51 protein-coding genes and 1 riboswitch (1 of these 52 only partly in view) are annotated in these 57,218 nt (G+C 72.4%); of the genes, 18 read left to right on the top strand and 33 right to left on the bottom strand.

What is annotated here, in order from left to right; translation table 11 throughout:
• Positions 1 to 22 precede the first annotated feature (22 nt).
• Positions 23 to 709 (bottom strand): signal peptidase II, encoded by a 687-nt coding sequence (gene lspA / locus QFZ75_RS28420; RefSeq protein WP_307541361.1) that lies wholly within the window; start codon positions 707 to 709, stop codon positions 23 to 25.
• Positions 710 to 823: 114 nt separating this feature from the next.
• Positions 824 to 1,561, bottom strand: coding sequence for a TraR/DksA family transcriptional regulator (locus QFZ75_RS28415; RefSeq protein ID WP_307541359.1), 738 nt, complete (start codon positions 1,559 to 1,561; stop codon positions 824 to 826).
• 609 nt (positions 1,562 to 2,170) lie between these two features.
• On the opposite strand from QFZ75_RS28415, the gene ileS reads away from it, so the two are divergent.
• Positions 2,171 to 5,329, top strand: coding sequence for an isoleucine--tRNA ligase (gene ileS / locus QFZ75_RS28410; RefSeq protein WP_307541357.1), 3,159 nt, complete (start codon positions 2,171 to 2,173; stop codon positions 5,327 to 5,329).
• Positions 5,330 to 5,522: 193 nt separating this feature from the next.
• Here ileS and QFZ75_RS28405 read toward each other — a convergent pair whose 3' ends face one another.
• The 16 genes from QFZ75_RS28405 to rsmH form a co-directional block, all read right to left on the bottom strand.
• Entirely contained in the window at positions 5,523 to 6,755 is a 1,233-nt protein-coding gene (locus tag QFZ75_RS28405) for a DivIVA domain-containing protein (protein WP_307541355.1), read from the bottom strand.
• A gap of 55 nt (positions 6,756 to 6,810) precedes the next feature.
• Positions 6,811 to 7,095 carry a YggT family protein gene (locus QFZ75_RS28400; RefSeq protein ID WP_307541354.1) on the bottom strand — a complete coding sequence of 95 codons (285 nt, stop codon included), beginning with the start codon at positions 7,093 to 7,095 and terminating at the stop codon, positions 6,811 to 6,813.
• Positions 7,096 to 7,144: 49 nt separating this feature from the next.
• Positions 7,145 to 7,786 (bottom strand): cell division protein SepF, encoded by a 642-nt coding sequence (locus QFZ75_RS28395; protein ID WP_307541352.1) that lies wholly within the window; start codon positions 7,784 to 7,786, stop codon positions 7,145 to 7,147.
• Between the two features lie 127 nt (positions 7,787 to 7,913).
• Complete coding sequence (locus QFZ75_RS28390; protein ID WP_307541350.1) at positions 7,914 to 8,648, bottom strand: YggS family pyridoxal phosphate-dependent enzyme; 735 nt, start codon at positions 8,646 to 8,648, stop codon at positions 7,914 to 7,916.
• Between the two features lie 6 nt (positions 8,649 to 8,654).
• The gene (gene pgeF, locus QFZ75_RS28385) at positions 8,655 to 9,392 is read right to left on the bottom strand and encodes a peptidoglycan editing factor PgeF (RefSeq protein ID WP_307541348.1); all 738 of its coding nucleotides are present in this window, start codon (positions 9,390 to 9,392) and stop codon (positions 8,655 to 8,657) included.
• Positions 9,389 to 10,585 (bottom strand): cell division protein FtsZ, encoded by a 1,197-nt coding sequence (ftsZ, locus tag QFZ75_RS28380; RefSeq protein WP_307541346.1) that lies wholly within the window; start codon positions 10,583 to 10,585, stop codon positions 9,389 to 9,391. Before ftsZ ends, pgeF begins: the two co-directional genes overlap by 4 nt.
• Positions 10,586 to 10,860: 275 nt before the next feature.
• Positions 10,861 to 11,655, bottom strand: a complete 795-nt coding sequence (locus QFZ75_RS28375; protein ID WP_307541345.1) for a cell division protein FtsQ/DivIB — start codon at positions 11,653 to 11,655, stop codon at positions 10,861 to 10,863.
• A 23-nt stretch (positions 11,656 to 11,678) separates the two neighbouring features.
• Positions 11,679 to 12,767, bottom strand: coding sequence for an undecaprenyldiphospho-muramoylpentapeptide beta-N-acetylglucosaminyltransferase (gene murG, locus QFZ75_RS28370; RefSeq protein ID WP_307541343.1), 1,089 nt, complete (start codon positions 12,765 to 12,767; stop codon positions 11,679 to 11,681).
• A 6-nt stretch (positions 12,768 to 12,773) separates the two neighbouring features.
• Positions 12,774 to 14,132 (bottom strand): putative lipid II flippase FtsW, encoded by a 1,359-nt coding sequence (gene ftsW, locus QFZ75_RS28365; protein ID WP_307541341.1) that lies wholly within the window; start codon positions 14,130 to 14,132, stop codon positions 12,774 to 12,776.
• Between the two features lie 197 nt (positions 14,133 to 14,329).
• Entirely contained in the window at positions 14,330 to 15,787 is a 1,458-nt protein-coding gene (murD, locus tag QFZ75_RS28360) for a UDP-N-acetylmuramoyl-L-alanine--D-glutamate ligase (protein WP_307541339.1), read from the bottom strand.
• Positions 15,769 to 16,842: a phospho-N-acetylmuramoyl-pentapeptide-transferase gene (gene mraY / locus QFZ75_RS28355; protein WP_307541337.1), complete on the bottom strand. Its 1,074-nt coding sequence runs from the start codon at positions 16,840 to 16,842 to the stop codon at positions 15,769 to 15,771. Before mraY ends, murD begins: the two co-directional genes overlap by 19 nt.
• Positions 16,839 to 18,251: a UDP-N-acetylmuramoyl-tripeptide--D-alanyl-D-alanine ligase gene (gene murF, locus QFZ75_RS28350; RefSeq protein WP_307541336.1), complete on the bottom strand. Its 1,413-nt coding sequence runs from the start codon at positions 18,249 to 18,251 to the stop codon at positions 16,839 to 16,841. Before murF ends, mraY begins: the two co-directional genes overlap by 4 nt.
• A 4-nt stretch (positions 18,252 to 18,255) precedes the next feature.
• Positions 18,256 to 19,932, bottom strand: a complete 1,677-nt coding sequence (locus QFZ75_RS28345; protein WP_373465955.1) for a UDP-N-acetylmuramoyl-L-alanyl-D-glutamate--2,6-diaminopimelate ligase — start codon at positions 19,930 to 19,932, stop codon at positions 18,256 to 18,258.
• 65 nt (positions 19,933 to 19,997) lie between these two features.
• Entirely contained in the window at positions 19,998 to 21,983 is a 1,986-nt protein-coding gene (locus tag QFZ75_RS28340; RefSeq protein ID WP_373465954.1) for a peptidoglycan D,D-transpeptidase FtsI family protein, read from the bottom strand.
• A 5-nt stretch (positions 21,984 to 21,988) separates the two neighbouring features.
• Positions 21,989 to 22,579, bottom strand: coding sequence for a septum formation initiator family protein (locus QFZ75_RS28335; protein ID WP_307541331.1), 591 nt, complete (start codon positions 22,577 to 22,579; stop codon positions 21,989 to 21,991).
• A 97-nt stretch (positions 22,580 to 22,676) separates the two neighbouring features.
• Positions 22,677 to 23,633: a 16S rRNA (cytosine(1402)-N(4))-methyltransferase RsmH gene (gene rsmH / locus QFZ75_RS28330; protein WP_307541329.1), complete on the bottom strand. Its 957-nt coding sequence runs from the start codon at positions 23,631 to 23,633 to the stop codon at positions 22,677 to 22,679.
• 336 nt (positions 23,634 to 23,969) lie between these two features.
• Here rsmH and QFZ75_RS28325 point away from each other — a divergent pair, with 336 nt between their 5' ends.
• From QFZ75_RS28325 to QFZ75_RS28310, 4 genes are all read left to right on the top strand, one after another.
• Entirely contained in the window at positions 23,970 to 24,518 is a 549-nt protein-coding gene (locus QFZ75_RS28325; protein ID WP_307541325.1) for a carbonic anhydrase, read from the top strand.
• Between the two features lie 204 nt (positions 24,519 to 24,722).
• Positions 24,723 to 25,760, top strand: a complete 1,038-nt coding sequence (locus QFZ75_RS28320; RefSeq protein WP_307541324.1) for a MoxR family ATPase — start codon at positions 24,723 to 24,725, stop codon at positions 25,758 to 25,760.
• A complete protein-coding gene (locus QFZ75_RS28315; protein ID WP_307541323.1) occupies positions 25,760 to 27,112 on the top strand; it encodes a DUF58 domain-containing protein in 1,353 nt (450 codons plus the stop codon). The genes QFZ75_RS28320 and QFZ75_RS28315 overlap by 1 nt, the downstream gene beginning before the upstream one ends.
• The gene (locus QFZ75_RS28310) at positions 27,109 to 29,574 is read left to right on the top strand and encodes a DUF3488 and transglutaminase-like domain-containing protein (protein WP_307541322.1); all 2,466 of its coding nucleotides are present in this window, start codon (positions 27,109 to 27,111) and stop codon (positions 29,572 to 29,574) included. The genes QFZ75_RS28315 and QFZ75_RS28310 overlap by 4 nt, the downstream gene beginning before the upstream one ends.
• Positions 29,575 to 29,775: 201 nt before the next feature.
• On the opposite strand, the gene QFZ75_RS28305 is transcribed toward QFZ75_RS28310, so the two are convergent.
• The 3 genes from QFZ75_RS28305 to QFZ75_RS28295 form a co-directional block, all read right to left on the bottom strand.
• Positions 29,776 to 30,180 (bottom strand): DUF3040 domain-containing protein, encoded by a 405-nt coding sequence (locus tag QFZ75_RS28305; RefSeq protein WP_307541321.1) that lies wholly within the window; start codon positions 30,178 to 30,180, stop codon positions 29,776 to 29,778.
• Positions 30,181 to 30,455: 275 nt separating this feature from the next.
• On the bottom strand, positions 30,456 to 31,283 hold the full coding sequence (locus QFZ75_RS28300) for a methyltransferase (protein ID WP_307541319.1): 828 nt from the start codon (positions 31,281 to 31,283) through the stop codon (positions 30,456 to 30,458).
• Between the two features lie 204 nt (positions 31,284 to 31,487).
• Positions 31,488 to 32,057, bottom strand: a complete 570-nt coding sequence (locus QFZ75_RS28295) for an SAV_6107 family HEPN domain-containing protein (RefSeq protein WP_307541317.1) — start codon at positions 32,055 to 32,057, stop codon at positions 31,488 to 31,490.
• A gap of 191 nt (positions 32,058 to 32,248) precedes the next feature.
• Between QFZ75_RS28295 and QFZ75_RS28290 the strand changes: the two genes are divergently transcribed.
• From QFZ75_RS28290 to QFZ75_RS28270, 5 genes are all read left to right on the top strand, one after another.
• On the top strand, positions 32,249 to 33,052 hold the full coding sequence (locus tag QFZ75_RS28290) for an ATP-binding cassette domain-containing protein (RefSeq protein ID WP_307544843.1): 804 nt from the start codon (positions 32,249 to 32,251) through the stop codon (positions 33,050 to 33,052).
• Positions 33,024 to 35,114: a YhgE/Pip domain-containing protein gene (locus tag QFZ75_RS28285; RefSeq protein ID WP_307541315.1), complete on the top strand. Its 2,091-nt coding sequence runs from the start codon at positions 33,024 to 33,026 to the stop codon at positions 35,112 to 35,114. Before QFZ75_RS28290 ends, QFZ75_RS28285 begins: the two co-directional genes overlap by 29 nt.
• Before the next feature lie 11 nt (positions 35,115 to 35,125).
• Positions 35,126 to 35,767: a TetR/AcrR family transcriptional regulator gene (locus tag QFZ75_RS28280; RefSeq protein WP_307541312.1), complete on the top strand. Its 642-nt coding sequence runs from the start codon at positions 35,126 to 35,128 to the stop codon at positions 35,765 to 35,767.
• Between the two features lie 369 nt (positions 35,768 to 36,136).
• A complete protein-coding gene (locus QFZ75_RS28275; protein ID WP_307541310.1) occupies positions 36,137 to 36,751 on the top strand; it encodes a DUF4126 domain-containing protein in 615 nt (204 codons plus the stop codon).
• 96 nt (positions 36,752 to 36,847) lie between these two features.
• On the top strand, positions 36,848 to 38,365 hold the full coding sequence (locus QFZ75_RS28270; RefSeq protein ID WP_307541308.1) for an NAD(P)/FAD-dependent oxidoreductase: 1,518 nt from the start codon (positions 36,848 to 36,850) through the stop codon (positions 38,363 to 38,365).
• 73 nt (positions 38,366 to 38,438) lie between these two features.
• On the opposite strand, the gene QFZ75_RS28265 is transcribed toward QFZ75_RS28270, so the two are convergent.
• From QFZ75_RS28265 to QFZ75_RS28240, 6 genes are all read right to left on the bottom strand, one after another.
• Positions 38,439 to 39,413 carry a hypothetical protein gene (locus QFZ75_RS28265; protein ID WP_307541306.1) on the bottom strand — a complete coding sequence of 325 codons (975 nt, stop codon included), beginning with the start codon at positions 39,411 to 39,413 and terminating at the stop codon, positions 38,439 to 38,441.
• Positions 39,414 to 39,470: 57 nt separating this feature from the next.
• Positions 39,471 to 40,394, bottom strand: coding sequence for a methylenetetrahydrofolate reductase [NAD(P)H] (metF, locus tag QFZ75_RS28260; RefSeq protein ID WP_307541304.1), 924 nt, complete (start codon positions 40,392 to 40,394; stop codon positions 39,471 to 39,473).
• 138 nt (positions 40,395 to 40,532) lie between these two features.
• Positions 40,533 to 41,183, bottom strand: coding sequence for a thiamine phosphate synthase (thiE, locus tag QFZ75_RS28255; protein ID WP_307541302.1), 651 nt, complete (start codon positions 41,181 to 41,183; stop codon positions 40,533 to 40,535).
• A gap of 105 nt (positions 41,184 to 41,288) precedes the next feature.
• Complete coding sequence (locus QFZ75_RS28250; RefSeq protein WP_307541300.1) at positions 41,289 to 41,660, bottom strand: Rv2175c family DNA-binding protein; 372 nt, start codon at positions 41,658 to 41,660, stop codon at positions 41,289 to 41,291.
• Between the two features lie 173 nt (positions 41,661 to 41,833).
• Positions 41,834 to 42,997: an NAD(P)/FAD-dependent oxidoreductase gene (locus tag QFZ75_RS28245; RefSeq protein WP_307544841.1), complete on the bottom strand. Its 1,164-nt coding sequence runs from the start codon at positions 42,995 to 42,997 to the stop codon at positions 41,834 to 41,836.
• A gap of 185 nt (positions 42,998 to 43,182) precedes the next feature.
• On the bottom strand, positions 43,183 to 43,527 hold the full coding sequence (locus QFZ75_RS28240) for a hypothetical protein (RefSeq protein ID WP_307541299.1): 345 nt from the start codon (positions 43,525 to 43,527) through the stop codon (positions 43,183 to 43,185).
• Between the two features lie 52 nt (positions 43,528 to 43,579).
• A riboswitch (TPP riboswitch) is annotated at positions 43,580 to 43,692 on the top strand.
• Between QFZ75_RS28240 and thiO the strand changes: the two genes are divergently transcribed.
• The 5 genes from thiO to QFZ75_RS28215 all read left to right on the top strand — a co-directional run bounded on the left by thiO (position 43,690) and on the right by QFZ75_RS28215 (position 48,979).
• Positions 43,690 to 44,865, top strand: a complete 1,176-nt coding sequence (thiO, locus tag QFZ75_RS28235) for a glycine oxidase ThiO (protein ID WP_307541297.1) — start codon at positions 43,690 to 43,692, stop codon at positions 44,863 to 44,865. Its footprint overlaps the riboswitch before it by 3 nt.
• Positions 44,862 to 45,068: a sulfur carrier protein ThiS gene (thiS, locus tag QFZ75_RS28230; protein ID WP_307541294.1), complete on the top strand. Its 207-nt coding sequence runs from the start codon at positions 44,862 to 44,864 to the stop codon at positions 45,066 to 45,068. Before thiO ends, thiS begins: the two co-directional genes overlap by 4 nt.
• Positions 45,069 to 45,070: 2 nt before the next feature.
• Entirely contained in the window at positions 45,071 to 45,865 is a 795-nt protein-coding gene (locus QFZ75_RS28225; RefSeq protein WP_307541292.1) for a thiazole synthase, read from the top strand.
• A gap of 155 nt (positions 45,866 to 46,020) precedes the next feature.
• Entirely contained in the window at positions 46,021 to 47,946 is a 1,926-nt protein-coding gene (gene pknB / locus QFZ75_RS28220) for a Stk1 family PASTA domain-containing Ser/Thr kinase (RefSeq protein WP_307541290.1), read from the top strand.
• Between the two features lie 163 nt (positions 47,947 to 48,109).
• Positions 48,110 to 48,979: a deoxyribonuclease IV gene (locus QFZ75_RS28215; protein WP_307541288.1), complete on the top strand. Its 870-nt coding sequence runs from the start codon at positions 48,110 to 48,112 to the stop codon at positions 48,977 to 48,979.
• 72 nt (positions 48,980 to 49,051) lie between these two features.
• Here the strand turns inward: QFZ75_RS28215 and QFZ75_RS28210 are convergent, their stop codons facing one another.
• Positions 49,052 to 49,684 carry a sulfite oxidase-like oxidoreductase gene (locus QFZ75_RS28210; protein ID WP_307541286.1) on the bottom strand — a complete coding sequence of 211 codons (633 nt, stop codon included), beginning with the start codon at positions 49,682 to 49,684 and terminating at the stop codon, positions 49,052 to 49,054.
• 183 nt (positions 49,685 to 49,867) lie between these two features.
• On the opposite strand from QFZ75_RS28210, the gene bfr reads away from it, so the two are divergent.
• Positions 49,868 to 50,347, top strand: a complete 480-nt coding sequence (bfr, locus tag QFZ75_RS28205; protein ID WP_307541284.1) for a bacterioferritin — start codon at positions 49,868 to 49,870, stop codon at positions 50,345 to 50,347.
• Between the two features lie 21 nt (positions 50,348 to 50,368).
• Here the strand turns inward: bfr and QFZ75_RS28200 are convergent, their stop codons facing one another.
• Positions 50,369 to 50,614, bottom strand: a complete 246-nt coding sequence (locus QFZ75_RS28200; RefSeq protein ID WP_307544839.1) for a bacterioferritin-associated ferredoxin — start codon at positions 50,612 to 50,614, stop codon at positions 50,369 to 50,371.
• Between the two features lie 170 nt (positions 50,615 to 50,784).
• Complete coding sequence (locus QFZ75_RS28195) at positions 50,785 to 52,137, bottom strand: class II 3-deoxy-7-phosphoheptulonate synthase (RefSeq protein WP_307541282.1); 1,353 nt, start codon at positions 52,135 to 52,137, stop codon at positions 50,785 to 50,787.
• Positions 52,138 to 52,283: 146 nt separating this feature from the next.
• Between QFZ75_RS28195 and QFZ75_RS41215 the strand changes: the two genes are divergently transcribed.
• Together QFZ75_RS41215 and QFZ75_RS28190 are read left to right on the top strand one after the other, a co-directional pair.
• On the top strand, positions 52,284 to 52,346 hold the full coding sequence (locus QFZ75_RS41215) for a trp operon leader peptide (protein WP_152788727.1): 63 nt from the start codon (positions 52,284 to 52,286) through the stop codon (positions 52,344 to 52,346).
• 111 nt (positions 52,347 to 52,457) lie between these two features.
• Entirely contained in the window at positions 52,458 to 54,353 is a 1,896-nt protein-coding gene (locus tag QFZ75_RS28190; RefSeq protein WP_307541281.1) for an anthranilate synthase family protein, read from the top strand.
• A gap of 213 nt (positions 54,354 to 54,566) precedes the next feature.
• Here QFZ75_RS28190 and QFZ75_RS28185 read toward each other — a convergent pair whose 3' ends face one another.
• The 3 genes from QFZ75_RS28185 to macS form a co-directional block, all read right to left on the bottom strand.
• The gene (locus QFZ75_RS28185; RefSeq protein ID WP_307541280.1) at positions 54,567 to 55,595 is read right to left on the bottom strand and encodes a 6-phosphofructokinase; all 1,029 of its coding nucleotides are present in this window, start codon (positions 55,593 to 55,595) and stop codon (positions 54,567 to 54,569) included.
• Positions 55,596 to 55,738: 143 nt separating this feature from the next.
• The gene (locus tag QFZ75_RS28180; RefSeq protein WP_307541278.1) at positions 55,739 to 56,416 is read right to left on the bottom strand and encodes a response regulator transcription factor; all 678 of its coding nucleotides are present in this window, start codon (positions 56,414 to 56,416) and stop codon (positions 55,739 to 55,741) included.
• Positions 56,413 to 57,218: the 3' portion of a MacS family sensor histidine kinase gene (gene macS, locus QFZ75_RS28175; protein ID WP_307541275.1), read on the bottom strand. The gene runs 475 nt beyond the window's last position; 806 of the gene's 1,281 nt are visible here — the last part of the coding sequence; the start codon falls outside the window, past its right edge; the stop codon is at positions 56,413 to 56,415. Before macS ends, QFZ75_RS28180 begins: the two co-directional genes overlap by 4 nt.

Below are 57,218 nucleotides of genomic sequence, written 5' to 3'. Positions count from 1 at the left end.
GCCCGGCCCCCGCGGTGCCCGCTCAGTCCTTGTGGACGGTGCCGTCCGGGTCCAGTCCCCGGAAGGACAGCAGCACGATCAGGATGCCGCCGCAGACGATCGCGGAGTCGGCGAGGTTGAAGACCGCGAAGTGCTTGGGCGCGATGAAGTCGACGACCGCGCCCTCGAGGAAACCCGGCGCGCGGAAGATCCGGTCGGTGAGGTTGCCGAGCGCGCCGCCGAGCAGCAGACCGAGCGCGACGGCCCAGGGCAGGCTGTAGAGCTTGCGGGCGAGCCGGGCGATCACCACGATCACGGCGGCGGCGATCACCGTGAAGATGATCGTGAAGGCCTCGCCGAAGCCGAAGGCGGCGCCCGCGTTGCGGATCGCCTCGAAGCGCAGCCAGTCCCCGACGATCTCCACCGGCTCGTGGTGCTCCAGCTTCGCGACCACGACCAGCTTGCTGATCAGGTCCAGCGCGTACGCCAGCGCGGCGACGGTGAAGAGCACGGCGATCCGGCGCCCGCCCCTGGGCGCCGCGGCCTCGTCCGGCGCCTCCCCGGGGCCCGGGTCGGAGCCGCTGTCGGGACCGGGACCGGGACCAGGACCGGGGCCGGGGCCGGCGTCCGTCGGCCCGTCCGGCGCCACGCTCCTGTCGGGCTGCTCCGGACCGGCTCCCGCCGCGCCCGGGGTGTCCGGCGTACCGATGATGCGCTCCGCCTCTGCCACGTGAGTTGTGTCCCTCGACCTAGGTGCCTGACTGAGCACGAGGGTACGGCACGGTCCGCCGCGGCCGGGTGCCCAGGAGGCACACCGGGCGGATCGGCGTCCGGCCGCGGGAGGTCAGTAACGGCGCTCCTGCTTCTGCTTGCACTCGACGCACAGCGTGGCGCGCGGGAAGGCCTGCATCCGGGCCTTGCCGATGGCCTTGCCGCAGTTCTCGCAGAGCCCGTACGTGCCCGTGTCCAGACGGTCCAGGGCGCGCCCGGTCTGCTCCAGCATCTCCCGGGCGTTGGCGGCGAGCGCCATCTCGCTCTCGCGCGTGATGTTCTTGGTGCCGGTGTCCGCCTGGTCGTCGCCCGCGCCGTCCCCGGAGTCGCGCATCAGACCCACCAGGGACTCCTCGGAGCGCGTGAGCTCGGTGCGCAGCCGCAGCGCCTCGGAGTCCAGTCCCGTGCGCGCCTGCTCGACCTCCTCGGGGGTCCAGGGGTCCTCGCCGGGGCGTACCGCGAGCTCGCCGGGTTCCACCGCGGCCACCCGCGCCTTGGGAACCGCGGTGGGCTGGTCCGCCGCCGCGGCCGTGCCAGGGGTCTTCTTCGCAACCACCGTCGTGGCTCCCGTCGTGTCGGCGGCCTCGGCCGCTCCCTCGGCCGCGGAAGCGACCGCCTTGTTGGCCGTAGGTGCGCCCTTGCCGCCCGCGGTCCTCTTCGCGCCGGTCCTGCCGGCGCCGGTGGTCGCCTTCCTGCGCGGTGCCCGCTCCGCCGGGGAGGCGGTCCTCTTCGCGGGAGCGTCCCCGGCACCGGCCGCTCCCGTGGATCTGCCGGACGCCGACTGCTGTACGGCGGTCTTCTTCGCCACCATGGCCGCGGCCCCTTCACGGATTGTGACCTTGCACGCGAATCGTGCTGGGACGATAAATCGACTTGAGTCCCGCGGCAACGGGGCACGCCGTCCGATTCCTCCGTCCCGCGCGTACCGCGATCCGGTCTGCAAGCGTTGTGCCCAGCTCCCCGCCGGGTAATCCGCCGGGCCGCCCGTCCCAGGATGCGAACACCGGCCCGTCGGCATTCGGCCCAGTGCGCACCCGCGGGCAGCGCCGCCGCGCCCCGCGCGCGGGGCGCGGAAAACCGGTCCGCCGCCGTCGGTCCGGCGCCGTACACTGGGCGCAGCGAGAAGCGTGGATGGGGACGAGTAGCGGCGTACGCGGCCAGGAGCGACCCGGGGACGGTGTGAGCCCGGGGGCGAGCGCGACGTGAAGATCACCCCGGAGCCGCCGGAAGAGGGCCGCAGCGAGCCAGCAGCGGCCGGTAGACCCGGCATCGCGACCCCAATGAGGGGGCTCACCGGCGTGCGGAACGCGACGGGGGGCCAAGGAGGGTGGTACCGCGGGAGCACGCCGCACACGGCGTAGGTGACAACACAGCTCTCGTCCCTCCGGACGGAAGGCAGAAGTCCGCCGGAGGAAGTTCGTTGGATACGCAGCCGAGTACACAGCCGCAGTACCGCCAGGTGCCCGCCCAGGTCGACCTGCCCGCCCTCGAGCACGCCGTGCTCGACTTCTGGCGCGAGCAGAAGATCTTCGCCAAGTCCCTGGAGCAGTCCGAGGGCCGCCCCGAGTGGGTGTTCTACGAGGGTCCGCCCACCGCCAACGGCATGCCGGGCGCCCACCACATCGAGGCGCGCGTCTTCAAGGACGTCTTCCCGCGCTTCCGCACCATGCGCGGCTACCACGTGGGCCGCAAGGCCGGCTGGGACTGCCACGGCCTCCCGGTGGAGCTGGCGGTCGAGAAGGAACTCGGCTTCACCGGCAAGAAGGACATCGAGGCGTACGGCATCGCCGAGTTCAACGCGAAGTGCCGGGAGTCCGTGACCCGCCACACCGACGCCTTCGAGGAGCTCACGACCCGCATGGGGTACTGGGCCGACCTCAACGACCCGTACCGGACCATGGACCCGGAGTACATCGAGTCCGTCTGGTGGTCGCTGAAGGAGATCTTCGACAAGGGCCTGCTGGTCCAGGACCACCGCGTGGCCCCCTGGTGCCCGCGCTGCGGCACGGGCCTGTCCGACCACGAGCTGGCCCAGGGCTACGAGACGGTCGTCGACCCCTCGGTGTTCGTCCGCTTCCCGCTCACCTCCGGCCCGCTCGCGGGCGAGGCCGCACTCCTGGTGTGGACGACGACCCCGTGGACCCTGGTGTCCAACACGGCGGTCGCCGCGCACCCCGGGGTGACCTACGTGGAGGCGACGGACGGCGAGGAGAAGCTCGTCGTCGCCGAGCCGCTCGTCGAAAAGGCCCTCGGCGAGGGCTGGGAGACCACCGGCCGGACCTTCACCGGCGCCGAGATGGAGCGCTGGACGTACCGGCGCCCCTTCGAGCTCGTCGAGTTCCCGAAGGACGAGCCCGCCCACTACGTGGTGAACGCGGAGTACGTGACGACCGAGGACGGTACGGGTCTGGTCCACCAGTCCCCCGCCTTCGGTGCGGACGACCTCCTGGTCTGCCGTGCCTACGGGCTGCCGGTCGTCAACCCGGTGCGCCCGGACGGCACCTTCGAGGAGGACGTGCCGCTCGTGGGCGGTGTCTTCTTCAAGAAGGCCGACGAGAAGCTCACCGAGGACCTCCTGGACCGCGGCCTGCTCTTCCGGCACGTCCCGTACGAGCACAGCTACCCGCACTGCTGGCGCTGCCACACCGCGCTCCTGTACTACGCGCAGCCGTCCTGGTACATCCGCACCACCGCCGTCAAGGACCGCCTCCTCGAGGAGAACGAGAAGACCAACTGGTTCCCCGACTCGGTCAAGACCGGCCGCTACGGCGACTGGCTGAACAACAACATCGACTGGGCCCTGTCCCGCAACCGCTACTGGGGCACGCCGCTGCCGATCTGGCGCTGCGAGGAGAACCACCTCACGCTCGTCGGCTCCCGCGCGGAGCTCACCGAACTGACCGGCAGCGACCAGTCGCAGCTCGACCCGCACCGCCCGTTCATCGACGACGTCACGTTCGCCTGCCCGCAGTGCGACGGAACGGCCACGCGCGTGCCGGAGGTCATCGACGCCTGGTACGACTCGGGCTCGATGCCGTTCGCGCAGTGGGGCTACCCGTACAAGAACAAGGAGCTCTTCGAGAGCCGCTACCCGGCGCAGTTCATCTCGGAGGCCATCGACCAGACGCGTGGGTGGTTCTACACGCTGATGGCCATCGGCACGCTCGTCTTCGACAAGTCCAGTTACGAGAACGTGGTCTGCCTCGGTCACATCCTGGCCGAGGACGGCCGCAAGATGTCCAAGCACCTGGGCAACATCCTGCAGCCGATCCCGCTGATGGACCAGCACGGCGCGGACGCGGTGCGCTGGTTCATGGCGGCCGGCGGCTCCCCCTGGGCGGCCCGCCGCGTCGGCCACGGCACCATCCAGGAGGTCGTCCGCAAGACGCTCCTCACCTACTGGAACACGGTCGCCTTCCAGGCCCTGTACGCGCGCACGGCCGGCTGGGCGCCCGGCGAGGCCGACCCGGCGCCGGCGGACCGCCCGGTCCTCGACCGCTGGCTGCTGTCCGAACTGCACGCGCTCACCGACCAGGTGACACAGGCCCTGGAGTCGTACGACACCCAGCGCGCGGGCAAACTGCTCTCGGCGTTCGTCGACGACCTGTCGAACTGGTACGTGCGCCGCTCGCGCCGCCGCTTCTGGCAGGGCGACAAGGCGGCGCTGCGCACCCTGCACGAGGTCGTCGAGACGGTCACACGCCTGATGGCCCCGCTGACCCCGTTCATCACCGAGCGGGTCTGGCAGGACCTGGTGCTACCGGTGTCCCCCGGCGCCCCCGAGTCCGTGCACCTGTCGACGTGGCCGGAGGCGGACCTGTCCGCCATCGACCCGGAGCTGTCGCGGCAGATGGTGCTGGTACGCCGTCTCGTGGAGCTGGGCCGCGCCACGCGCGCGGAGTCGGGCATGAAGACCCGCCAGCCGCTGTCCCGCGCGCTGGTCGCGGCGACCGGGTTCGGCGCCCTCTCCCCGGAGCTGCACGCGCAGATCACGGAGGAGCTGAACGTGAGCTCGCTCGCGTCCCTCTCCGAGGTGGGCGGCTCGCTCGTCGACACGACGGCCAAGGCGAACTTCCGCGCGCTCGGCAAGCGGTTCGGCAAGGGCGTCCAGGCGGTCGCGAAGGCCGTCGCCGAGGCCGACGCCGCCGCGCTGTCCCTGGCCCTGCGCGAGGGCACGGCGTCCGTGGAGGTGGACGGCGAGACCGTCACGCTCGCCCCGGACGAGGTGATCATCACGGAGACCCCGCGCGAGGGCTGGTCCGTCGCCTCGGACTCCGGTGCGACGGTCGCCCTCGACCTGGAGCTCACGGAGGAGCTGCGGCAGGCCGGCCTGGCCCGGGACGCCATCCGCCTGATCCAGGAGGCCCGCAAGAACAGCGGCCTGGACGTGGCCGACCGGATCGCCCTGCGCTGGACGTCCACCGACCCGAAGGTCGTCGCGGCGCTCGGCGAGCACTCCGCCCTGATCTCCGACGAGGTCCTGGCCACGGACTTCGCCCAGGGTGAGGCGGACGACACCTTCGGGGAGCCGTTCACGGACGAGTCCCTGTCGCTGGCGTTCCGCCTGCGCAAGGCCTGACGGCACGGTCGAAGGCCCGGTCCCCCGAGCGTCTCGGGGGACCGGGCCTTCGGCGTCGCACGGGGCCTTCACCTCGTACGGGGTCTCCGCCGGCGTACGCCACGGGCACGGGACACGGCAAAAGGGCGGAGCCCCCGGATATCCGGGGGCTCCGCCCTGAACGCTGCCGACGCCTACGGCGTGCCGGAGGCCGTCAGTTGTCGTCCTCGTCGATCAGGAAGCCACGCATCGGCGAGGGCGCCTGCTGCATCGGCGAGGGGCCCTGCGGCCGGACCGGCGCCATCGGCTGGGTCATGGCCGGCGTCATCTGCTGCTGGCCGCCGTAGGACGGACCGGCGGGACCGGGGCCGCCCATCGGGTTGCCGCCGTAGGACGGCGCGCTCGCACCGGCCGGAGCCATGGACGGGCTGGGCGACGACGGCAGCGAGGCGGCCGCCGGCGCACGCGGCGGAGCCAGCGAGTCGTCGGCCTGGGTCTCCAGCTGGCGCAGCTGCGACTCCAGGTAGGACTTCAGACGCGTACGGTACTCGCGCTCGAAGCCCCGCAGGTCCTCGACCTTGCGCTCCAGCGTGGCGCGGGCGGACTCCAGGGAGCCCATCGCGACGCGGTGCTTCTCCTGCGCGTCCCGCTCCAGGGCGTCGGCCTTGGCACGGGCGTCGCGCTCCAGGCCCTCGGCGCGGCTGCGGGCCTCACCGACGATCTTGTTGGCCTCGGAGCGGGCCTCGGCGATCGCCTGGTCGGCGGTCTGCTGGGCCAGCGAGAGCACACGGGCGGCGCTGTCGCCACCGGGACCCTGGCCGGGCTGCCCCATCTGCGGGCCGTGCCCGCCCATCGGACCACCCATGGGACCGCCCATCGGGCCGCCCATCTGCTGGGGCATCTGCTGCTGCTGCTGCATCTGTCCCTGCATGGGGCCGGGACCCTGACCCATCTGGCCCTGTCCCATCTGGCCCATCGGACCCTGACCCATCTGGCCCTGGCCCATCGGACCCTGGCCCATGGGGCCCTGACCCATCTGGCCGGGACCCTGCTGACCCTGGGCGCTGGGGCCGGCGGGCAGCTGCGGGGCACCGCTCGGCAGCTGGGGCGGGCCACCCATGGGGCCACCCATCTGCTGCTGCGGCGGGCCCGATATGCCGGCGGGCACCGGACCGTTGGGACCGCGCATGCCCTGCGGCGGACCCTGCTGCTGTTGCTGCTGATCCTGCTGTTCGGGCGGCTTGCGCATGCCCTGTTGCTGGTTCTGCGCGGCGGCGCGTGTGGCGGCGGCCAGCTTGGCGCGCAGGTCCTCGTTCTCGCGGAGCAGGCGGGTCAGTTCGGCCTCGACCTCGTCGAGGAAGGCATCGACCTCGTCCTCGTCATAGCCTTCTCGGAGGCGGACGGTCGTGAACTGCTTGTTCCGCACGTCCTCGGGGGTCAACGGCATCTCTTCACCTCAACGTAGTCGTCGGCATCGTCGGCGTTCGGCAAGACCGTATCGTTCACAGCTGACTCACGACGGAGATCAGGATGTAGACGATGATCATCAGTACGAAGAAGGACAGGTCGAGCGCCACGCCCCCGAGACGTAGCGGCGGAATGAACCGCCGCAGAAGCTTGAGCGGTGGATCAGTGACAGTGTAGGTGGCCTCGAGAACCACCACCATCGCCTTGCCGGGTTGCCATGAGCGGGCGAACTGGAAGACGTAGTCCATGACCAACCGGAAGATCAGCACGATGAGGAAGCACATCAGCGCGACGTAGAGAACCTGCCCGACCACGCTCATGATCCGTGCGTCCCTCTCCCCTGTTTCCCTGCTGTTCCGGTCCTGCGTCTCAGCTCTGGTTGAAGAACCCGCCCTCTGCGATGCGAGCCTTGTCCTCCGCCGTGACATCGACGTTAGCAGGCGACAACAGGAACACCTTCTGCGTCACCCGCTCGATGCTCCCGTGGAGACCGAAGACCAAACCGGCGGCAAAGTCGACAAGTCGCTTCGCGTCCGTGTCGTCCATCTCGGTCAGATTCATGATCACCGGGGTGCCCTCACGGAAGTGTTCCCCGATGGTACGGGCCTCGTTGTAGGTCCGGGGGTGCAGCGTGGTGATCCTGTACGGCTCTCGTTCCGACACGACCTTGGGCATGATCACCGGCGCGTTCTTCTCCATGCTCTGACGTTCTTGTGTGATGGACGCCACGGGGGCGATCCGGGCCGGACGCGAAGATTCCGCGACCGGCGGGGCGGAATGGGACACAGGATCGCGCCGGACCGGTGGCTGCACCACTCGTACCGGTTCGTCCCTTTCCGACTGATGTGACTGGTGCGACTGATGCGACGGCTCATGCCGTCGGCGGTCCCGCTCGGGCTCCGGATCCAGCTCGGGCTCGAAGTCGTCGTCGGGGTCGAAGCCCCTGCCGTCGTACCCATCGTCCTCCACGAGGCCGAGGTAGACCGCCATCTTGCGCATCGCGCCGGCCATGCTCTGAGTCCTCCGCTCTGTGGTGGATCGGCTGACTGTTGCCAAGCGCCCGCGATCCACGGGGTCGTGTTCCCACCGACGGCGGGAATGACCATATTTTCTGCTGTGGTCCGACTTCTTGGCGACGTTACCCGAGCCCGGGGCGGACGCCGAGTACCGCGGTGCCGACGCGTACATGTGTCGCTCCGGCCGCCACCGCGTGCTCGAGGTCTGCGCTCATCCCCGCGGAGACCATGTTCGCAGCAGGATGAGCGCGGCGCAGGTCAGTCGACAAATCCATCAGCCGCTCGAACGCGGCCTGTTCGCGTCCCGCGTAAGGCCCGGTGAGCGGGGCGACGGTCATCAGTCCGTCGAGCCTCAGACCCGGCGCCGCCGCGACGAGTTCGCCCAACTCCGGGACGCCCTCGGCTCCTACACCACCGCGCTCGCCCAGTCCACCCTTTCCGGCCGCGAACTGCTCCGCGTCGAGCGCAACCTGGATGAGGCAGCCCACCTCGCGTCCGGTCCGCACCGCCTCCTTGGACAGGGCGGTGACGAGCCTGGGCCGGTCGACGGACTGCACGACATCCGCGTAACCGACCACGGAACGCACCTTGTTGGTCTGCAGCTGGCCGACGAAGTGCCAGGACAGGGGCAGGTCCGAGCAGGCCGCCGCCTTCGGCGCCGCGTCCTGGTCGCGGTTCTCGGCGACGTGCCGCACACCGAGTCCGGACAGGATCCGCACGTCCTCGGCGGGGTACGTCTTGGTGACCACGATCAGGGTCACCTCTTCGCGCTTGCGCCCGCCCGCCGCGCAGGCGGCGGCGATGCGCTCCTCGACCGCCGCCAGATTAGCGGCGAGTTGGGTCCTGCGGTCCGTCATGTCCGATCAGTCCAGCCACACATAGCCCGCGAGACGGCCGGTGAGACCGTCGCGGCGGTACGAGAAATGGTCGTCCGACTCGATCGTGCAGACCGGCGACCGCTCCCGGTCGCGCACCCCGAGCCGCTCCAACTGCGCGTGCACCCCGGCGCCCACGTCGACCGCCGGCGTACCCCGACCCGTCTCGGCGTACGCCGCGGGCTCGACGGCCGCGACCTCCGCCCGCATCGCGTCCGGCACCTCGTAGCACCGGCCGCAGACGGCGGGGCCGGTGCGGGCGACGATCCGGGCCGGTTCGGCGCCGAGTTCCACCATGGCCCCGACGGCGGCGGGCACGACCCCGGCGACCATGCCCGGCCGTCCCGCGTGGGCCGCGGCCACGATCCCGGCGACGGGGTCGGCGAGCAGGACGGGGGTGCAGTCGGCGGTGAGCACGGCGAGGGCGAGGCCCCGGCGCGCGGTGACGACGGCGTCGGCCTCCGGCACCGGCCGTTCGCCCCACGGCCCGTCGACCACGACCACGTCGGGCCCGTGGACCTGGTTCATCCAGACCACCCCCGCCGGGTCGAGACCGAGCGACTTGGCCGCGAGGTCGCGGTTGGCGCGTACGGCCTGCGGGTCGTCGCCGACCGCTCCGCCGAGATTGAGCTCCTCGTACGGAACGGCGCTCACCCCGCCCCACCGGTCGGTGAAGGCGAAGTGCGCGCCGCTCACAGTGCTCGTTCCGGAGCGCTGTCCTATCACTTGAGGAAGTCCGGCACGTCCAGTTCCTCCGCCGCGCTGTCGGAGTAGCTCCGCGACGGCGGGACCGGCGGGCCGGCCGGCGGCAGTTCGTTGCTCACCGGCTCCGGAGCGGGCTCCGGTGCCTCCTTGGGCGTGACGCTGCCGAGCGACCCGAAGGACGGGCGGCTCTCGGCGGCACGCGGCGGCGCGGGTTCGTCGCGCTTGGCCGTGGACGAGCCGAGCACGTTGTCCCGCTTGGACGGGGGCTGCCCGCCGTCGAAGCCGGCCGCGATGACGGTGACCCGTACCTCGTCGCCGAGCGCGTCGTCGATGACCGCGCCGAAGATGATGTTGGCCTCGGGGTGCGCGGCCTCGCTCACCAGCTGGGCGGCCTCGTTGATCTCGAACAGGCCGAGGTCCGAACCGCCGGAGATGGAGAGCAGGACGCCCCGGGCGCCGTCGATGGACGCCTCCAGGAGCGGCGAGGAGATCGCCATCTCCGCGGCCGCCACCGCGCGGTCGTCGCCGCGGGCGGAGCCGATGCCCATGAGGGCCGAACCGGCCTCGGACATCACGGACTTGACGTCGGCGAAGTCGAGGTTGATCAGGCCGGGCGTGGTGATGAGGTCGGTGATGCCCTGGACACCGGAGAGCAGGACCTGGTCCGCCGACTTGAAGGCGTCGAGGACCGAGACCTGGCGGTCCGAGATGGACAGCAGCCGGTCGTTGGGGATGACGATGAGGGTGTCGACCTCTTCGCGGAGTTCCGCGATGCCGTCCTCGGCCTGGTTGGCGCGGCGCCGGCCCTCGAAGGTGAAGGGGCGGGTGACCACGCCGATGGTGAGTGCGCCGAGCGAGCGGGCGATGTTGGCCACCACCGGCGCGCCGCCGGTGCCGGTGCCACCGCCCTCGCCGGCGGTCACGAAGACCATGTCGGCCCCCTTGAGGACCTCCTCGATCTCCTCGCGGTGATCCTCCGCGGCCTTGCGGCCGACGGCCGGGTTGGCTCCGGCGCCGAGTCCACGGGTGAGTTCGCGGCCGACGTCGAGCTTGACGTCGGCGTCGCTCATCAACAGTGCCTGGGCGTCCGTGTTGATGGCGATGAACTCGACACCCTTGAGACCGACCTCGATCATCCGGTTGATGGCATTGACACCACCGCCGCCGACACCGATGACTTTGATGACTGCGAGGTAGTTCTGCGGTGCTGCCACGTCGAAGGCCTCTCGCCTCGAGTTACGTGTCGTCGCCTCGCACGGTCGCGATCCGACGACTGATGCCGAATGGGACGGTCCGAACGCCGACCCGAACCCTAACGCTGAAGTTTAGGGTTACCAGTGTGTCTGTTCCTTGGACTCTTCCGAACAGGACACTAAGTCGACAAGTGGCGCACGTTCAACGAACACGCCGAACCTCCCGTTTTTCTTTTCACCCTATGTGATCAGGCGCGTCGCTGCCCAACCAGGGGGCCGGCCTGGGCGGATATGCGTCAACTCCCCGACGAGGCCGGGGCGGTGGGCACACTGACGTCGAAGTGCCGCGCCCCGGGAGCGGCTTTCATGAGAGCGGTCAGCGTATGCGCCTTGGCCCGTCCCTTCTCGCCACTTCCCCAGTCGACGGTGCGTCCGCCGCTCAACCGCAGCGAGACGGAGTCGTACGAACGGACCTCGACGACCCGGGTGGCACGCGCGACCGCGGCCGGGAGGGAGCGCGCCACGAGCACCGCCTCGCGCACCAGCCGTCCGGTGCCGAAACGGCGCAGTCCCGCGGTCCGGGCGACGTTCAATTCCAGTGCGGGCACGCCCTCGGGGGCGCGGGAAACCGTGGCATATCGCACACCTTTGGCGTCCACTTCGACATACTTGCCCCCTTTTCCGGCCTTTTCGACAATGAGGACCGGAACGCGTTCGGTGATTTTCAGCCCGATTCCGTGGGGCCAGGAACGGACGACGTCGACCGAGTCGATTCTCGGCAATTTCCGGAGCAGTCCCGTCTCGATCTCGTCGGTGTCGACGGAAATCAGCGGCGATCCGACCGCCACGTCGGCCGCCTCGACCACCTGTGCGGGCGTCAGGACCCGCGTACCGGACGCCGACACCCGTTCCACGCGGGTCCACTGCGAGCCGTAGAGCACCCAGACGCCGCCCGCGGCGAGCAGGACGAGGCAGACCGCCAGGGCGACGAGCGTACGGGGCCCCGGCAGCCTCCGCAGGAGGGGTGGCCGGGGCGGGCCGGAATCCGGGTGCCTGCGTTCGCCGCGTTCGGCGGTGGTCGGTCCGGCCACGCTCCCCTGCCTTCTGCCACGCGCTAGCGGCGTGACGCGATCGCCTCGTACACCATCCCGACGAGCAGGTCGTCGGCGTCCCGGCGGCCGAACTCGGAGGCGGCGCGGGACATCTCGAACAGCCGGTGCGGATCGGCGAGCACGGGCAGGACGTTGCCCTGGATCCACTGCGGTGTCAGTTCCGCGTCGTCGACCAGCAGTCCGCCGCCGGCCTTGACCACCGGCTGGGCGTTCAGCCGCTGTTCGCCGTTGCCGATGGGCAGCGGGACGTAGACGGCGGGGAGCCCGACGGCGGAGAGTTCGGCGACGGTCATCGCGCCCGCGCGGCAGAGCATCATGTCGGCCGCGGCGTACGCGAGGTCCATCCGGTCCACGTACGGTACCGGGATGTAGGGGGGCATCCCCGGCATCTGGTGGACCTGCGGCAGTTCGTTCTTCGGGCCGACCGCGTGCAGGATCTGGATACCGGCCTGCTGGAGGTACGGGGCGGTCTGCTGGATCACCTCGTTGAGGCGGCGGGCGCCCTGCGAACCGCCGGAGACCAGCAGGGTCGGCAGGGAGGGGTCGAGCCCGAAGGCGGCGCGGGCCTCGGGGCGGACGGCGGCCCGGTCGAGCATCGCGATCGAGCGGCGCAGCGGGATGCCGATGTAGCGGGCGCCCCGCAGCTTGCTGTCCGGCGTGGAGACGGCGACCTGGGCCGCGTACCGCGAGCCGATCTTGTTGGCGAGGCCTGGCCGGGCGTTGGCCTCGTGGACGACGATCGGCACACCGAGGCGCTTGGCGGCCAGGTAGCCGGGCAGGGCGACGTAACCGCCGAAGCCCACGACCGCGTCCGCCTTGGTGCGCTCCAGGATCTGCTCGGCCGCCTTGATCGTGCCGCGCAGCCGTCCGGGGACGGTGATCAGCTCCGGGGTGGGCTTGCGCGGCAGCGGCACCGCGGGGATCAGCCCGAGTTCGTAGCCCCGCTCCGGCACGAGTCGGGTCTCGAGTCCGCGCTCCGTGCCCAGGGCCGTGATCCCCACGGTCGGGTCCTGCCTGCGCAGGGCGTCCGCGAGGGCGAGCGCGGGCTCGATGTGGCCGGCGGTCCCCCCGCCGGCGAGTACGACATGCACCGAAATTCACCGCTCTCCGGACGAACGTGCCGAAGCACGCCGTCGCATCGTGTTCCACTTCCGAGGCCCCCGGACTGCGGAGCCTCTCACCGCAGCCCGCTTTCTGCCAAAGCGGGGTTGCCGCAGCGCGAGCGCCGTCCGCGCAGCGGGGTCCTCACGCGCGAAGGCGATCAGGAGCCCGATGGCGAACATGGTCGGCAGCAGGGCGGAACCCCCGTAGGAGAACAGCGGGAGCGGGACACCGGCGATCGGCAGCAGACCGAGCACCGCACCGATGTTGATCACGGCCTGCGCCGTGATCCAGGTGGTCACGCCACCCGCGGCGTACCTCACGAAGGGGTCCTCCGTGCGTCCGGCCACGCGGATACCCGCATAGCCTAGGGCCGCGAAGAGTGCGAGCACCGACAGAGTGCCCGCCAGGCCCAGTTCCTCACCCGTGATGGCAAAAATGAAGTCCGTGTGCGCTTCGGGCAGTTGACCCCATTTCTCCACACTCGCGCCGAGGCCCGAGCCGAAGAGCCCTCCGTTGGCGAGGGCGTAGATGCCGTGCACGGCCTGCCAGCAGGAGTCGCCGGGGCCCGGTTCGGTGGCGCCGAGGCAGGCGAGGCGGGCCATGCGGTTGGGGCTGGTCTTGATGAGGATCACACCGAGGGCCACCGCGACGGCGAGCACGCCGCCGAAGAGCCGGGTCGGCGCCCCGGCCAGCCACAGGAGGCCGAACAGGATCGCGGTGAGGATGATGGCGGTGCCCATGTCGCCGCCGAGCATGATCAGCCCGAGCAGCATGAAGGCGACCGGCACGAGCGGCACCAGCATGTGCTTCCACTGGGTCAGCAGCCGCCTGTCCTGTTTGCGGGCGAGCAGGTCGGCGCCCCACAGCACGAGCGCCAGCTTGCCGAACTCGCTGGGCTGGAGCTGGAAGGGGCCGCCGACCGAGATCCAGTTCTGGTTGCCGTTGACCGCGACCCCTATCCCCGGCACCTGGACGAGGATCATCAGGAAGACCGAGCCGAGGAGTATCGGGTACGCCAGCGCCCGGTGCAGCTTGGACGGCATCCGGGAGGCGGCCAGCATCAGCAGGCCGCCGAGCACCGCCGCGAGGAACTGCTTGCGGAAGAAGTAGCTTCCCGGCAGCGACAGCTGGAGCGCGGTGATCTGCGAGGCCGAGTAGACCATCACCAGCCCGAGCACGGTGATCAGCAGGCTGCCGCCGAGGATCAGGTAGTACGCGGTCAGGGGCCGGTCCCAGGCACGGCGTGCGCGGCCGTAGAGGCGGCTCACGGCGTTGTCGCGCGGAGGGCGGGGCCCCGGGGGTCGCCGGGGGGCGCGCTGGACGGGAGGGCGTCCTGTGCGGCTAGCGGGCACGGCGGGCCTCCCTCGGGGCGGGCGGGCGCCCCGCCGGGGGCTCACCGGGCCCCGGCGGCCTCAGGCGCACGGGGCGGGCGCCGGGGCGGCACGGCGCCGTGCCGCCGGCAGAAGACCTGCGTCGGTACACCGACCACGATGACGTCACGCGTCGCTCCCAAGGATCCCGGGCGCCCGGGCCGGCCCAGGGCCTGCCGTCAGGCGTCCGCGGCGCCGAGTTCGCGGACTGCTTCCGCGAACATGTCACCGCGCTGGTTGTAGTTGGTGAACATGTCCATGGAGGCACAGGCCGGCGCCAGGAGCACCGTGTCGCCGGCGCGGGCCAGCCGGGCCGCCTCCTGAACCGCCGCGGTCATCGCCCCAGTGTCGGTCCGGTCGAGGTCGACCACCGGTACCTCGGGGGCGTGTCGCGCGAGGGCTTCGCGGACGAGGGCCCGGTCCGCGCCGAAGAGTACGGCACCCCGCAGCCGCTTCGCCGACCCGGCGACGAGTTCGTCGAAGGTCGCGCCCTTGGCGAGGCCGCCCGCGATCCACACGATCGACTCGTAGGCCGCCAACGAGGCTTGTGCCGCGTGTGTGTTGGTGGCCTTGGAGTCGTCGACGTAGGCGACGCCGTTCACGTCCGCGACGTGCTCGATGCGGTGGGCGTCGGGCCTGAAGGCCCGCAGCCCGTCGCGTACGGCCTTCGCGGGCACGCCGAAGGCGCGGGCCAGGGCCGCCGCCGCGAGGGCGTTGGCGATGTTGTGCGGGGCCGGCGGGCGGACGTCCGCGATCTCGGCGAGTTCCTGGGCCTGCCTGTGCCGGTCCTCGACGAAGGCGCGGTCGACCAGGATGCCGTCCACGACGCCGAGTTGGGAGGGGCCGGGGGCGCCGAGCGTGAAGCCGACGGCCCGGCAGCCCTCCTCGACGTCCGCCGCGCGCACCAGGTCCTCGGTGGCCCTGTCGGCCGCGTTGTAGACGCAGGCGACCTGATTCCCCTCGTAGACACGGCCCTTGTCGGCGGCGTACGCCTCCATGGAGCCGTGCCAGTCGAGGTGGTCCGGGGCGAGGTTCAGGACGGCCGCGGAGTGGGCGCGCAGGGAGGGCGCCCAGTGCAGCTGGTAGCTGGACAGCTCCACGGCGAGCACGTCGAGGTCGGCGTACGCCTCGTCGGTGCCCAGGACGACGTCGACGATCGGCGTGCCGATGTTGCCCACCGCGGCCGTGCGCAGGCCCGCGGCGGCCAGGATCGAGGCGAGCATCCGGGTCGTGGTGGTCTTGCCGTTGGTGCCGGTGACCGCCAGCCAGGGGGCGGCCTTCCTGCCGTCGTGGCCGCGCAGGCGCCAGGCGATCTCGACGTCGCCCACGACGTCCACGCCCGCCTCCGCGGCGGCCCGGAAGAGCGGGCTGTCCGGCTTCCAGCCCGGCGAGGTGACCACCAGGTCGGTGCCCCCGGGCAGCGTGTCCGCGTCCGCGAGGCGTACCGCGATGCCCTGCTGTTCGAGGGGGACGGCCCGTTCCCGGTGCGCCGGGGAGTCGCCGCCGTCGACGACCGTGACCGACGCGCCGAGGCCGGCCAGGGCGCGGGCGGCGCTGATGCCGCTCACGCCGAGGCCGGCGACGGTGACGTTCATGCCCTGCCAGGCGGAGGCGGTCGTCACTTCTTGGCTGCCCATCCGGCGTAGAAGAGGCCCAGTCCGACGATGACGCACATGCCCTGGATGATCCAGAAGCGGACCACGACAAGGACTTCGGACCACCCCTTGAGTTCGAAGTGGTGCTGCAGCGGTGCCATCCGGAAGACGCGTTTGCCGGTCAGTTTGAAGGAGCCGACCTGGATGACCACCGACATGGTGATGAGGACGAAGAGGCCGCCGAGCAGGGCGACCAGGATCTCCGTGCGGGAGCAGATCGCCAGACCTGCGAGCGCGCCGCCGAGCGCCAGGGAACCGGTGTCCCCCATGAAGATCTTGGCGGGTGAGGTGTTCCACCACAGGAAGCCGAAGCAGGAGCCCATGAGGGCGGCCGCGACGACCGCGAGGTCGAGCGGATCCCTGACCTCGTAACAGGCGCCGGGGTTGGTGAGGGTCTGCGCGTTGGCGCAGGACTCCTGGAACTGCCAGACGCCGATGAAGGTGTAGGCGCCGAAGACCATGGTGGCGGCGCCGGTGGCCAGGCCGTCCAGGCCGTCCGTCAGGTTCACGCCGTTCGACATCGCGAGGATCATGAACAGCGCCCAGACCACGAACAGCACCGGGCCGATGGACCAGCCGAAGTCCTGCACGAAGGAGAGCCTGGTGGAGGCCGGGGTGTTGTTGCGGTTGTCCGCGAACTGGAGCGCGAGGACCGCGAAGGCGATGCCGACGATCAGCTGGCCGGCCATCTTCGCCTTGGCCCGCAGACCGAGCGAGCGCCGCTTGACGATCTTGATGTAGTCGTCGAGGAAGCCGACCACGCCCATGCCCGTCATCAGGCCGAGCACCAGCAGTCCGGAGAACGTCGGCGGCTTCCCCGTGATCACCTTGCTGAGGAAGTACGCCAGCAGCGTGGCCAGGATGAAGGCGATGCCACCCATGGTCGGCGTACCGCGCTTGGCGTGGTGCTCGCGCGGGCCGTCGTCGCGGATGTACTGGCCGTAGCCCTTGCGGGCCAGCAGCTTGATGAGGAGGGGGGTGCCGATGAGAGTCAGGAAGAGGCCGATGACTCCCGCGAACAGGATCTGATTCATCATCGGACGGCGACCTCACCCTCGGTGCCCTCGACCAGCGCCTGCGCGACCCGCTCGAGACCGACCGACCGGGACGCCTTCACGAGTACGACGTCTCCCGGGCGCAGCTGACTGCGCAACAGGTCGACCGCCGACTGTGCGTCGGACACGTGCACCGACTCCTCACCCCACGAACCCTCGTTATATGCGCCCAGTTGCAGCCAGGACGCTTCCCTGCCCCCGACCGCGACGAGCTTGCTGACGTTGAGCCGGACGGCGAGCCGCCCGACCGCGTCGTGCTCGGCGAGCGCCTCGTCCCCGAGCTCGGCCATCGGGCCGAGCACCGCCCAGGTCCGCCGCCCCTTGCCCATGGCCGCGAGCGCGCGCAGGGCGGCTCGCATGGACTCGGGGTTCGCGTTGTAGGCGTCGTTGACGATCGTCACGCCGTCCGGGCGCTCGGTGACCTCCATCCGCCAACGGGAGAGGGTGCCCGCCTCGGAGAGCGCGGTGGCGATCTCGTCTGCGGACAGGCCCAGCTCATGGGCGACGGCGGCGGCGGCGAGCGCGTTCGACACGTGGTGCTCACCGTACAGGCGCATGGTCACCTCACTGCACCCGGAGGGTGTGTGAAGCCTGAACGAAGGCTGTCCGCTCCCGGTGAGCCGTACGTTCTCGGCCCGTACGTCCGCTTCGTCGGACTCCCCGAAGAGGATCACGCGTGCTTTCGTGCGCGAGGCCATGGCGCGGACGAGGGGGTCGTCGGCGTTCAGGACGGCGACGCCGCCCTCCTCGGCCGGGGGCAGTGCCTCCACCAGCTCGCCCTTGGCCTGCGCGATCTGCTCGCGGCCGCCGAACTCGCCGATGTGGGCGGTGCCGACGTTGAGGACGAGGCCGATCCGCGGGGGCGTCAGGTCCGTGAGGTGGCGGATGTGGCCGATCCCGCGGGCGCCCATCTCCAGGACGAGGAAGCGGGTCTCCTCGGTGGCGCTGAGCGCGGTGAGCGGCAGCCCGATCTCGTTGTTGAGGGAGCCGGGCGTGAAGACCGTCGGCGCCTTGCTGCGGAGCACCTGCGCGATCAGGTCCTTGGTGCTGGTCTTGCCCGCGGAGCCGGTGAGGGCGACGAGGGTCGCGCCGAGCCGTCGCACGACGTGGCGGGCGAGGGCGCCGAGGGCCCGCTGGACGTCGTCCACGACGATCGCGGGGACGCCGACGGGCCGGGAGGCCAGGACGGCCGCGGCACCGGCCGCGACGACGTCCGCGGCGAAGTCGTGGCCGTCCGCGCGCTCGCCCGCGAAGGCGACGAAGAGGCTGCCCGGCTCCACCTCCCGGGAGTCCCTGACGACCTGTCCGGTGACCTGCACCGACGGATCCGGTATGTCGTGCGTCTGCCCGCCGGTGACTGAGGCGATCTCGGCGAGGGAGAGGGCGATCACAAATTCATCCCTGGGTCTTCTGGATAGCTGCGCGGAGCACCTGGCGGTCGTCGAAGGGACGGACCACCCCGGCGACGTCCTGGCCCTGTTCATGGCCCTTGCCCGCGATCAGGACGGTGTCGCCGGGCCGGGCGCGGGCGACGGCCGCGGCGATCGCGGCGGCCCGGTCCTCGAAGACCTGGACCTCTCCGCGCTCGTGCGCCGGCACCTCGGCGGCGCCCGCCAGCATCGTGGCGAGGATGGCGAGGGGGTCCTCGCCGCGGGGGTTGTCCGAGGTGAGGACGGCGGTGTCGGCGAGCCGGGCCGCGGCGGCGCCCATCGGCTTGCGCTTGGTCCGGTCCCGGTCGCCGCCGCAGCCGAGGACGATGTGCAGCCGGCCCTCGGTGACCTTGCGCAGGGCCCGCAGGACGGACTCCACGGCGTCGGTCTTGTGCGCGTAGTCGACGACCGCAAGGTACGGCTGTCCGGCGTCCACGCGCTCCAGGCGGCCCGGCACGCCGGGGACGGCGGCGATGCCGTCGGCGGCGGTCTGCGGGTCGATCCCGGCGACGGCGAGGGCGACGATCGCGGCGAGGGTGTTGGCCACGTTGAAGGGGCCCGCGAGCGGCGACCTGGCGGTGATCCGCTCGCCCTTCGGGCCGACCGCGACGAAGGCCGAGTCCATCGGGCCGACCCGCACGTCCTCGGCGCGCCAGTCGGCGTCGGGGTGCCCCTCGGCGGAGAAGGTCACCACCGGGACGCCGGCCTCCTCGACGAGCCTGCGTCCGTACTCGTCGTCGAGGTTGACCACACCGAGCCTGCTGCGTTCCGGTGCGAACAGCCGCGCCTTGGCCTGGAAGTAGTCCTCCATGTCCGAGTGGAACTCCATGTGTTCCGGGCTCAGGTTGTTGAAGACCGCGATGTCGAAGACGCAGCCGTCGACGCGGCCGAGGACCAGGGCGTGGCTGGAGACCTCCATGGCGACCGCCTCGACGCCCCGCTCGCGCATGACCGCGAACAGCGCCTGCAGGTCGGTGGCCTCGGGGGTGGTGCGCTCCGACTTGATGCGCTCGTCGCCGATGCGCATCTCCACGGTGCCGATGAGTCCGGTGCTGCGGATGCCCCGGAGACCGCCTTCGACGAGGTACGCCGTCGTGGTCTTGCCGGACGTGCCGGTGATGCCGATCTGGAGGAGGTCGCGGCCGGGGTGGCCGTAGATGGAGGCGGCCAGCTCGCCCATCCGCGCGCGCGGGTCGTCGACCACGAGGACCGGCAGGCCGGTGGCCCGGGCCCGGTCGGCCCCGGTCGGGTCGGTCAGCACGGCGGCGGCGCCGAGGCCGGCCGCCTGGGTCACGAAGTCGGCGCCGTGCACCCGGGCTCCGGGCAGCGCGGCGTAGACGTCGCCCGGGCGCACCGCGCGGGAGTCATGGGTGATGCCCGTGACCCCGACGGCGCCCGTGGCGCCCTCCGGACGCTCCGCGCCCAGCTGACCGGCCAGCTCCGCGAGGGGTGTGGCGGAGTTCTGGACCGGTCGCGGAGGCCCCGGATAGGTCACAGGGACGCCCTTCTGGGTGGTTCGGGACTGATCGGCGTGTGGCACGGCGGTGAGCGTACCGGGCACACCCCCGCCGGAGCGAAGCGAGGGGCGCGGCGGGACGGACGGCGAACCGTCGTCGCCGGAGTCGGGAGTGATCGTTTTCACTAGGTGGTTCCTGGTCGGTGTCGCGGGCGGTGACGAGGCGCCGGTCGGGGCCTGATCGGTGCCGGTCAGGGGGTGAAGGTGACGGGGAGTCTGGCCGCCGGGTTCCCGGTGGGCGGCACCTGGAGGGTCTTCAGTGCGAATTCCAGGACTTCCTTGTAGACGGGCCCGCAGATCTGGCCGCCGAAGTAACTGCCCTCGGTGGCGTTCTGGATGGCGCAGTACACGGTGACGCGGGGGTTGTCCGCGGGCGCGAACCCCGCGAAGGACGAGGTGTACCCGTGGTAGCGGCCGGTGGCCGGATCCACGCGGTTGGCCGTGCCGGTCTTGCCCGCGACGCGGTAGCCGGGGATGCGCGCCTTGGTGCCGGTGCCCTCCTCGTCGTCCACGACGGACTCCAGCATCTGTGCGAGGGTCTTCGCGGTCTTCTCGCTGACGACCCTCGTCCTCTTCGCCTCGGGTGCCGGGGTGAAGTGTCCGTCGGCCCCCTTGGTGCCGCGGACGAGGGTCGGTTCCACGCGCACGCCGCCGTTGGCGATCGTCGAGTAGACGGAGGCCGCCTGCATCGCGTTGACGGACACGCCCTGGCCGAAGGGGATCGTGTACTGCTGGGAGGTCGACCACTGGTCGGCGGGGGCGAGGATGCCCTTCGTCTCGCCGGGGAAGCCGAGGCCCGTGTAGCCGCCGATGCCGAACTTGCGCAGGTACGAGTGGAGGACCCGGTTGGCCTCCTTCTGCGTCTTGCCGAGCTGGCCGGTGGCCAGGATGGTGCCGATGTTGCTGGACTTGGCGAGGACGCCGTTGAGCGTCAGGTACCAGGTCGGGTGGTCGATGTCGTCGCGGAAGAGCCGGTCGCCGCGGTGCAGCCGGTTGGGCACGGTGACGTGCGTGGCGGGGGTGGCGGCGCCCTCCTCCAGGACGGCGGCCATCGACATGACCTTGGCGGTGGAGCCCGGCTCGTAGGCGTCCTCCAGGCTCCAGTTGTGCAGGGCGCTCCCGTCGGCCTCGGACAGGTCGTTCGGGTCGAAGCCGGGGGCGTTGGCCATCGCGAGGATCTCGCCGGTGCGGTTGTCCTGCACCATGACGTACCCGCGGTCCGCCCCGGACTTCTCGACCTGCTCGGCGATGGCGTTCTGCGCGGCCCACTGGATGTCCCGGTCGATCGTCAGCTCGACGTCGGAGCCGGCCACCGCGGGCTTCTCGGTGGAGCCTGCGGTCGGCACCTGCCGTCCGCCGGACTGGGCGTAGCGGATCTCGCCGTCCTTGCCGGACAGCTTGCCGTCGAGCTGCTGTTCGATGCCGCCGCCGCCCTTGCCGTCGGCGTTGACCCAGCCCAGTATCCCGGCGCCGAGCTCACCGTTCGGGTAGATCCGCTTGCTGCTGGGCTCCTGGAGGACGCCCGCCAGGATGTTCGCGGGCCCGCCCTCGCCCGCCTTCTCGGCGAGGGTGCTCTTCAGGTCCTTGATCTGCGTCCAGACCTGCGGGGTCTGCCGACGGGCGAGCACCACGTAGCGGGTGTTCCCGGTCCGCAGCTTCTTGGCGAGGTCGCCGGGGTCCTTGTCGAGGATCGGGCCGAGCAGGGCGGCGGCCTGCTCGGGGGCGTCGTCGGTCTCCGTCGCCTTCCGCGTGAACAGGGTGGGGTCGGCGGTGATGTCGTTCGCGTCCACGCTGATGGCCAGGTCGACGCCGTTGCGGTCGGTGATCCCGCCGCGCTCGGCGGCCAGGGTGCGGCTGAGGTACCGGTTCTTCTCGGCCTTGGCGGTGTACTCGCTCGCGTCGACCGCCTGCACCTGCAGGAGCCGTACGACGAAGGCGGTCAGCACGAGGGCCAGGGCGAGGCTGACCAGGCGCAGCCGCGGGCGGGGGCTGCCGAGCCGGATGACGCGCGGGCTCTTGGCGCGGGGCGGAGCGGGGCGGCGTGCGGGCCGGGCGCCGGGGCCCGGGCGCCGGGGCCCGCCGGGCTTCACGGGGCGGCCGGACCGCACGGGCCCGCCGGGCTTCTGGGAGCGGGCGGGCGCGGGCACCCGGCGGCGCGGGGGTTCCCTGTCGGACACTTCCGTCACCTGCCGGGGGTCGTGGAGGCCGTCGTGGACTGCGGGACGGGTTCCGTGCTGGTTCCTGCCACGGGATCCGGGGCGGGATCCGGGGCGGGATCCGGAATGCCGCCGCTCATCGGGGTCCCGGTGGACGGCAGCGGGCCTGTGGACGGCAGCGGTTCGGCGGGGGCCGGAGCCGGTCCGGGGGCGAACGCCCCGGGCGGACGGACCACGGTCAGGGACGACTGCTCGGCGGCCGCGCCGGGTACGCCGAGGACCGTGCCGTCGGGGTTGAGGAAGGCGGGGTCGCCGCCGGGCACCATGCCGAGCTCGCGGGCGCGGCGCTGGAGGGCGTCGGGCGCGGAGTAGGCGTCCACGTCCCGCTGGAGCGCCTGTTCCTCGTCGGTGAGGCTCTTGGTGTCCTTCTGGAGGTCGTCGAGCTGGAACGAACCCTCGCTGAGCGCGGAGTTCAGCACCAGCAGCCCGATGAGACCGCCGCCGAGCAGCAGGACGACCAGCAGCACGAAGGGCGTACGCGCGGCCTGTCCGGAGCCGGTCGGGAAGAGCCGCGCGAGCCGGGCCGCCCGCCCCCGCAGTTCGGGTCTGCTGTTCACCCGCCCTCCAGGTGGGCTCGGGTCCGCGGCACCCGGGTCCGGGGCCCGGCCCCGGGTGGCCGGTGGGTTCGGCCGTCCACCTCACGCGCCCTTGCGTTCACTCGGCGTCCTCCCGGATCCGTTCGGCCCCGCGCAGCCGCGCGGGGGCGGCCCGCCGGTTCTGCGCGATCTCTTCCTCGGTGGGAAGTTCGGCTCCGCGGGTGAGCAGCTTGAGCCGGGGCTGATAGCGCTCGGGGACGACCGGCAGTCCGGGCGGCGCGGTGACGGCGGCACCCGCCGCGAACACCTGCTTCACCAGGCGGTCCTCCAGGGAGTGGTACGACAGCACGGCGATCCGGCCCCCGACGGCGAGCGCCTTCACCGCGGCGGGAACGGCCCTCTCCAGGACGGTGAGTTCGCCGTTCACCTCGATGCGCAGCGCCTGGAACGTCCGCTTGGCGGGGTTGCCGCCGGTGCGCTTGGCCGCCTGCGGCAGGGAGTCGCGGATCAGTTCGACCAGGCGCGCGCTGTTGGTGAAGGGCTCCTTGTCGCGCTCGCGCACGACCGCGGACACGATCCGCTTGGCCTGCTTCTCCTCGCCGTACGCCCGCAGGATCCTGACCAGTTCGCCGGGCGGGTAGGTGTTGAGCACCTCGGCCGCGCCGATGCCGGTCGTCTGGTCCATGCGCATGTCGAGCGGCGCGTCCTGGGCGTAGGCGAAGCCGCGGTCGGCCTCGTCGAGCTGCATGGAGGAGACGCCGAGGTCGAACAGGACGCCCTGGACACTCGGGAGGCCCAGGCGGTCGAGCACGTCGGGCAGCTCGTCGTAGACCGCGTGCACCAGCGTGGCCCGGTCGCCGAAGGGCGCGAGTCTCTCCCCGGAGAGGCGCAGGGCCTCCTTGTCGCGGTCCAGGGCGACCAGGCGCGCCTCGGGGAACCGGGTGAGCAGGGCCTCGCTGTGGCCGCCCAGACCGAGGGTGCAGTCGACGACCACGGCTCCCGGCCGCTCCAGTGCGGGGGCCAGCACGTCCAGGCACCGCTGGAGCATCACCGGGACATGTCGACTGTTGCTCAAGGGGGCCCTCTCAGGTCCGGCTCGGCCGGTACGCACCGCCGGGTCCCCGCCCTGCCGCCGCCGGCACGGTCGCCGGGGCCCGTCGGGGGTGGCAGTCCAGCAGGGAGGCCGTCTCGCCTCCCGCTTCGCGTCACTTTAGTCCACGGTGTCGCGCGGTCAATGAACCGGCCTGCGCGTCGTGGCTCTCCCCGCCGATCAAGCGGCAAATCGGCGATATTCACTCGTACGGGCGCACTCGGTCCACCCTTGTGGGTTACCTCACCACAACGATCATTGGTGTTCTTTGTACCGACTCACAGCAGGCCGGGACAGCGTGCGCCCCTTACCGTCATGGGTATGACGACTTCCGCATCCGTTCCCACCGAACCCGAAGACGCCATATCCCGATCCGGCAGCGTGACGGACCGGCTGGTCGAGGCCAACGAGCGGTACGCCGCCGCGTTCGCCGACCCCGGCATGGACGCCCGGCCGGTGCTGCGCGTCGCGGTCGTGGCCTGCATGGACGCCCGTCTCGACCTGCACGACGCACTGGGCCTGGAACTCGGCGACTGTCACACCATCCGCAACGCGGGCGGCGTCGTCACCGACGACGTGATCCGCTCCCTCACCATCAGCCAGCGCGCGCTCGGCACCCGCAGCGTCGTGCTCATCCATCACACCGGCTGCGGCCTGGAGTCCCTCACCGAGGAGTTCCGCCACGACCTGGAGATGGAGGTCGGCCAGCGCCCCGCGTGGGCGGTCGAGGCCTTCCGGGACGTCGAACAGGACGTACGGCAGTCCATGCAGCGCGTGCGGACCTCACCGTTCCTTCTCCACTCGGACGACGTACGTGGTTTCGTGTTCGACGTGAAGACGGGCCTGCTGCGTGAGATAGACCCCACCTGACGCCGGTTCGACCCGTCCAAAAACCGCAAGACCCGACATATCACGGCCAGTTATCCACAGGCGAGTGACACGAACCGGTAACGGCAACAAGAATGCGTGTGTGGCGTCGCGCGGAACTTTTCCCGCGTGGCGTCCGTGTTCGGGGTGGGCCGGTCCGCATCGCAGCGCGTCGGCCCGGAGAAAGAACGGGCCGAGGAGGGCCGGGTGACGACCTATGACGATCGAGCGAGCCTCACAGATCTGACCGCCACTGCGGAGAGAGTCCGCAGTTCGGTGGAGGAAGTGATCGAGGGCAAGCCTGAGGTCGTACGGCTTTCGCTGACCGTGCTGCTCGCCGAGGGGCATCTTCTGATCGAGGATGTCCCCGGCGTCGGCAAGACCATGCTGGCCAAGGCACTGGCGCGGTCCATCGACTGCTCGGTGCGGCGTATTCAGTTCACGCCCGACCTGCTGCCCTCGGACATCACGGGTGTGTCCATCTGGGACCAGCAGAACCGGGACTTCGAGTTCAAGCCGGGCGCGATCTTCGCGCAGATCGTGATCGGCGACGAGATCAACCGCGCCTCGCCGAAGACGCAGTCGGCGCTCCTGGAGTCCATGGAGGAGCGCCAGGTCACCATCGACGGGCAGACCTACGAGCTGCCCAGCCCCTTCATGGTGGTGGCCACGCAGAACCCGGTCGAGATGGAGGGCACCTACCCGCTGCCGGAGGCGCAGCGCGACCGTTTCATGGCCCGGGTCTCCATCGGCTACCCCAGCGCCGAGGCCGAGTTGCAGATGCTCGACATCCACGGCGGGGTCTCCCCGCTGGACGACCTCCAGCCGGTGGCGCACGCGCACGAGATCGTGAAGCTCATCGACGCGGTCCGCACGGTCCACGTCGCCGACCCGGTCCGCCGGTACGCGGTGGACCTGGTGGGCGCCACGCGCAACCACCCGGACCTGAGACTCGGCGCCTCGCCGCGCGCCACGCTGCACCTGCTGCGCGCCGCGAAGGCCTCCGCCGCCCTCAGCGGCCGGGACTACGCCCTGCCGGACGACATCCAGGCCCTCGCCGTGGCGGTCCTGGCGCACCGGCTGCTGCCCACCGCGCAGGCCCAGTTGAACCGCCGTACGGCCGAGCAGGTCGTCCTGGAGATCCTCCAGCGCACGGCCGTGCCGTCCGCGCCCCCGGCACCGGGGGGTCCGGCGATGGGCCGGAGCGCGTCCTTCTTCGGCGAGCAGCCGCCGCGGAGGCGGTGATGTCCACCGGGGGGATGCCCGCAGCGACGGCCGAGGAGGACAAGGGCGGACTGCGCACGGCTCTCGCCGGGCTCACCACGCGCGGGCGGTCGTTCCTGGCCGCCGGCATCGCGGCCGCCGTCTGCGCGTACGTGCTGGGGCAGAGCGACCTGCTCCGGGTCGGGCTGCTGCTGGCCGTACTGCCGCTGGTCTGCGCGGCCGTGCTGTACCGCACGCGCTACCGGGTCTCCGGCAGCCGCCGGCTCACCCCCGGGCGGGTTCCGGCGGGTTCCGAGGCGCGCGTCCATCTGCGGATGGACAACGTCTCGCGGCTGCCCACCGGTCTGCTGATGCTCCAGGACCGGGTGCCGTACGTGCTGGGGCCGCGGCCCCGCTTCGTGCTCGACCGGGTCGAGGCGGGCGGCCGGCGCGAGGTGTCGTACCGGGTGCGCTCGGACCTGCGCGGCCGCTATCCGCTGGGCCCGCTGCAGCTGCGGCTCAGCGACCCCTTCGGGATGTGCGAGCTGACCCGCGCCTTCTCGACGTACGACACCCTCACCGTCGTCCCGCGTGTGGAGCCCCTGCCGCCGGTGCGGCTGACCGGCGAGGCGAAGGGGTACGGCGACGGGCGGCACCGCTCGCTCGCGCTGGCCGGCGAGGACGACGTGATCCCGCGCGGGTACCGCTACGGCGACGACCTGCGTCGCGTCCACTGGCGTCTGACCGCCCGGTACGGCGAGCTGATGGTGCGCCGCGAGGAGCAGCCCCAGCGGGCCCGCTGCACGGTGCTCCTGGACACCCGGGGCATCGCCTTCGACGGCGCGGGCCCCGACTCGGCCTTCGAGTGGGCCGTCTCCGGCACCGCCTCCACGCTGGTGCACATGCTGGAACGGGGCTTCTCCGTCCGGCTGCTGACCGACACCGGCACCTCGGTGCCGGGCGAGGGCCCCGACGGGTTCGCCGGGGCCGGCCAGGAGTCGGCGGACGCGGCGGGACTGATGATGGACACCCTCGCGGTGGTCGACCACTCCGACGGTACGGGCCTGTCGCGGGCGTACGACGTGCTGCGCGGCGGCAACGAAGGACTGCTGGTCGCCTTCCTCGGCGACCTGGACGAGGAACAGGCGACGGTGCTCGCCAGGATGCGCCAGCGCAGCGGCGGGGCGGTCGCCTTCCTGCTGGACAGCGGGGCATGGGTGCGGGGCGCCGCCGACGAACGATGCGAGGAGCGGCTTCGGATGCTGCGTGAGGCGGGCTGGACCGCGCTGGCCGTTCCGCCGGGCACCGGTCTCGGCGACCTGTGGCGGGAGGCGGACCGGCAGCGCAACGGGGTCGCCCCGGCGGGCGGCACGGCGGGGGGCGGTGCCGCGTGAGCGGGCGTGCGCGACTGGCGCTGTGCGCCATGGCGGCGACGCTGATGGCGTCCTGCGCACTGCTGCCGCTGGTCGATCCGGCGACCTGGTTCCTGCAGGCCGCGTTCCTGCTCGCGATACAGACCGGGGTGGGCGCGGCGGCCCGCCGGGTGCCGCTCGCCCGGCCGCTGACGATCGCGGTGCAGGCGCTGGTCACCCTGGCGCTGCTGACCCTGTCCTTCGCCCGGGAGCAGGCCGTCGCCGGGCTGGTCCCCGGTCCCGACGTCTTCCGCCACTTCGGCGATCTGCTGCAGGCCGGCACGGACGACGTCGGGCGGTACTCGATCCCGGCGCCGCTCTCCGACGGCATCCGCCTGATGATGGTCGGCGGCGTCGTGGTGATCGGCCTCGCGGTGGACGCGCTCGCGGTGACGTTCCGCAGCGCGGCGCCCGCCGGACTGCCGCTGCTCGCGCTGTACTCGGTCGCCGCCGGGCTCGCGGACGGCGCCGCCGGCTGGGTCTGGTTCCTGCTGGCGGCCACCGGCTACCTGGTGCTGCTGCTGGCCGAGGGACGTGACCGGCTCTCGCAGTGGGGCCGGGTCTTCGGCGGCGGACCCCGCGCACCGGGCGCGGACCCTTCGGAGAACGCCCTCGCGCCGGTCCGCACGGGCCGGCGCATCGGCGCCGTCGCCCTCGGCATCTCGCTGGTCGTACCGCTGGCCCTGCCCGCGCTCGACGGCGGGCTGCTGGGCACCGCGGGGACCGGGGTCGGCACGGGTTCGGGGGGCGGCGGCACGATCTCCGCGGTGAACCCGCTGGTCTCGCTGCGCGACAGCCTGAACGTGGACGAGGACCGCGAGGTCATGTCCTACCGCACCAACTCCGAGGAGACGCAGGACCTCTACCTGCGGATCGTCTCGCTCGACGAGTTCGACGGCACGGCCTGGAAGCCGGCCAAGCGCCACGTCGAGGACGTGCCCGGGTCGTTCCCGACGCCGCCCGGCCTCGGTGACGACGTCCGGCGCACCGAGATCCAGACGAGGATCTCGGCGGCCGACTGGTACGCGCAGGACTGGCTGCCGATGCCCTATCCGGCCGGCCAGGTGGGCATCGGCGGCAAGTGGCGGTTCGAGCCCGTGGGCCGCACGCTGGTCGGCGACCACGGGCAGACCACGCGCGGCCAGGAGTACACGGTCAAGAGCCTGATCGTGCAGCCGACCGCCGACCAGCTGGCGAACGCGCCCGAGGCGCCCGAGGTGCTCAAGCGCGAGTTCACCAGGGTGCCCGGCTCGCTGCCGCCGGTGGTGGCCCGGACGGCGCGGGACGTCACCGCGGACGCCGACAACGACTACGAGCGCGCGGTGGCGCTGCAGGACTGGTTCGCCCTGGAGGGCGGCTTCACCTACGACACCGAGGTGCAGGTCGGCAGCGGGTCCCAGGCCATAGCGCGCTTCCTGCGGGACAAGCAGGGGTTCTGCGTCCACTTCTCCTTCGCGATGGCCTCCATGGCCCGCACGCTGGGCATCCCGGCCCGGGTCGCGGTGGGCTTCACCCCCGGTTCGCCCCAGGCGGACGGTACGAACTCGGTGGGACTGCGGGACGCGCACGCCTGGCCCGAGCTGTACTTCGAGGGCGTGGGCTGGACCCGCTTCGAGCCGACGCCCAACCGCGGCACCGTTCCGGAGTACACCCGGACGGACACGCCCGGCACGACGGTCCCCGACCCGGACGTGCCGTCGCGGTCCTCGTCCACGGAGCCGTCCGCCGCGCCGTCGAGCAGCGACAGCTGCACGGCGGCGGAGAAGAAGCTGGAGCAGCCCTGCGGCAGCGAGTCGCCGCAGGCGGCGTTCGGGGCGACCGACGACGATCCGCCGTGGTTCCTGATCCTCGTGCTCACCCTGGCCGGACTCGCCGTGCTCGCGGTGCCGCTGCTGCCGTTGCTGTGGCGGATGCGGACCCGGTCGATACGGCTCGGTTCGCACGCCCGGGCCGGGGCGGGCACCGCGCCGGGGGCCTGGCAGGAGGCAGGGGACTCGCGGCCCGGTTCGCACAGCCGGATCGAGGCGGATGCCACGGCCGCCACGCTGGGGGCCTGGCAGGAGGTCGGGGACACGGCGTGGGACTTCGGTATCGCGCCCGACGAGTCGCAGACGCCGCGCAAGGCGGCGGCGCGGATCGTCCGCATCGGGCACCTCGATCCGGAGGCCGCGGCCTCCGTCCACCGGGTCGCCGACGCGGTGGAGCAGGTCCTGTACTCGCCGCATCCCCGGCCGACCCCGGGCCTGGGCGATGACGTGCGCCGGATGAACGCGGGCCTGCGCGCCACGGCCGGCCGCGGTACGCGCCTGCGCGCACTGCTCGCGCCGCGCTCGGCCGTACGGGTGGTGTGGGCGGCCTCCGACCGCTGGATCGCGCTGAAGTCCCGGGTGGCGGCCCGCTGGGCGGCGCTCGTACGCCGCCCGTCGGGGCAGGGCAGCGGCTGAGCCGTACCGCCGGCCGAGCAGCGGGGGGCGTCCACCCGGTCCGGGTGGACGCCCCCCGCTGCTGCCCGTCGCCGGGGGCCCCGGCGACGGGTGACGCGGCCGGCGGCCGGGTACGCCGAAGGGGCGGTCACCTGTCGGTGGCCGCCCCTGTCTGCGCCTGTGTCCGTCCGGGCCTACGTCTGCCGGACGGGAGCCGGTGGGCTACTGACCGCCCTGCTCGTCACGGCGCCGTTGCCAGCGCTGTTCGATGCGGTCCATCATGGAGCGCTTCTGCCGGCCCCGACCGCTGGCCTGCGGAGCACCCGGCGCGCCCTGCGCGGGCTGTTCACCCGGCTTGGGGGCCTTGCGCCAACCGGTGACGGCGAGCACCGCGCAGCCCAGCATGACGAGAAAACCCACCACGCTGACCCAGATCTGCTGTGCGACCATTCCGGCCATGAGGAGCGCGATACCTACGAGGAAGCCCGCGACCGCCTGGTAGACCCGTCGCCGGGTGTACGTACGCAGCCCGCTTCCCTCAAGCGCTGTCGCGAACTTGGGATCTTCGGCGTACAGCGCTCGCTCCATCTGCTCGAGCATTCGCTGCTCGTGCTCCGAGAGCGGCACGGCGTCCTCCTCATCGTGCAGTCGCCGGGGCGACCGGGGGTCCCCTTCAGGATAGGCAGGGAATCGCCCCCGTGAAACCCGCCCCTCTGCGCCAATTCGCCAACCGGAACCCGCCATGGTGATCCGATCCGCTGAGGCGTAGATTCCCCAGCGACCGGCCCGTCATGCCGGACGGCCTCCCCCGATCATACGGCTCCGGGCGCCCGATCGGGGGGCCTGTGGCGTACTCCATCTGCCGTCGCGTCCCTGATCAGGGGTGCGGCACGGGAGGCGACTCACCTCTCGGTGGGCTCCCGCGTCTCACCCAGCACATGGAGCTGCGTGGCGACGGAGTGGAAGGCGGCGAGCTCGGCGGCCGCCGCCTCCAGCTTGAGCAGGGCCTCCAGGGCGCCCGGCTCGGTGTCGACGAGGACGCCGGGGACCAGGTCCGCGAAGACCCGTACGCCGTGCACGGCACCCACGTCCAGGCCCGCGTCCTGCACCAGCGCGGTGAGCTGGTCGGCCGTGAAGCGGTGCGGAACAGGGTCGCCCTCGCCCCAGCGGCCGTCCGGGTCGCCCAGGGCGTGGCGGGCCTCCGTGAAGTGACCGGCGAGGGCCCGGGCGAGCACGGCGCCCCCCAGGCCGGCGGCGAGCAGGCTGAGGACGCCCTCGGGGCGCAGCGCGCCGACCGCGTTGCGCAGGCCCTCGGCGGGGTCGTCCATGTACTCGAGGACGCCGTGGCACAGCACCGCGTCGTGGCAGCCGCGCTCGACGACGTCGAAGAGGCCGTGCGCGTCGCCCTGGACGCCCCGGACCCGGTCGGCGACGCCGGCCTCGGCGGCCCGGCGCTCGAGCGCGAACAGCGCGTTCGGGCTGGGGTCCACGACGGTGACACGGTGGCCGAGGCGGGCGACGGGCACCGCGAAGTTGCCGCTGCCGCCTCCGGTGTCGAGCACGTCCAGCGACTCCCGGCCGGTGGCCTTGACCCGGCGGTCCAGGGCGTCCTTGAGGACGTCCCAGACCACGGCGGTACGGAGGGAGGCGCGGGGGCGGGAGGGGTCGGAGCGCAGCGACGCCGGCTGAGGGGGGCGGGGGGAGGCGGGCGGGCGCATCGGGTCCGACACGGCAGTTGACTCCTCGGCGCGGCGCCGCCTCGGGTAGGGCGGAGCGATGTGGTTCCTCCCGGCCCTGTCCGGCGCGGGGAGATGCAGGCGTCCCAACTCTATTGCCTGCCGCCCCCTGCCCGGTGCCCTGTCTCGCGCGCCGGACGGACCGCCCCGCGACGACCCCTCACAGGCCCGGGCGACCCGGCCCGGGCCCTGGTCCCGTCACCCCGCGTCCGGCACGTCCGGGACGGCCTCCGGTGTGTGCCGCGCCTCCTGGTCGCCGTCCTGCCGCGGCTGGGGCAGGACCGGCTGGAGCACCAGCATGCGCTCGACGAGGCGCAGGAACATCGCCACGTCGCGCAGCAGGTCGTCGGCGTCACGGATGGTGGCCGCGCCCTGGATGCCGGCTTCCGCACGTGCCCTGCGGGAGGCTCCGGAGGCGAACAGCACACTCCACTCGGCGAGTTCGGGCGCTATCTCGGGGAGCACCTCCCAGGCGCTCCGTATCCTGGCGCGGCGCCTCGCGGTGGTCTCCGGGCGGCCCCGGGCGGCGAGCACGGCCGCGGCGGTGCGCAGGGCGGCCAGATGGGCCGTCGCGTACCGCTCGTTCGGTGTTTCCAGCAGGGACGCCTCGTCGAGGCCGGCGTGGGCCTGGGCGAGCAGATCGAGGGCGGCAGGCGGGGCCGTGGCACGGCGGAGCACGGGGTGCACGTCGCTCGCCGGACCGGTCAGCGAGGGGGCAGGGCCGGTGGCGCGGCGCCGGCGGGCGGCGGCTGCGGAAGAACTGGCCATGACGAACCTCCTGTCGTCTGGGTGACAGCACGCCCCGACGGGGAGTGCCGTATGTGCCTATCGTGCGGTATGCCACTGACAATCCGTTCTGACCTGCGCTTTTGCTTCGATCGTAGGTTCGGAGTAGTTTTTGCACTGACCAGTCAGTATAAAAACTTCGCGCTTCGAGGAGCCGACGGGTGGGGAAAGTTGTGGACGGTCCGCACGGACTCGGCGTCAGGGCCGAGGCCTTCGGACTCGAAGGGCCCCGCGGCTGGGCGTTCCGCGGTGTGGACGTGGACGCTGAGCCCGGTTCGCTGATCGCGGTCGAGGGACCCTCGGGCTCGGGCCGCACCTGCCTGCTGCTCGCGCTCACCGGCCGGATGAAGCCCACCGAGGGGCGCGCGAGGGTGGGTTCGTACGACCTCCCGAAGCAGATGGCGGCGCTCCGCCGGTTCAGCGCCCTGGCCCATGTGCCCGGCGTCACCGACCTGGAGCCCGCCCTGTCCGTGGGCGAGCACCTCCGCGAGAGGGCCCTGCTCCAACGGCGGTTCGGCGGCTCCGTGCGCGGCCTGCTCCGGCCCCGCCGGGAACGGTCGGCCCAGGCACGGCTGCGGGTCGACGGCGCGATGGCCGCCGCCGGGCTGGACCGGGAGGCGCTGCCCAAGGGATCCAGGACCGCCGTGCGCGACCTGGAGCGCCTGGAGGCGCTGCGCCTGTCCGTGGCCCTCGCCCTGATCGGCCGGCCCCTGCTGCTCGGCGTCGACGACACCGACCTCAAGCTCCCGGCGGCCGAACGGGCCGAGGCCTGGGCACTGCTGCGCTCCCTGACCAGGACCGGGACCACCGTCGTCGCGGTGTGCAGCGAGGCTCCCGAGGACGCGGTCGTGGTGTCCACCGCCCCCGCCGACCGGAACGGCAAGGACACCGGCACCGACACCGGCGCCGACAGGAACAACGACAACGACGACGACAAGGAGACGGTGGATGCGCACGCCGAAGCTGGCCGCGCTTGAGCTCAGGCGGTTCGGCAGGGGCAGGCTCCCGCGCGCCGCGCTGGCCGCGCTCCTGCTGCTGCCCCTGCTCTACGGCGCCCTCTACCTGTGGTCGTTCTGGGACCCGTACGGCCGCCTCGACCGCATCCCCGTGGCGCTGGTCAACGACGACAAGGGGGCCACCGCCGCCCACGAGAAGATCGTGATGGGCGACGAGATCACCGAGGGGCTGCGCCGGAGCGAGACGTTCGAGTGGCACGAGGTGAGCGCCGCCGAGGCCCGCAGGGGCGTCGAGAACGGCGATTACTACCTGTCGCTGACCATGCCGTCCGACTTCAGCCGCAGGGTCGCCTCCAGTTCGGGCGGCTCGCCGGAGACGGGCGCCCTCCAGGTGCGTACGAACGACGCGAACAACTACATCGTCGGGCAGATCTCGCGCACGGTCTTCAGCGAGGTGCGCACGGCCGCGTCGACCAAGGCGTCCCGGTCGTTCCTCGACCGGATCTTCGTGTCGTTCTCCGACATCCACGGGAAGACCGAGAAGGCCGCCGAGGGGGCGGACAGCCTCAAGGGCGGGATCGGGAAGGCGAAGAAGGGCTCCAAGGACCTCGCGGACGGTCTCGCGGACGCCGGGGCGGGCAGCGGCAGACTCTCCGCGGGGCTGAAGAAGCTCGACACGGGCGCGGCCGACCTGGAGGACGGCTCGCGACAGGTCTCCGAGGGCACGCAGAGGCTCGCGGACAAGGTCGACGGCGTCGCGGACGAGGTGGGGCCCTTCCTGAAGGGCAACGAGAAGGAGATCGGCGACACCGCCCGGCTGGTCGCGGACTCCGCCTCGGCCGTCCGCGACAACCTCGACACGCTGGCGAGGACGGCTCCGGCCGCCGCCGAGGGGGCCCGCGCCGCCTCCGACACCCTGAACGAAGTCCACAAGGCGCGCTGCGAGGACCAGGACCCGCCGCTGCCCGACGCCGCCTGCCCGGACCTGAAGAAGGCCAAGGACGCGGCCGCGGACGTGGCGGAGGTCGCCGACGACGTCAGCACGCTGGTGGCCGGCCGGAACGGCGACCTGGAGACGCTCGACAGGCACCTGGGCACCCTGGAGAAGCAGGCGCGGGCGCTGGCCGACCGCTCACCGCACCTGTCCGAGGACCTCGCCACGGCCGTCTCGAAGATCGACGAACTGAACAAGGGGGCCGGGAAGGTCGCCAAGGGCGCCAGGACCCTGCACACGGGTCTCGGCACGGCCAAGAAGGGCGCCACCGACCTCGACAGCGGGATCGGCAGGCTCGGGACGGGCGCCGACGACCTCGAAGGCGGCATGTACAAACTCGCCGACGGCTCGGTGAAGCTCGCCGGCGGACTGCACGACGGCGCCGGACGGATCCCGGACTACGACAAGAAGGACCGCGACCGGCGCACCGGCGTCATGGCCGACCCCGTGCGACTCGCCTCGAAGGACCTGCACAAGGCGCCCAACTACGGCACCGGTTTCGCCCCGTACTTCATTCCGCTGTCCCTGTGGGTGGGCTCGATGGTCGCCTACATGCTGATCCCGCCGCTCAACCGGCGCGCGCTCGCCGCGGGCGCCCCCGCCTGGCGCATCACACTGGCGGGCTGGCTGCCGGTGGCCGCCCTGGGGGTGCTCCAGACGGTCGCGCTGATGTCCGTACTGCACTGGGCGATCGGCCTGGAAGCCGTGCGGGCGGCCGGGACGGTGGCCTTCCTGTTCCTGGTGACGGCCTGTTTCGCGGCGATCGTGCAGTGGCTGAACGCGCGCTTCGGAGCGGCCGGGCGCATCCTCGTCCTCGCCTTCCTGATGCTGCAGCTGACCTCCGCCGGCGGCACGTACCCCGTGCAGACCAGCCCGGGCTTCTTCAACGCGATCCACCCCTTCATGCCGATGAGTCACGTCGTCGACGCCCTCCGGAGGCTCATCACGGGCGGCGGCCTGGGACCGGTCTGGCAGGCGTGCGCCGTGCTCGGCGCGTTCGCGGTGGGCGCCCTCGCGCTCACCGCGGTGTCCGCGCGGCGACGGCAGGTATGGACCCTCGACCGTCTGCACCCGGAGCTGAGCCTGTGACAATCGGGACCATGGAAAGCAGCAGGACGGTGGACAGCGGCGGCGGCCGGAGACAGGCGACCCGGCAGAAGCTCTACGAGGCGGCGGTGACCCTCATCGCCGAGCAGGGCTTCTCCGCGACCACCGTGGACGAGATCGCCGAGCGTGCCGGAGTGGCGAAGGGCACGGTCTACTACAACTTCGCCAGCAAGTCCGTCCTCTTCGAGGAGCTGCTGCGGCACGGCGTGGGGCTGCTCACCGCCTCGCTGCGGGAGGCGGTCGAGAAGACCGACGAGGAGGGCGGCAGCAGGGTCGACGCGCTGGACGCGATGATCCGCGCGGGCCTCGTCTTCATCCACCGCTACCCGGCCTTCACCCAGCTGTACGTGGCGGAGCTGTGGCGCACCAACCGGGCCTGGCAGTCCACCTTGATGGTGGTCAGGCAGGAGGCCGTCGCGGTCGTCGAGGACGTCCTGCGCGACGGCGTCGCGAGCGGTGAGCTGAGCGACGAGATCGACACCCCGCTGACGGCGGCGGCCCTGGTCGGCATGGTGCTGGTGGCGGCCCTCGACTGGCTGGCGTTCCAGCCGCAGCGGTCCCTGGACGACGTTCACGCAGCGCTGTCCCTGCTGCTCCAGGGGAGGGTCGGCGGGGGCCGCCCGGGACGCGGGTAGGCGCCGGTCCGGCGTGGCCGCGTCCCCCGCGGGCCACGCCGGACCGGCGCCCCTCCTGATCTCCCCCTCGCACCCCCGTGCGTCCCCCCGTGGTGCCCCCGGCGGTTCCCGTGTTCCGGTCCCCCCGGGTCCCCCCTTGTCTCGCTCCCGCCGAGTGCTCGGCGGAAGGAGCGGTGGAGGGCGCCGCACCGTTCCGCCGCCCCGTGTCGGCGGTGCCGGAGCCGCGCCCCTTCCCGTGCCACCACTGTCCCGTCCGCACGGGCCGCCACCCATCCGTGCGCGTACTCAACTCACCTCCTGGGTACGCGTACTCAGCCGTACGTACTCATGCCCAGGCCGAGCCGTCGCCGACTGGTTACGATCGCGTCCGTGTCCGTACTCCCCCTGGTGTTCACCAGCGGCTGGGCCAGCGGTGTCAACGCGTACGCGGTGGTGCTGCTCCTCGGCCTCTTCGGCGCGACCGGGCTCACCGACGAGGTGCCCGGGTCGCTACAGCGCCCCGAGGTCCTCGTCGCGGCGGGCGTCCTGTTCGTCTGCGAGGCCTTCGCCGACAAGATCCCGTACGTGGACTCGGTGTGGGACACCGTCCACACCGTGGTCCGGCCGGTGTCGGGGGCCGTCGTCGGGGCGCTGCTGGCCGGACAGAGCGGTTCGCTGTCCGAGCTGGCCGCCGGGGCGGTCGGCGGCTCGTCCGCCCTGGCCAGCCATACCGTCAAGGCCGGCACGCGGATGGCGATCAACACTTCGCCCGAGCCCTTCAGCAACGTCGTGATGAGTACCGCCGAGGATCTCGGGGTCGCCGGGATCCTGACCTTCGCGATGTTCCACCCCGGGGCCGCGGCCGTCGTCGCGGGCGTCCTGCTGCTGACGGGACTGCTGGCGCTCTTTTTCCTCGTCTCGCGGATCAGGCGGTTCCTGCGCCGCAGGGCCCGGCGCCGCGAGGAGCGACGGCTCGCGCGCCGGGCCGGGCCGCCGCCCGGCTGACCTCCGCGGGCGGGCCGGCTCCCAGGGGCGGGCGGCCGCCGGCGGCGGCCGGGGCCGCGGCCCCGGCTGTCGGTGGCGGCCGATACAGTCCCTGACATGGCACGGATCGTGGTGATCGGCGCCGGGATGGGCGCGATGGCGGCCGCGGCCCGGCTGGCCGTCGCGGGCCACCGGGTGGCGGTGTTCGAGCGCACGGCGGCGTACGGCGGCGCGGTGGGCCGCTTCGAGCGCGACGGCTTCGCCTTCGACACCGGCCCCGCGCTGCTCCGGGTGCCCGCGGTCTACCGCGACCTGTTCGTCAAGACGGGCAAGGAGCCGCTGGAGGCCTGCGTCGACCTGGTCCAGGTCGACCCGGCGGCCCGGCACGTCTTCGCGGACGGCACGGAGGTGTCCCTGCCCAACGCCTCCCGCGCGGGTGTCGTCTCGGCCCTGGACGAGGCCCTGGGGGCGGGCGCCGGTGAGCGCTGGGGCGACTTCCTGGTCCGGGCGCGCGAGGCCTGGGACCGGACGCGGCGGCCGCTCCTGGAGGAGCCGCTGTGGACCGACTGGCGGGTCCTCGGCGAGCGCGAGCCCTACCCGGCACTGCGGCAGCGGCGCCTGCTGCGCACCCGCAGCGCCGGCCGGCTCGCGGAGGTCGCCGCCCGGGAGCTGGCGGACCCCCGCCTCGCCGCCCTCCTGGAGAGCCACGCGCTGGCGTACGGTCTCGATCCGCGCGCGGCTCCGGCGAGTGCGGCCGTGCTGCCGTACATGGAGCACGCGTTCGGCGTGTGGTACGTGCGCGGCGGCCTCCGCGAGCTGGCCCGGGCCGTGTACGAGCGGTGCGTGGCCCGGCGGGTGGAGTTCACCTTCGGGGCGGCCGTCGAGCGGATCGTCGAGAAGGACGGCCGTGCGGCGGGCCTGGAGCTGGCCGGCGGGACCGTCGTGGAGGCGGACTTCGTGGTCGCCGGTGTGGCGCCCGGCGTGCTGGACCGGCTCGGTCCCCCGACGGCGCCGCGCGGCGTGGACGAGGTGCCCCCGCAGCGCGGGCTGCCGAGCCGGCTGACGGTCCATCTGGCGCTGCGTGGCCCGCGGCCGCCGGGAGCGGCGCACCGGACGGTGGTGCACACGGACGACCGCGCGGCGGAACTGAGCCGCCTGTTCGACGGCGGCCCCGTCGTGCCGGGACGGCCCACGGTCACCGTGACCCGGCCCGACGACCCCGCGTCGGTACCGGACGGCGCACACGAGGCGCTCACGCTGACGGCGACGGTGCCCGCCTGCGACAGCGCTTCGGACCCGGCCCCGCGCGGGGCCTTCGCGGAGCTCGCCGAAGAGATGATCACCCATGCCGGGCGGGCCGTGCACGACCTGCGTGACAGAGTCCTGTGGCACGAGGTGCGCACACCGCGGGACATCACGGAGGCGACCGGCGCGGACGGCGGCGCGGTGCCGGCCCCGGCCCTCGCCGCGGCCGGCGGACGGCTGCTGCACCCCGCCAACACCACGCGCCTGCCGGGCCTGTTCGCGGTCGGCGGCTGGGCGCATCCCGGCGGCGGACTCCCGCACGCGGGCATGTCGGGCGCGCTGGTCGCCGGGCTGATCGTGGAGGGACCGGACTTCCGGGGCTCGCAGTGACACCCGCGGGGCGGGCGCCGCGCCGGGTCCGGACCGGACCCGGGTCGGGGCCCGGCCCGGTCACCGCCGTCGGTCAGTACCGGTACTGCTGCTCGTCGTAGCCGCCCTGCTGCCCGTCGCCCTCGTAGGGGTAGGGCTGCTCCGGCGGGAGTTCGCCCCCGTACGGGTCCTCGGTGGTCCGCTGCTGCGGCACCCAGACGCCGCCGGGCGGAGTCTCGCCGGCGTAGTTGCCCGTGGCGTACTGGTCCTGCCCGTAACCCTGCTGTCCTTGCTGCTCGTACTGCTGCTGCGAGCCCTCGAAGGACTGGCCGTACGAGCCGGCGTCGTAGGACTGCGTGCCGATGTACGGGTCGGAGTAGGCGGCGTACTGCTGCTGTTGCCCCGTGTCGTAGCCGTACTGCTGCTGGTCGTAGTTCGCGTAGCCGCCGTCGTACCCGTAGTTCTGCGCGAACTGGTCCTGCGCCTGCCCCTGATCCTGGTTCTGGCCCTGATCCTGGTTCTGGCCCTGCGCCTGGGTGGCCGCGGCGTAGGCGGCGTCGCTGTAGACGCCGTACTGCCCGGTCTCGTCGGGCAGGGGCTGCGGCTCGTACACGGAGGTGGCCGCGGCGGCGGCCGCCGGACGCTGTCCGAAGACCGAGTCCTCGTGCCCGAAGGCCTCGTCCCGGCCGAAGGACTCACTCCTGCCGAAGTCCCCCTGCGGGAACGTTCCGCTCTCCGCGGCCTGGAGGTCCGTGACCTCCAGCGTCGGGTCCTGCCGGTCGGGTTCGCCCCGGCGGCGCTTGGTGAAGCCCGGCCGTCCGGCGACGGCCCAGCCGGCCGCGAAGCCGCTGCGGAACGACAGCGTGACGTACGTCTGCCCGACGGCGAAGGCGGCCGCGCCCAGACCGATGACCACCACCGACGGGATCAGGACACCGATGACCACCCCGAGGAAGCCGCCGAAGGCCAGCAGCCGCCAGCGCAGCCGGGCCTTGTACTGCAGCAGTACCTCGCCGAGCAGCCACAGCGCGACGAAGCCGAATGCGATGTAGAGGACCGTCCAGCCCATGTACGCCCCTCTCCCAGGCGGCCGCTACGCAGTGTGGCGTACGACGATGCGGCCGGTCTAGGCCTGCTGCGGGTGGTGCAGGCCCAGGTTCTCGTAGATTTCAAGCGTCGCGGTGGAGTTGTTCAGCGTGATGAAATGCAGTCCGGGGACTCCCTCGGCCAGCAGCCTCGCGCAGAACTCCGTGGCGAACTCGATGCCAATGGAGCGTACAGCCGCCGGATCGTCCTTGGCTGTGAGGATCCGCTCTTTCAGGGCATCCGGGAACGACGCGTTACTGAGTTGAGGCAATCGTTCCAGCATCTTCACGCTGGTCACCGGCATGACCTCGGGGATGACCGGCGTGCTGCAGCCCGCCGCGTCGACCCGGTCACGCAGGCGCAGGTACGCGTCCGGCTGGAAGAACATCTGCGTGATCGCGTAGTCGGCGCCGGCCCGGCACTTGTCGACGAAGTTCGCCACGTCCGCGTCCCAGTCCGCGGACCGCGGATGCATCTCCGGGAAGGCCGCGACGCCCACGCAGAAGTCGCCCGACTCCTTGATGAGCCGGACCAGTTCGGCCGCGTAGGTGAGGCCCTGGGGGTGCGCCACCCAGTCGGCCATGGGGTCGCCGGGCGGGTCGCCGCGCACGGCGAGCATGTTCCGGATCCCGGCGTCCGCGTACTGGCCGATGATGTTGCGCAGTTCCGCGACGGAGTGGTTGACGGCGGTGAGGTGGGCGACCGGGGTGAGCGTCGTGTCGGAGACGATCTGTTCCGTCGCCTTGACCGTGCCGGCCCGGGTGGTACCGCCCGCCCCGTACGTCACGGAGACGAAGCTGGGCGCGACCGCCTCGACCCTGCGCAGCGCGTTCCACAGGTTGCGCTCGCCCTTCTCGGTCTTCGGTGCCCAGAACTCGAACGAGTACGTCGTCCTGCCGGACGCGAGCATGTCCCGCACGGTGCGTGCGCGGTCGGTCCGGGTGGAAGCAGATCCGAGGGCCATACCCGCAGGTTAGTCAGGGGAGGGCGGTCCCCCAACCGGATGCGGGAGATTTGACCGTATTGTCGACTTGTTGTCCACGCCTCGGACAACCGGGCCGGGCCGGGCTTCCGGTGCGCCGCGCCGAAGGACCCGGCGGCCTCACGCCGTCCGCAGGCGCTTCGCGAACTCCGCCGCCGCCGCGCCCGGGTCGTCGGCCTCAGTGATCGCCCGTACGACGACCACGCGGCGGGCGCCCGCCGCGAGGACCTCGTCGAGGTTGCCGAGGTCGATGCCGCCGATGGCGAACCAGGGGCGGTCCGTGGCGAGCGCGGCCGTGTGCCGGACCAGGCCGAGACCCGGCGCGTGGCGCCCCGGCTTGGTGGGGGTGGGCCAGCAGGGCCCGGTGCAGAAGTAGTCCACGCCGTCCTGGACGGCGGCGGCCGAGGCCTCGGGTCCGGCGTGTGTGGAGCGGCCTATGAGTGTCCCGTCGCCGAGGATCGCCCGGGCGGCGGGGACGGGCAGGTCTCCCTGTCCCAGGTGCAGGACGTCGGCCGCGGCGGCGTGGGCGACGTCGGCCCGGTCGTTCACCGCGAGCAGTTTGCCGTGCCGGCGGCAGGCGTCCGCGAACACGGCGAGGTGCTCCAGCTCCTCGGCGGCCTCCATGCCCTTGTCCCGCAACTGCACGATGTCCACGCCGCCCGCCAGGACCGCGTCCAGGAAGTCGGCGAGGTCGCCCTGGCGCCTGCGGGCGTCCGTGCAGAGGTAGACCCGGGCGTCGGCGAGCCGGTCGCGTGCGGTGGGTGCGGGCATGCGTGGGTCCCCCGTGGCAGGTCGGTGGCGTACGGGCCGCGGGGAGCGCGGCCCGTACGCCGTGTGGCGTGTGGCGTGTGGCGTGTGGCGTGTGGCGTGATCAGGTCAGACGGCGAGCGCCTGGGCGCGGCGCTTCACCTCCGTGCCGCGATTCTCGCTCAGGGCCTGCGCGGGCGTGCCCGGCAGGCTCTCGTCGGGGGTGAAGAGCCACTCCAGCATCTCTTCGTCGGAGAAGCCGTCGTCCCGCAGGAGCGTCAGGGTGCCGGTGAGGCCCTTGACGACCTTCTGCTCGTCCGCGTCGATGAAGGCGGCGGGGACGTGCAGCGCGCGGTTCTCACCACGGCGTACGGCGATGAGCTGGCCGTCCTTGACCAGCTGCCGGACGCGCGTCACCTCGACGCCGAACTGTTCGGCGATGTCGGGGAGGGTGAGCCAGGCGGGGACGAGAGCATCGATCTTTGCGTCAATCTCGGTCACGCACACAAGCCTGCCACCTCCCGCTGACAGTGGGTACCCGGGTCACCCACCGGTGGTGCGGCCTGCGGCCGGCTCAGGAGGGGACCAGGGGCGGCTCGTCGGGTGCGGGCCCGTGGGGCCGGTGGGGGCCGGTGCGGGCCCGGTCGCGCGCTTCCCCGCGCCCCCGACGGGGCTCAGACCGCGGCTTTCTTCAAGGGGCGCCCGGGATCCGCCAGCAGGGCGGGATCCATCACCGCGCCCGTCTCGATCAGGCGGCGGCCCTGTGCCAGGTCCCGGGGCCGGCCCACCGCCAGGACGGCGACCAGGCGGCCCTCCCGGAGCCAGCACACCGACCAGGCGGGCCCGGCCGGTTCGCCCCGCCACACCACGGTGTCGGCGGACCCGTGGTGCCCCGCGTACTGAACGAAGCGGCCGAACTGCTCGGACCAGAAGTAGGGCACCGGGTCGTACGGCCCGGGCGCCTCGCCGGCGATGTCCGCCGCGACCGTGCGCGGTCCCTGCAGCGCGTTGTCCCAGTGGTGGACCAGCAGGCGCTCCCCGTAGCGGCCCGACGGGAAGGAGGCGCAGTCGCCGACCGCGTACACGTCCGGGACGGAGGTGCGCAGGTGGTCGTCCGCGACGACCTCCCCGTGGGCGCCGAGTTCGATCCCCGAGCCGGTCAGCCAGGACGTGGCGGGCCGCGCCCCGACGCCTACGACCACGGCTCCCGCGGGCAGCCGCGACCCGTCGTCCAGCACCACCGCGCCGGGCTCGACGCGTTCCACGCGCGCGTGGGTGCGCAGCGACGCCCCGCTGTCCGCGTACCAGGCTGCCATCGGAGCGGCCACCTCGGCCGGCAGGGCGCCGGCGAGCGGCCGGCCGGCGGCCTCGACGACGGTCACCGCGCACCCCGCCTCACGCGCCGCCGTGGCGAACTCCGCGCCGATCCAGCCCGCGCCCACCACCACGACGTCGAGCTGCCGGGCGAGGACCGGGCGCAGCCGCTCGGCGTCGTCGAGGGTGCGCAGCAGATGGACGCCGGGTACGCCCTCGGTGCCGGGCAGCCGGACGGGTTCCGCTCCCGTGGCGACGACCAGGGCGTCGTACGGGACGGGACCGTCGGCGGTGTCGAGTTCGCGCCGGCCGGGGTGCAGGCCGGTCACGGCGAGCCCCAGGCGCAGTCCGACGCCGAGGCTCTCGAAGTCGACGTCGAAGGCGGAGCCCTCGGCCTTGCCGAGCAGTACGGCCTTGGACAGGGGCGGCCGGTCGTACGGCTGGTGGGGTTCCGCGCCGATCAGGGTCACGGGCCCCCGGAAGCCCTGCTCCCGCAGGGCGACGGCCGTCTGCACGCCGGCCATGCCCGCACCGACGATCACGACCCCGGATCGCGCCGTCGGGTCCGCTCCCTGCGTCAGCTCGCTCACCCGGTCACCATAGACAGTCGGTACGAACAGTTGGTAAGCGCAGGCGGTACGGACGGCCGGCGGATCCGTCGCCCCGGGAGCGGGGCCGCCGGGCCGTGGCACGGCTTCGGACCCCGGCCTCAGGCCGCGGTCACCTCTTCGACCACACTCGTCCCGCTGCCCTCCTGGGACTCCCACTCCCAGGTCTCCGCCAGCCGCACCCGCCCGTCGGGGGTCTCGGCGACCAGGGACACGCAGTGCCCGGACGAGGTGGTTCCGTCCGTCTTCAGCTGCACGTACCGGAAGTCGAGCCGGTCGCCCTCCCGGGTGCCCACGAGATGGCCGCGCACGACGTCGCCACCCGCGTAGTCGGCCCAGATCCGGCCGTCCTCCTCGTGGTACGCGAACCGGGTGCGCGTACCCACCTGGCCGGGGGCCTGGTCGGCCACGGGGGCGAGGACGAGTCCGTCGAGCGAGCGGGCCATGCCGTGAGGCTCCCTTACTGCGGTGCGGGGCGAGGAGTTAGGGTGGCCAACGTAGAGCACTCGCGGGAGCCCGGACGCACCGGGCTGAGAGGGAGGCTGGACGGCCTCCGACCGTACGAACCTGATCCGGGTCATGCCGGCGAAGGGAGGGGCTGGACGCCCATGTCGCGTACACCGCAAGCATCTCCGTCCGACGTCCTGGTCGTCGGCGGCGGGATCATCGGCCTGGTCACCGCCTGGCGGGCCGCCCAGCGCGGGCTCACGGTCGCGGTCGTGGACCCCGAACCCGGTGGCGGCGCCGCGCAGGTCGCGGCCGGCATGCTGGCCGCCGTCACCGAACTGCACTACGGCGAGCAGACCCTGCTGGGCCTCAACCTGGCCTCGGCGCGGCGCTATCCGGACTTCGTCGCGGAGCTGACCGGGGCGTCCGGCACGGACCTCGGTTACCGGCAGTGCGGCACGCTGTCCGTGGCCCTCGACGCCGACGACCGCGCCCACCTGCGTGAACTGCACAGCCTGCAGCAGCGGTCGGGCCTGGAGTCGCAGTGGCTGAGCGGCCGCGAGTGCCGCCGCCTGGAGCCGATGCTCGCGCCGGGCGTGCGCGGCGGGCTGCGGGTGGACGGCGACCACCAGATCGACCCGCGTCGGCTCGCCGCGGCCCTGGTCACGGCCTGCGAACGGGCCGGGGTGGCCTTCCACCGCACATGGGCCGAACGGCTGACCGTCGCGGGCGACCGGGCCACGGGGGTCGTCACCCGGAACGGCTCCGCCCTGCCCGCGGGACAGGTGGTCCTCGCCGCGGGCAGCCTCAGCGGGCGCCTGGCGGGCGTGCCCGAGTACGTACTGCCGCCGGTCCGCCCCGTGAAGGGGCAGGTGCTGCGGCTGGCCATGCCTCGGCGCGGCGGGCCGTTCCTGAGCCGGACGGTGCGTGCCGTGGTCCGCGGCAGCCACGTCTACCTGGTGCCCCGCGAGAGCGGCGAGCTCGTCGTCGGCGCGACCAGCGAGGAACTGGGCTGGGACACCACGGTGACCGCGGGCGGTGTGTACGCACTGCTGCGGGACGCCCACGAACTCGTCCCCGGCATCACCGAACTGCCGCTCACCGAGACGCGGGCCGGACTGCGCCCCTGCTCCCCCGACAACGCCCCCCTGCTCGGCCCGAGCCTGCTCCCCGGGCTCCTGCTGGCCACCGGCCACCACCGCAACGGCGTACTGCTCACCCCGGTCACCGGCGACGCCTTGGCGCACGCCCTGACCACCGGCGAACTGCCCGAGGAGGCGCTCCCGTTCACCCCCCGGCGGTTCGACGCCGCCGCACTCGCGGAGCAGTCCGCATGAGCGTGACCGTCCTCGTCAACGGGGAGCGGCGGCGACTGGCCGCGGACACCGACCTCGCCGCCCTGGTCGCCGCCCTGTGCGCGGCCCCCGCCGGCATCGCCGCCGCGCTCAACGAGACCGTCGTCCCGCGCGCGCAGTGGCCGGGAACCCGGCTGCGCGAGGGCGACCGCGTCGAAGTCCTCACCGCCGTCCAAGGAGGCTGACCATGGCCGACGACCCCTTCGTCCTCGGCGGTACGTCCTGCACGTCCCGTCTGATCATGGGCACCGGCGGTGCCCCGAGCCTGGACGTCCTGGAGCGCTCGCTCGTCGCGTCCGGCACGGAACTGACGACGGTCGCGATGCGGCGCGTGAGCCCCGGGTCCCACGGCTCGGTGCTGTCCGTGCTCGACCGGCTCGGCATCCGGGTGCTGCCGAACACCGCGGGCTGTTTCACCGCCGGGGAGGCCGTGCTGACGGCCCGCCTCGCGCGCGAGGCGCTCGGCACGGACCTGGTCAAGCTGGAGGTCATCGCCGACGAGCGCACCCTGCTGCCCGATCCGATCGAGTTGCTGGACGCCGCCGAGACCCTCGTCGACGACGGCTTCACGGTCCTGCCGTACACGAACGACGACCCGGTCCTCGCGCGGAAACTGGAGGACGTGGGCTGCGCCGCGGTCATGCCGCTGGGGTCGCCCATCGGGTCGGGGCTCGGGATCCGCAACCCGCACAACTTCCAGCTGATCGTCGAGCACGCGCGCGTGCCGGTGATCCTGGACGCGGGAGCCGGTACGGCCTCGGACGCCGCGCTCGCCATGGAGCTGGGCTGCGCCGGCGTGATGCTCGCCTCGGCGGTGACCCGGGCCCAGGAGCCGGTCCTCATGGCCGAGGCCATGCGGCACGCCGTCGAGGCCGGCCGGCTGGCGTACCGGGCGGGCCGCATCCCGCGCCGCCACTTCGCCGAGGCCTCGTCCCCGGTGGACGGAATCGCGCGGCTGGACCCGGAACGCCCCGCTTTCTGACCTTCGGCCCCATCTCCCGGCCTGGACATCTGTCCGAATTCGTACGGTGTGCCGCCCCGATCGGCGTGCGGGGTCCGTCACAGGTCGGCTTCAGTACCGCCCCGGAACCGCCCGGACGGAGGGCCCCGTCAGTGGTGGCTCGTACACTCACCTGCGTGGACACGACCCTTCAAGACCCCTTGGTCGGGCATGTGCTCGACGGTCGGTATCACGTCGACGCGCGCATCGCGGTCGGCGGGATGGCCACGGTCTACCGGGCCGTGGACACCCGTCTCGACCGGGTGCTCGCGCTCAAGGTGATGCATCCGGCCCTGGCCGCCGACGCCTCGTTCGTCGAGCGCTTCATCCGTGAGGCCAAGTCGGTGGCGCGGCTCGCCCACCCGAACGTGGTGCAGGTCTTCGACCAGGGCGCCCAGGGCGCCTACGTCTACCTGGCGATGGAGTACGTCGCCGGATGCACCCTGCGTGACGTGCTGCGCGAGCGGGGGGCGCTCCAGCCGCGGGCCGCGCTGGACATCCTGGAGCCGGTCCTCGCCGCGCTCGGCGCCGCGCACCGCGCCGGGTTCGTGCACCGCGACATGAAGCCGGAGAACGTCCTCATAGGGGACGACGGCCGGGTGAAGGTGGCGGACTTCGGTCTCGTACGGGCCGTGGACACGGTCACCCACACGACGGGCGCCGTGCTGGGCACGGTGTCCTACCTCGCGCCGGAGCAGATAGAGAGCGGCACGGCCGATCCCCGTGTGGACGTGTACGCGTGCGGCATCCTCCTCTACGAGATGCTGACCGGCGACCGGCCGCACTCGGGGGACTCGCCCGCCGCGGTGCTCTACAAGCATCTGCACGAGGACGTGCCCCCGCCGTCGGCGGCCGTCCCCGGCCTGCCCCACGAGCTGGACGAACTGGTCCTGTCGGCCACCGCCCGCAACCCCGGCATCCGCCCCTACGACGCGGTGGCGCTGCTCGCGCAGACCCTGGACGCGCGGGTCGTCCTGAGCGACGACCAGCTGGACACCGTGCCCCCGGGGGCCGTCGCCGCGGACCGCGCGGGCACCGAGGACCTCACGAGCGTGATTCCACGCTCGCTGTCGGTGCCGCGGCCGCTCCCGGTGAACGACGACGAGGCGGAGCTGCACCGCACGAGCTTCCTGCCGTCCCTGCCGCCCGAGCCGCCCCGCGCCGGCCGCCGCACCCTGGCGCCCCGCCGGGGCCTGCTCGCGATCGTCGCCGCGGTGCTGCTGGTCCTCGGCGTCGGCGCGGGGGTCTGGTACATCAACTCCGGGCAGTTCACCGAGGTCCCGGCGGTGCTCGACAAGACCGAGGCGCAGGCCGTCCGGCGCATCGAGAGCGCCGGGCTCGAGGTGAAGGTCAAGAAAAAGAACAGCGACACGGTCAAGGCCGGCCGTGTCATCAGCACCGACCCCGGCGTGGGCGCCCGCATCCGCGACAACGACTCCGTGACGCTGACGGTCTCCGAGGGGCCGGACATCGTGCGGGTGCCGGACCTCAAGGGCTTCGTGCTCGGCAAGGCCAAGGACCGGCTGGAGCAGGAAGGCCTCAAGGCGGGCATGGTCACCAAGGCGTTCAGCGACGAGGTCACCGTGGGCTCCGTGATCGGCACGAAGCCGGCGGCGGGCACCGAGCGCCGCGGCGGTTCGGCGATCGCGCTCGTCGTCAGCAAGGGGCGCCCGGTGGAGGTGCCCGACGTGCTCGGCGACGACCTGAAGGACGCCCGGCAGGAGCTGGAGGACGCGGGTCTGACGGTCGAGGTCGCCACCGGGCGGATCACCGCCGACTACGAGGCCGGGCAGGTGGCGGAGCAGTCGCGCAAGCCCGGGAGTGACGCGGCGGAGGGCGACACCGTCGAGCTGAAGGTCTCCAAGGGCCCGCCGATGATCGAGGTCCCGGACGTCGTGGGCGACAGCGTCGACGACGCGAAGCAGGCGCTGGAGGAGGCCGGCTTCGAGGTGGACGAGGACCGCGGCCTGCTGGGCCTGTTCGGCGACACGGTCAAGAGCCAGTCCACGGAGGGCGGCGACACCGCGCCCAAGGGATCGACGATCAAGATCGAGATCCGCTGACCGGAGCCGGACCGCTCGTCCGGACGATCGGGCGTCCGGGTGTCCTGGTGCTCGGGTGTCCTGGTGCTCGGGTGCTCGGGTGCTCGGGCGATCAGACGTCCGGACGGACGCCCGGGACACGGCCGCCGACGGGAGGCCCGGGACCGCGTGACACCCTGGGAGGGTGAGCACAGAGCAGTCCCGCAACCCCGTCGGCGGTCATGTCCCGGTCGCCGGAGGCCTCGCCTCGGTAGGCCTCGCGTACGCGCACGACCTGGCCGCCGAGGCCGTGCAGGTCTTCGTCGCCAACCCGCGCGGCTGGGCGACCCCGGCCGGGAACCCGGCCCAGGACGAGGCGTTCCGCACGGCCTGCGCCGCGCGGTCCCTTCCCGCGTACGTCCACGCGCCCTACCTGATCAACTTCGGCTCGCACACCGAGGCGACCGTGGAGAAGTCGGTGGAGTCGCTGCGGCACTCCCTGCGCAGGGCGCGCGCGATCGGGGCCCGGGGCGTGGTCGTGCACACCGGCTCGGCCACCGGCGGCCGGGAACGCCCTGTCGCGCTGCGGCAGGTGCGCGAGCACCTGCTGCCGCTGCTCGACGAGCTGACCCACGACGACGACCCCGACCTCCTGCTGGAGGGGACCGCCGGCCAGGGCGCCTCGCTCTGCTCGCGGACCTGGGACTTCGGCCCCTACTTCGAGGCGCTCGACGCCCATCCGAAACTGGGCGTCTGCCTGGACACGTGCCACATCTTCGCCGCGGGCCACGACCTCACCGGGCCCAGCGGGATGCACCAGACCCTCGACCTGCTGGTGGACGCGGTCGGCGAGGGCCGCCTGAAGCTGATCCACGCCAACGACTCCAAGGACGTGGCGGGCGCCCACAAGGACCGCCACGAGAACATCGGCGCCGGCCACATCGGCGAGGACCCCTTCCGCGCCCTGATGACCCACCCCGCCACCGAGGGCGTACCCCTGGTCATCGAGACGCCCGGCGGCAAGGAGGGACACGCGGCCGACGTGGAACGGCTGAAGAAGCTGCGGGACGGCTGAGGAACAGCCCCGCGGCCGTCCCCGTCGGCCCACGGCCCACGGCCGGCGGCGGGTCCCCGGCCGGCGAGGACGTCAGAGTTCGGGCCCGTCCCCGGGTTCCTCCTGGTAGGAGTAGCGCTGCTCGCGCCAGGGATCGCCGACGTTGTGGTAGCCGCGTTCCTCCCAGAAGCCGCGGCGGTCGGCGGTCATGTACTCCACGCCGCGGACCCACTTCGGGCCCTTCCAGGCGTACAGCTGCGGCACGACGAGGCGCAGGGGGAAGCCGTGTTCCGCGGTGAGCAGCTCGCCGTCCTTGTGGGTGGCGAGGATCGAGCGCTCGGACGCGAAGTCGTCGAGGCGCAGATTCGAGCTGTAGCCGTACTCCGCCCAGACCATGACGTGCGTGACGGCGGGTGCGGGCGGGGCGATCTCCAGGATCGTCCGGGCCGGGACGCCGCCCCACTCCGCGCCGATCATGCTGAACTTCGTCACGCAGTGCAGATCGGCCACGACCGTCGCGTACGGCAGGGCCGTGATCTCCTCATGGGTCCAGCAGTGCTTCTCGCTGTCGGCGGTGGCCCCGAAGACCCTGAACTCCCAGCGCTCGGGACGGAACTTGGGCACCGGCCCGTAGTGCGTGACCGGCCAGCCCCGCTGCAGTCGCTGTCCCGGCGGAAGGTCCGGCTGTGCTGTCTCTCCAGATTCACGATCCACCGGCTGACCCATGACTCCATCCTGACAGACCCGGGAACGTGGACCCGACCAGGTCCGTACCCATTCGGTCAACCGCGACAATGCGGACTAAGCCTGTACTTACTTACTAAGCATGCACTTACTGGACGATCTTCAACACCGGTGCAATCATGCGGCGCAACCCACCCGTTCCCCTGTCCGGAAGGAGCCTCTGCCATGCAGGGCGACCCCGAGGTCCTCGAGTTCCTCAACGAGCAGCTGACCGCCGAGCTCACCGCGATCAACCAGTACTTCCTGCACGCGAAGATGCAGGAGAACTTCGGCTGGACGAAGCTCGCGAAGTACACGCGGCACGAGTCCTTCGACGAGATGAAGCACGCGGAGCTGCTGACCGACCGCATCCTCTTCCTGGACGGCCTGCCGAACTACCAGCGGCTCTTCCACGTCCGGGTCGGGCAGACGGTCACCGAGATGTTCCAGGCGGACCGCCAGGTCGAGGTCGAGGCGATCGACCGGCTGCGGCGCGGCATCGACCTGATGCGGGCCAAGGGGGACGTCACCTCGGCGAACATCTTCGAGGCGATCCTGGCGGACGAGGAGCACCACATCGACTACCTGGACACCCAGCTGGAACTGGTGGAGAAGCTCGGCGAGGCGCTCTACATCGCGCAGCTCATCGAGCAGCCGGAGGGTTAGACCCCCGGAGGAGGCCGGACGTCAGGCGGCCTCTTCCAGCCGTTCCGGCATCTCGGCGCGTACGGGGACGCCCCGACCCGCCCGCTCGCGCTTCTGGAGGCCGTCCCGGCCGTCCCGGCCGAGCAGCGCCTGGATGCGCCGCACGCAGGACCCGCAGTCCGTGCCCGCCTTGCAGGCGGACGCGATCTGGCGGGGTGTGCAGGCGCCGTCCGCCGCGTGCTTCTTCACCTGTGCCTCGGTCACTCCGAAGCAGTTGCAGACGAACAAGTGGCGCACCTCCCGACGGGATTCGATGGGTCACGCCGTCCCGAGGATCGGTGAGGCTAACCTAACCTTACCCGTCGCTTCCGGGCCACAAAAGTACGGTGGGGCGCGGATCGCATGTGATCCGCGCCCCAGTACATGCTCCGGTAACAGCCGGAACCGCTGTTGATCTGCTACTGGTCCCGGTACATCTCCGCCACCAGGAACGCCAGGTCGAGGGACTGGCTGCGGTTCAGGCGGGGGTCGCAGGCCGTCTCGTAGCGCTGGTGCAGGTCGTCGACGAAGATCTCGTCGCCGCCGCCCACGCACTCGGTGACGTCGTCGCCCGTGAGCTCCACGTGGATACCGCCCGGGTGGGTGCCGAGCGCCTTGTGGACCTCGAAGAAGCCCTTGACCTCGTCGAGCACGTCGTCGAAGCGGCGGGTCTTGTGACCGGAGGCCGCCTCGTAGGTGTTGCCGTGCATCGGGTCGGTGATCCAGGCGACGGTCGCGCCCGAGGCGGTGACCTTCTCGACCAGCTCGGGCAGCTTGTCGCGGACCTTGTCGGCGCCCATGCGGACGATGAAGGTCAGCCGGCCCGGCTCGCGGTCCGGGTCGAGGCGCTCGATGTACTGCAGCGCGTCCTCGGCCGTCGTCGTCGGGCCCAGCTTGATCCCGATCGGGTTGCTGATCCGCGAGGCGAACTCGATGTGCGCGCCGTCCAGCTGACGGGTGCGCTCACCGATCCACACCATGTGGCCCGAGACGTCGTACAGGCGTCCGGTGCGCGAGTCGACCCGGGTCAGCGCCGACTCGTAGTCCAGGAGCAGCGCCTCGTGGGAGGCGTAGAACTCGACGGTCTTGAACTCCTCCGGGTCGGTCCCGCAGGCGTGCATGAAGTTCAGTGCCTGGTCGATCTCGCGCGCCAGCTGCTCGTAGCGCTGGCCGGACGGCGAGGTCCGCACGAAGTCCTGGTTCCAGGCGTGCACCTGCCGCAGGTCGGCGTACCCGCCGGTGGTGAAGGCGCGGACCAGGTTGAGCGTGGAGGCGGAGGCGTTGTACATCCGCTTCAGGCGCTCGGGGTCCGGGATCCGGGCCTTCTCGTTGAAGTCGAACCCGTTGACCGAGTCGCCGCGGTACGTCGGCAGGGTCACGCCGTCACGGGTCTCGGTGCCCTTGGAGCGCGGCTTCGAGTACTGGCCGGCGATACGGCCGACCTTCACGACCGGCACGGACGCCGCGTACGTGAGGACGGCACCCATCTGGAGCAGGGTCTTCAGCTTGTTGCGGATGTGGTCGGCGGACACGCCGTCGAAGGCCTCGGCGCAGTCACCGCCCTGCAGGAGGAACGCCTCGCCCTTGGCGACGGCTCCCAGTCGGGCGCGCAGTTGGTCGCACTCGCCCGCGAAGACGAGCGGCGGATACGACTCGAGGTCCGCGATCACTGCGCGCAGAGCCTCGGCATCGGGGTACTCGGGCTGCTGCGCCGCGGGAAGGTCTCGCCAGGTGTTGCCAGCGCTCGCGCTGGGCTTAGCGTTCACGGTCACGCCGCCCACATTACGGGGTCGTGTCCGGCGTCCATCCATCTGCTCATCAATTGAGACGGACCGCGCTCGATCGAACGGGTACGGCGGGCGAGTGCGGCGGGCGAGTGCGGCGGACGGACACACGGGACGGGTATAGGGTGCGGCGTATGTTCGCGCACTCGACCCAGAACCAGAACTGGTGGTGGACCGCTCATCCGGCGGCCCACTGAACTGCGCGTACGCAAGACTTCGCGAAGGCCGCCCGAGGGGCGGCCTTCGGTGTTTTCGCGACCGGGTCCGTTCCTCTCCACTCCTCTCCACGAAGGAAGGAACAGGGACCCATGAACCTGCTCGATCTGCTGGACGACCCCCGCCCGTTCGCCCTGCTGCGCCGCCGCACGCCGGGCCACCCGAGCGAGCACGGTGACACCGTCGAGCTGCTGCTCGGGCCGGTCACCGAGCACGAGCGGCTGGCCGACCTCCCCGAAGGGCTCGCCCTCGTCCCGTACCGCCAGATCCGCGAGCGCGGCTTCGACGTCCGCGACGACGGCACCCCGCTGTACGCGCTCGTCCCGGAGGAGTCGTACGAACTCCCGCTGGAGCGGGTCCTGGCCGAGCTGCCCGCGCACGACGTGCGGGTCGAGGGCGGGGGCTTCGACGTCGCGGACGAGGAGTACGCGCGGATCGTCGGACGGGTGCTGCACGAGGAGATCGGGCGCGGCGAGGGCGCTAACTTCGTCATCCGCCGGACGTACGAGGGGCGGATCGCGGGGTTCGGCCGGGCCGACGCGCTGGCGCTCTTCCGGCGGCTGCTGGTGGGCGAGCGGGGGGCGTACTGGACGTTCGTCGTGCACACCGGGGACCGGACGCTGGTCGGGGCGAGCCCCGAGGTGCACGTACGGATGTCCGGCGGGACCGTCGTGATGAACCCGATCAGCGGGACGTACCGCTATCCCGCCGAGGGGCCGACGCCCGAGGACCTGCTGGACTTCCTGGCCGACGGCAAGGAGACCGAGGAGCTCTCGATGGTCGTCGACGAGGAGCTCAAGATGATGTGCACGGTCGGCGACATGGGCGGGGTGGTGATCGGGCCGCGGCTCAAGGAGATGGCCCACCTGGCGCACACCGAGTACGAGCTGCGGGGCCGGTCGTCGCTGGACGTGCGCGAGGTGCTGAAGGAGACCATGTTCGCCGCGACCGTCACCGGGTCGCCCGTGCAGAACGCCTGCCGGGTGATCGAGCGGCACGAGAGCGGCGGGCGCGGCTACTACGCGGGAGCCCTCGCCCTGATCGGCCGTGACGCGGGCGGCGCCCAGACCCTCGACTCCCCCATCCTCATCCGGACCGCCGACATCGGCGCGGACGGACGGCTGCGGGTGCCGGTGGGCGCGACGCTCGTCCGGGGCTCGGACCCGGCGGGCGAGGTCGCCGAGACCCACGCCAAGGCGGCGGGCGTACTGGCCGCGCTCGGTGTACGTCCCGGACGGCCGCGCGGGACCGGGGCGCGCACGGGCCTCGCCGACGATCCGCGGGTGCGGGCCGCGCTGGACGGGCGGCGGTCCTCGCTCGCGCCGTTCTGGCTGCGGATGCAGGAGCCGTCGGCCGGGCGGACGGGCCACGCGCTCGTGGTGGACGGCGAGGACACCTTCACGGCGATGCTCGCGCACCTGCTGCGCTCCTCCGGGCTCGCGGTGACCGTGCGGCGGTACGACGGGGCGGGGCTGCGGGAGGCGGTCCTCGCCCACGAGGGGCCGGTGGTGCTCGGCCCCGGACCGGGCGACCCGTCCGACCTGGCGGACCCGAGGATGGCCTTCCTGCGCGGTCTCACCGCGCAGGTGCTGCGTGGGCACCGGCACGGCGTCCTCGGCGTCTGCCTCGGGCACGAACTGATCGCGGCGGAACTGGGCCTGGAGACCGTGCGCAAGGAGGTTCCGTACCAGGGCGCCCAGACGGACGTCGACCTGTTCGGGCGCACGGAGACCGTCGGCTTCTACAACAGCTTCGTGGCGCGCTGCGACGACGAGGCCGCCCTGGAACTCGCGGCCCACGGCATCGAGGTCGCCCGCGGCCGGACGGGCGAGGTGCACGCGCTGCGCGGGCCGGGCTTCGCCGGGGTGCAGTTCCACCCCGAGTCGGTGCTGACCCTGCGCGGCACGGACATCGTGCGGGAGCTGGTGGACCAGGTGCGCGCGGGGGCGGGCACCGGCACGTTCTCGCAGCGGCGGCCCGCCAGGTAGTCGAGGACGTTGCGCACCCTGGTCCCGATGCCCCCGGACCGCCGGCCCTCGGACGCCGGACGGGCTGATTTCTTCAGCCCGTCCGGCGTCCGAGGGCAAAGGGGGTCCGGGGGCGAAGCCCCCAGGGTCGGGAACGGGAACGGGCGGCGGGGGCGGGGAAGCCGGTCAGCCGGTCAGCCGGTCAGCCGGTCAGCCGGTCAGCCGGTCAGCCGGTCAGCCGAAGAAGACTCCCACCTCCTGGTACAGGCGGGGGTCGACCGTCTTCAGACGGGCCGTCGCCTCCGCGATCGGCACGCGCACGATGTCCGTGCCCTGGAGCGCGACCATCTTGCCGAAGTCCCCGTCCCGCACGGCCTCGATGGCGTGCAGCCCGAACCGCGTGGCCAGCCACCGGTCGAAGGCACTGGGGGTGCCGCCGCGCTGCACGTGCCCCAGGACCGTCGTCCGCGCCTCCTTGCCCGTGCGCCGCTCGATCTCCTTGGCGAGCCACTCCCCCACCCCGGACAGCCGCACGTGCCCGAAGGAGTCCAGCGACCCGTCCTTCAGGACCAGGTCGCCGTCCTTGGGCATCGCCCCCTCGGAGATGACCACGATCGGCGCGTAGGAGGCCTTGAAGCGCGAGGTCACCCAGGCGCAGACCTGGTCGATGTCGAAGCGCTGCTCGGGGATGAGGATGACGTTGGCGCCGCCCGCGAGGCCCGAGTGGAGCGCGATCCAGCCCGCGTGCCGCCCCATCACCTCGCACACCAGGACCCGCATGTGCGACTCGGCGGTGGTGTGCAGCCGGTCGATGGCCTCGGTCGCGATGCCCACCGCCGTGTCGAAACCGAAGGTGTAGTCGGTGGCGGAGAGGTCGTTGTCGATGGTCTTCGGTACGCCGACCACGGGCACCCCGTACTCGCCGGTGAGCCGGGCGGCGACCCCCAGGGTGTCCTCGCCGCCGATCGCGATCAGCGCGTCCACCTCGGCCTTGGCGAGGTTCGCCTTGATGCGGCGGACACCGTCCTCGGCCTTCAGCGGGTTGGTGCGCGAGGAGCCGAGGATGGTGCCGCCGCGGGGCAGGATGCCGCGCACGGCGGGAATGTCAAGCCGGACGAAGTCGCCTTCCAGCGGCCCCCTCCAGCCGTCCCGGAAGCCGGTGAACTCATAGCCGTACTCCTGCACGCCCTTGCGGACGATGCCCCGGATGACGGCGTTGAGCCCCGGGCAGTCGCCGCCTCCGGTCAGTACTCCGACCCGCATGGAAAGTCCCTTCGCCGCGGTTGGCTGACGGAACTCACGCTAATAGTGATCCAGGTCACTTCAGCAGGGGGCGGAAGGTCAATTCCGGTGCAATGTGCGGGAGTTGATCACCCGTCGTCACTCGTTGGTGGGTATCGGCGGGTTTACGCGTCGTCCAGACCCCGCTCTATGGCATAGCGCACCAACTCCACGCGGTTGTGCAACTGGAGCTTGCCCAGGGTGTTCTGGACGTGGTTCTGGACCGTGCGGTGGGAGATGACCAGACGCTCGGCGATCTGCTTGTAGCTCAGCCCCTTGGCCACCAGACGCAGCACCTCGGTCTCGCGGTCGGTGAGCTGCGGGGCCCTCGGTTCGCCGCCGCCCGTGGCGGGCCCGGGATCGGAGGCGAGCCTGCGGTACTCGCCGAGGACCAGGCCCGCGAGGCCCGGCGTGAAGACGGGGTCGCCGGCCGCCGTGCGGCGCACGGCGTCGGTCAGCTCCTCCGTGGAGGCCGACTTGAGCAGGTAGCCGGTGGCGCCCGACTTGACCGCCTCCAGGACGTCGGCGTGCTCACCGCTCGCGGAGAGGACCAGGACGCGCAGGGCGGGGTCGAGACCGACGAGCTCCTTGCAGACCTGCACCCCCGGTTTCGCGGGCAGGTTCAGGTCCAGCACCAGGACGTCGGGCGCGGCGGCCCTGGCCCGGCGCACCGCCTGCTCGCCGTCGCCCGCGGTCGCGACCACCTCGAACCCGGCCCCGGCCAGGTCGCGGGCGACCGCGTCGCGCCACATGGGATGGTCGTCGACCACCATGACCCTGATCGGGTCCTGTCGCTCACTCATGCCTTCTCCGCCTTCCCCCGCGCACCTTTGGCTCTCTCCGATGCCTTCTTCGGTGCTTTCCCGACTTCTTCCTTCACTGCGTCCTTGGGGACTCTCAGCTCGACCTCCGTGCCCTGGCCCGGCACCGAGACCAGCTCGACGGTCCCCCCGATCTCGCGCAGCCGCCCGCGGATCGACAGGGCGACACCGAGGCGCCCCTCCCCCTCGGCCTGCGCGAGCCGCCCCTCGGGGATGCCGGGCCCGTCGTCCCGTACGGTCACGATCACCGCGTCCGGCTCGTCCTCGACGAGGATCCACGCGCGCGCGTCCGCGCCCGCGTGCCGGTGGACGTTGTCCAGGGCGGCGCCCACCGCGGCGGCCAGTTCCCTCGCGGCACCGGCCGCGAGCGGCACCGGCGTACCCGGCGCGGCGAACGTCACCTTCGCGCAGGCGTACGGGGCGAGCAGCGGCCGCAGGTCGCGGGGGGCCGAGTCGTCCCGCGGGTCCGGCTCGTCCACCGTCCGCACGACGGCGCCCTCGGCCTCGTCCTCGGAGACGCGCGAGACGGGTACGAGCCCGCCGGAGACCAGGGTGCGCAGCGCCACCTCCTGCTCGCCCGCGAGGCGGCCCAGTTCCGCGGCCTCCCCGCCGAGCGCGGAACCGCGCCGCTGGACCATGGCCAGCACCTGGAGGACGCCGTCGTGGATGTCCCGGGCGAGCCGCACCCGCTCGCGCGTCGCCGCCTCGATCTCCAGGGCGCGGGCCAGGGTGCGTTCGGAGGCCCGGGCGACCTCGACGACGTACCCGATGGCGATGGAGGCGA

Origin of the sequence: Streptomyces sp. V3I8, from assembly GCF_030817535.1 — a bacterium.
Taxonomy (GTDB): Bacteria; Actinomycetota; Actinomycetes; order Streptomycetales; family Streptomycetaceae; genus Streptomyces.
The sequence above is the reverse complement of the archived record's forward strand: the minus strand, read 5'-3'. Positions and strand labels throughout refer to the sequence as shown.

What these genes read in the sequence shown, in the direction of transcription:
- QFZ75_RS28415 (WP_307541359.1), bottom strand. Translation starts at nt 1,561, where the DNA reads ATGGTGGCGAAGAAGACCGCCGTACAGCAGTCGGCGTCCGGCAGATCC.
- QFZ75_RS28405 (WP_307541355.1), bottom strand. Translation starts at nt 6,755, where the DNA reads ATGCCGTTGACCCCCGAGGACGTGCGGAACAAGCAGTTCACGACCGTC.
- QFZ75_RS28400 (WP_307541354.1), bottom strand. Translation starts at nt 7,095, where the DNA reads ATGAGCGTGGTCGGGCAGGTTCTCTACGTCGCGCTGATGTGCTTCCTC.
- QFZ75_RS28395 (WP_307541352.1), bottom strand. Translation starts at nt 7,786, where the DNA reads ATGGCCGGCGCGATGCGCAAGATGGCGGTCTACCTCGGCCTCGTGGAG.
- QFZ75_RS28390 (WP_307541350.1), bottom strand. Translation starts at nt 8,648, where the DNA reads ATGACGGACCGCAGGACCCAACTCGCCGCTAATCTGGCGGCGGTCGAG.
- murD (WP_307541339.1), bottom strand. Translation starts at nt 15,787, where the DNA reads ATGGGCAGCCAAGAAGTGACGACCGCCTCCGCCTGGCAGGGCATGAAC.
- mraY (WP_307541337.1), bottom strand. Translation starts at nt 16,842, where the DNA reads ATGATGAATCAGATCCTGTTCGCGGGAGTCATCGGCCTCTTCCTGACT.
- QFZ75_RS28325 (WP_307541325.1), top strand. Translation starts at nt 23,970, where the DNA reads ATGACGACTTCCGCATCCGTTCCCACCGAACCCGAAGACGCCATATCC.
- QFZ75_RS28315 (WP_307541323.1), top strand. Translation starts at nt 25,760, where the DNA reads ATGTCCACCGGGGGGATGCCCGCAGCGACGGCCGAGGAGGACAAGGGC.
- QFZ75_RS28295 (WP_307541317.1), bottom strand. Translation starts at nt 32,057, where the DNA reads ATGGCCAGTTCTTCCGCAGCCGCCGCCCGCCGGCGCCGCGCCACCGGC.
- QFZ75_RS28285 (WP_307541315.1), top strand. Translation starts at nt 33,024, where the DNA reads ATGCGCACGCCGAAGCTGGCCGCGCTTGAGCTCAGGCGGTTCGGCAGG.
- QFZ75_RS28280 (WP_307541312.1), top strand. Translation starts at nt 35,126, where the DNA reads ATGGAAAGCAGCAGGACGGTGGACAGCGGCGGCGGCCGGAGACAGGCG.
- QFZ75_RS28270 (WP_307541308.1), top strand. Translation starts at nt 36,848, where the DNA reads ATGGCACGGATCGTGGTGATCGGCGCCGGGATGGGCGCGATGGCGGCC.
- QFZ75_RS28265 (WP_307541306.1), bottom strand. Translation starts at nt 39,413, where the DNA reads ATGGGCTGGACGGTCCTCTACATCGCATTCGGCTTCGTCGCGCTGTGG.
- metF (WP_307541304.1), bottom strand. Translation starts at nt 40,394, where the DNA reads ATGGCCCTCGGATCTGCTTCCACCCGGACCGACCGCGCACGCACCGTG.
- thiE (WP_307541302.1), bottom strand. Translation starts at nt 41,183, where the DNA reads ATGCCCGCACCCACCGCACGCGACCGGCTCGCCGACGCCCGGGTCTAC.
- QFZ75_RS28245 (WP_307544841.1), bottom strand. Translation starts at nt 42,997, where the DNA reads ATGGCCGGCGTGCAGACGGCCGTCGCCCTGCGGGAGCAGGGCTTCCGG.
- QFZ75_RS28240 (WP_307541299.1), bottom strand. Translation starts at nt 43,527, where the DNA reads ATGGCCCGCTCGCTCGACGGACTCGTCCTCGCCCCCGTGGCCGACCAG.
- thiO (WP_307541297.1), top strand. Translation starts at nt 43,690, where the DNA reads ATGTCGCGTACACCGCAAGCATCTCCGTCCGACGTCCTGGTCGTCGGC.
- thiS (WP_307541294.1), top strand. Translation starts at nt 44,862, where the DNA reads ATGAGCGTGACCGTCCTCGTCAACGGGGAGCGGCGGCGACTGGCCGCG.
- QFZ75_RS28225 (WP_307541292.1), top strand. Translation starts at nt 45,071, where the DNA reads ATGGCCGACGACCCCTTCGTCCTCGGCGGTACGTCCTGCACGTCCCGT.
- QFZ75_RS28210 (WP_307541286.1), bottom strand. Translation starts at nt 49,684, where the DNA reads ATGGGTCAGCCGGTGGATCGTGAATCTGGAGAGACAGCACAGCCGGAC.
- bfr (WP_307541284.1), top strand. Translation starts at nt 49,868, where the DNA reads ATGCAGGGCGACCCCGAGGTCCTCGAGTTCCTCAACGAGCAGCTGACC.
- QFZ75_RS28190 (WP_307541281.1), top strand. Translation starts at nt 52,458, where the DNA reads ATGAACCTGCTCGATCTGCTGGACGACCCCCGCCCGTTCGCCCTGCTG.
- QFZ75_RS28185 (WP_307541280.1), bottom strand. Translation starts at nt 55,595, where the DNA reads ATGCGGGTCGGAGTACTGACCGGAGGCGGCGACTGCCCGGGGCTCAAC.
- QFZ75_RS28180 (WP_307541278.1), bottom strand. Translation starts at nt 56,416, where the DNA reads ATGAGTGAGCGACAGGACCCGATCAGGGTCATGGTGGTCGACGACCAT.